The following is a 57,671-nucleotide window of genomic DNA, read 5'->3' as shown; positions in this document are numbered from 1 at the left end:
TCCGCACGCTCGTCCGCCGCCGCGCGAATCGCGCGCCAGGCGGACTCCGCCGCCTGCTGCTCCGCTTCCTTCTTGCTGCGGCCGGTGCCGGTGCCGTACGAGACACCACCGACGCGGGCGGCAGCAGTGAAGGTCTTCTCGTGGTCCGGACCCGTCTCCGTGACGAGGTACTCCGGTACACCCAGTCCCTCGGCCGCGGTGAGCTCCTGGAGACTGGTCTTCCAGTCCAGTCCGGCACCGAGGTTCGAGGACTTCTCGATCAGCGGGTCGAAGAGCCGGTGCACCAGCTCCGAGGCCGCCGTGAGGCCCTGGTCGAGATAGACCGCGCCGATCACCGCTTCAAGGGTGTCGGCGAGGATGGAAGCCTTGTCCCGGCCGCCCGTGCCCTCTTCGCCCCGGCCGAGCCGGATGAAGGAGCCGAGTTCGAGGCCGCGACCGACCTCCGCCAGCGCACGCGAGTTGACCACCGCGGCCCGCAGCTTGGCCAGCTGGCCTTCGGGCAGGTCGGGGTGGGTGCGGTACAGCGTGTCCGTGACCACCAGGCCGAGCACGGAGTCCCCGAGGAACTCCAGACGCTCGTTGGTGGGCAGGCCGCCGTTCTCGTACGCGTACGAGCGGTGCGTCAGTGCACGCACCAGAAGGGCGGACTCGAGCTGATACCCGAGCCGCCCTTCCAGAAGCGTGTGGGACGAGGCATTGTCCGTCTTGATGGACTCAGACATCGCGCCTCTCACCAGCCACTCAGACCGAGAGGACCTGGCGCTTGTTGTAGGTGCCGCAGCTCGGGCACGCGATGTGCTGCAGCTTCGGCTCCTGGCAACGCTCACACGAAACCAGGGTGGGGACCGCAGCCTTCCACTGCGACCGGCGGTGGCGCGTGTTGCTGCGCGACATCTTCCGCTTCGGAACAGCCACGGCTACTTCTCCTGCTTCTCGTCGACGCCAGCTTCGGCGCCGCTCATGTTGTCCTTCTCATCGGTTCCCAGCGAACCGGCGAGTCCTTGCAATGCCGCCCAACGCATGTCGACGGCATCGTGGTGGTGGTCCGGGTTCTCGTTCAGGTTGGTTCCGCATTCGGAACACAGACCCGCGCAGTCCTCCCGGCACACCGGCTGCATCGGCAGTGCGAGCACCACCGCATCACGCAGCAGGGGTTCGAGGTCGAACATGCCGTCCTCGAGGGGGATCATGTCCTCGTCGTCCTCGGCTTCGTCGTCCGCGACCGCCTTCGAGCGGCCCCGGTCGTCGGAGTCGGGGTACGAGAACATCTCCTGGAAGTCCACGTCGAGATCGAGCTCGACGGGCTCCAGACACCTTACGCACTCCCCCTCGGCCGATGCACGGGCGGTGCCTGTGACAAGCACCCCTTCCATGACCGACTCAAGACGGAGATCGATTTCCACCGGCGCGCCTTCCGGCACACCGACGACCCCTTCGACACCGAGGTTCGTGGGGGCCTCGACCGAGCGGGAGATCCGCTGAAGGGCACCAGGACGCCGCCCCAGCTCGTGTGTGTCGAACACGAGGGGGTTGCGGTGGTCAAGGCGCGTGCTCAGGGTTCTTCCTGCTTTCGGTTCGTGAGGGGGCTGCCGTGTTCGAATCGAGAGACGAAGCGGGCAGCAGGGATCGCGGGCATACGCGCGACCGAAGAGCCAGGATACTGGACGCTTCGCTCAGGGCCCAATCCGGGCCCATCGGCCCGTTCGGCCCGCTCGCTCAGTGGCCCTGGCCGTGGCCCTGCTCGTACTGCCGCAGCTGCTCCAGGTCAATCATGCTCGTGTCGAAGAAGCTGGTCTCGTCGAGCGCGGCGGCCTGCGGCTGGTGCTGCTGGTGCTGCGGCTGCTGCTGCTGGTCGTACGCGTACTGCTGCTGGTACGCGTACGGGTCCTGGTGCTGGACCTGCTGCCCATAGGAGGGCGCGGCGTATGCCGCTCCGGTGGAGCCGGTGCCTGCAACGGAGTAGGGGTCCGGCTGCTGCTGATACGCGTACGGGTCCTGGTGCTGCGCCTGCTGCTGGTACGCATAGGGGTCCGGCTGCTGGGCCGGGATCTGCGGGGTCTGCTGGTGGACGGGCTGCTGCACCGGCGCCGGGTCGGCGAGCTCCGCGAGTCCGGCCAGGTAGTCCGCGTCGCTGGTGTGCACGGAGCCGCCCGCCGCGTCCTGGGCGGCCATGTGCGCGCCGAGGTCGTCCGTGGCGATCCGCCCGTGCAGCTTCTGCCGGCCGCGGCCGACGGCCTCCAGGGTCTTGGAGAGGACGGCCTCGAAGGCGCCGAGCTTGGCGTCGACGTAGTCGTCGGCCCGGCGGATCAGGGTCTGCGGGTCGGCGCTGTACTCGGGGGCGTCCTCTTCGGCGTAGCCGTTCTCGTCCAGGCCCGGTCCGCGGCCGAGGAGCTTCTCGCGCCCCCGGTCGACGGAGCCGATGGTCTTGTTGAGGACGACCTCGAAGTTGGCGAGCTTGGAGTCGACGTAGTCGTCCGCCTCGGCGCGGATCTCCTCGGCCTCCCGGCGGGCCTCGGAGAGGATCCGGTCCGCCTCGTCCTGGGACTGGCGGGCGACCTGGGTGTCGGAGATCAGCGAGCCGCGCTCGGCGTGGGCGGCGGTGATGATCCGCTCGGCCTCCTGCCGTGCCTGCTCGACCATCTGCTCGCGACCGCCGATCAGCTCCTGCGCCTGGGCCAGGGAGCCCGGCAGGGCCTCCCGTACCTCTTCGAGCAGGTCGAGCAGCTCGGCGCGGTTGACCACGCAGGACGCCGACATGGGCATGGAGCGGGCGTTGGTGATCGTCGAAACGATCTCGTCGAGCTTCTTCTGCACGTCCACCGGGTGCTCGCCACTCTCTACAGCTGGATGGAGACGGACGGGACGACTGTAAGGGCAGTCGTCCCCCGCCCGACACAAGGTGACGGACCGTCAGCGACGGTCGCTCGGGGTCACTGCTGCGCGCGCCGCTCGGCCAGCCGCTGGGTGAGCCGGCCGAGAACGGCCGACGGGACCAGGTGGGAGACGTCGCCGCCCCAGGCCGCGACCTCCTTGACCAGGGAGGACGACAGGAAGCTGTAGGTGGGGTTGGTGGGGACGAACAGGGTCTCGACACCCGAGAGGCCGTTGTTCATCTGCGCCATCTGCAGCTCGTAGTCGAAGTCGCTGACCGCGCGCAGGCCCTTGACGATCGCGGGGATGTCGCGCTGCTTGCAGAAGTCGACCAGGAGGCCGTGGAAGGACTCGACCTCCACGTTTCCGAAGTCGGCGGTGACCTCGCGGATCAGCTCGATCCGCTCATCGACCGTGAACAGTCCCTGCTTGGACTGGTTGATCATCACCGCGACATGTACGACGTCGTACAGCTTGGAGGCGCGGGCGATGATGTCGAGATGTCCGTTGGTGATGGGGTCGAATGACCCCGGACAGACGGCGCGGCGCAACTTGGGTCCCTCGCTCTCCGGTCCGGTCATCGTGCGTCTTCGCACGTAGAGGCGGCGCGACCGTACCAAAACGTTCCCTCGCCGTAGCGACGGGACCGCAGGGGTTCGAAACCTTCGGGCCAGCCGAATTCCCCGCCTCGAGTGCTGCGCTCCACGGTGACGACGGCGTCGTCCGCGATCCAGCCCCCGGAGCGGAGTGTGAGGAGGATCTCCCGAAGATCGTCGTCCGAGACGGCGTAGGGAGGGTCGAGGAAGAGGAGGTCGTACGGCTCCGCGGGGGCCGGTCCCGTCACGATCTGCTCGGCCTTGCCGGTGCGCAGTTCGGCGCCGGGCAGGGCGAGGGCGCGGATGTTCTCCCGTACCGTCCTCGCGGCGCGCTGGTCGGCCTCGACGAGCAGGGCGTGGGCGGCGCCCCGGGAGAGGGCCTCCAGGCCGACGGCTCCCGAGCCCGCGTACAGGTCGGCGACGCGGGCACCGGCGAGGGTGCCGAGGAGCGCCTCCCAGGTGGAGAAGAGGCCCTCGCGCGCCCGGTCGGAGGTCGGACGGGTGCCGTTGCCGGGCGGCACGGCCAGTCGGCGTCCGCCGGCGGTGCCGGCGATCACGCGGGTCATGGGAGGTCCCTGTTCCTTCTGCGGTTCTCGGGTCTGTGCCTCCACGATATGGCCGGTCGGCGCGGGGTGAGGTCACCCCTTCTCCAGGAACTCCTCCCGTTCCTTGTCCAGGAGGGCGTCGAGCGCGGTGCGCAGCTCGGGGTGGTCGGAGAGGTCGGGGTCGGCGAGGACGACGACGGTGGCCTCCTCGCGGGCGGCGGCGATGACCTCCTCGTCGTCGATGACGGTGAGCATCCGCAGCGAGGAGCGGACGCCGGACTGGGCCTGGCCGAGGACGTCGCCCTCGCGGCGCTGTTCGAGGTCGATCCGGGAGAGTTCGAAGCCGTCGAGGGTGGAGGCGACGGCGTTCAGGCGCTGGCGCGCGGGGCTGGCCTCGGGCATCTCGCTGACGAGGAGGCAGAGGCCGGGGGCGGAGCCTCGGCCGACGCGGCCGCGGAGCTGGTGGAGCTGGGAGACGCCGAAACGGTCGGCGTCCATGATCACCATGGCCGTGGCGTTGGGGACGTTGACGCCGACCTCGATGACGGTGGTGGCGACCAGGACGTCGACCTCGCCGGCGGCGAAGCGGCGCATCACGTCGTCCTTGTCGTCCGGGTGCATCCGGCCGTGCAGGACCTCGACGCGAAGTCCGGTGAGGGGGCCCGTGCGGAGCTTCTCGGCGATCTCCAGGACGGCGAGCGGCGGCCGCTTCTCGGCCTCGTCCTCGGGGGACGCCTTCTGCTTCTGCTTCTTCTTCTCGTCCTCGTCGTCGCCGATGCGCGGGCAGACGACGTACGCCTGGTGGCCGTTCTCCACCTCCTCGCGCACGCGTTCCCACGCGCGCGTGAGGAAGTGCGGCTTGTCGGCGGCGGGGACGACATGGCTGGCGATCGGGGAGCGCCCGGCGGGGAGCTGGTCCAGGACGGAGGTCTCCAGGTCGCCGAAGACGGTCATGGCGACCGTGCGCGGGATCGGCGTGGCGGTCATGACCAGCAGGTGGGGCGGCTGCTTGCCCTTGCTCCGGAGGGCGTCGCGCTGCTCCACGCCGAAGCGGTGCTGCTCGTCGACGACAACCAGGCCTAGGTCGTGGAACTGCACCTTGTCCTCGATCAGCGCGTGCGTGCCGATGACGATCCCGGCCTCGCCGGTGACCAGGTCGAGCAGGGCCTGCCGGCGCGCCGCCGTGCCCATGGAGCCGGTGAGCAGCACGACCTTGGTGGCGTGGTCGGCGCCGCCGAGCATCCCTCCCTCGGCGAGCTCGCCCATCATCTCGGTCACCGAGCGGTGGTGCTGCTGGGCGAGGACCTCGGTCGGGGCGAGCATCGCGGCCTGTCCCCCGGCGTCCACGACGGCGAGCATGGCCCGCAGGGCCACCATCGTCTTGCCGCTGCCGACCTCGCCCTGGAGGAGGCGGTGCATGGGGTGCTCGGTGGCGAGGTCGTCGAAGATCTCCTTGGAGACCTTCTTCTGGCCGTCGGTGAGGGTGAAGGGCAGCTTGGCGTCGAAGGCGTCGAGGAGCCCGCCGGGGGTGGGCCTGCGGGCGACGGCGGGCAGTTGGGTGTCGGCGTACCGGCGGCGGGCGAGGGCGACCTGGAGGACGAAGGCCTCGTCCCACTTGAGCCGCTGCCGGGCGTCCTCGATGTCGGCCTTGGTGCGCGGCCGGTGGACCTTCTGGAGCGCCTCGGGCAGTTCGGCGAGGCCGCGGCCCTCGCGCAGCGCGGGCGGCAGCGGATCGGCGAGCCCGGCCCAGCCGGTGGCGGCCAGGGAGTCCAGGGCGATGGAGACGGACTGCTCGATGGTCCAGGACTCCAGCTGCTTGCAGGCGGGGTAGATCGGCAGCAGTTCGCCCGCGAACGCCCTGACCGTCTCGTCGCTGCTCTCGGCGTCCAGGAGTTTGTACTCGGGGTGGGTGAGCTGGAGCTTGCGGTTGAAGACCCCGACCTTGCCGGCGAACATCCCGCGCCGGCCCGGCAGCAGCTCCTTCTGGTGGAAGTGGACGGCCCGGCCGAAGAAGACGAGCTGCATCCGGCCGCTGCCGTCGGTGATCGTGACCTCCAGGCGCTGGCCCTTGCCGCGGCCGCCCTTGTTGAACGTCAGCACGCGGGCGTCGGCCACCTGCGCGACCACCGTGACGTGCTCGTCCAGCGGCAGGTCGGCGAGGGCGGTGAGCTCGCCGCGCTCGGCGTACCGCCGGGGGTAGTGGTGCAGGAGGTCCCCGACCGTCCGCAGGTCGAGGTGCTCGGCCATCACCTTCGCGGTGGCGGCGCCGAGCAGGTTCTTCAGGGGTTCGTCGAGCACTGGCACGCGTTCCATTGCACACCACCGGACTGACACCCGTCGCGCAGGCTGTGGAAATCTCCTGGTCACGTCGGCGTCGTGGCCCCTAGGATGACGCGCACCCTCCCCGCTCCGCGATCACCGCCCGCCGGGATCGCCCGACCCGCGCCGTCGCTCGTCCCCCCACCGGCGCAGCGACGATGACTGCTGATCAGACACCGCACACCTTCCAGGTCGATCTGCGCGGACTCGTGGATCTCCTCTCCCACCACCTCTATTCGAGCCCGAAGGTCTATCTGCGCGAACTGCTGCAGAACGCCGTGGACGCGATCACCGCGCGCCGCGCCGAGCAGCCGGACGCCCCGGCCCAGGTCCGGTTGTACGCGGACGGCGCCGGACTGCGGGTCGAGGACAGCGGCATCGGTCTGACCGAGCGGGACGTGCACAGCCTGCTGGCCACGATCGGCCGCAGTTCGAAGCGGGCCGACGCGGCGGGCATCGCGAGCGCACGGGCGGAGTTCCTCGGCCAGTTCGGCATCGGCCTGCTCGCCTGCTTCGTCGTCGCCGCCGAGATCCGAGTGGTCAGCCGCAGCGCCCGGAACCCCGCCGAGCCGCCGGTCGAATGGACGGCCCGCGACGACGGTTCGTATACGGTCCGCACGCTCCCGGAGAGCGCGCGGACCGAGCCGGGCACCACCGTGCACCTCACCGCGCGCCCCGGTTCCGGGGAGTGGCTGACCGAGGAGCGGGTGCTCGCCCTCGCCCGGGTGTACGGCTCCCTCCTCCCGTACGAAGTACGGGTCGGGGACAAGCCCGTCACCGACCTTCCGGCGCCCTGGGACCGGGCGTACCCGAGCCCGGCCGCGCGGCGGGTCGCGCTGGCGGGCCACTGCCAGGAAACGTTCGGCTTCACCCCGCTCGACTCGATCGACCTCGACCTGCCGCTGGCCGGCATCCGGGGCGTGGCGTACGTGCTGCCGTCGGCCGTCAGCCCGGCCCAGCGCGCCGGGCACCGGGTGCACCTGAAGGGCATGCTGCTCACGGAGCGGGCCGACGGGCTGCTGCCCGACTGGGCGTTCTTCGTGCGCTGCGTGCTCGACACGGACAGCCTGCGGCCGACGGCCTCGCGCGAGTCGCTGTACGAGGACGAGACGCTGGCCGGCGTACGGGACGCGCTGGGCGCGGCCGTACGGGAGTGGCTCGGCGGGCTCGCCGCGGGCGCCCCCGAGCGCCTGGAGGAGTTCCTGGCCGTGCACCACCTCGGGGTGAAGTCGCTGGCCCGGCACGACGCCGAGATGCTGCGGACGATGCTGCCGTGGCTGCCGTTCGAGACGACGGACGGCCGGCTCTCGCTGGAGGAGTTCGCCCGCCGTCACCCGGTCGTGCACTACACCCGTACCGTCGAGGAGTACCGGCAGGTCGCCGCGATCGCGACCGCGCAGGGCATCGGCGTGGTCAACGGCGGCTACACGTACGACACGGAGCTGGTGGAGCGCCTCCCGGAGGTCCGTCCCGGCACCGCCGTCGCCGAGTTGGACGCCGACACCGTCACCGCGCATCTCGACTCCGTCGACCCGGAGCAGGAGCTGGCCCTCTCGGCGTTCCTGTCGGTGGCCCGCGCCACGCTCGACCCCCTGGGCTGCGACGTGTCGCTGCGCTCCTTCCACCCGCTGACCGTGCCCGCGCTGCACCTGGACGACCGGGCGGCCCGGCACGAACAGGCCCGCGCGGAGGCCGAGGAACGGGCGGACGACCTGTGGGCCGGGATCCTCGGCTCGCTGCGCGGCAGCGCGCCGAGGGCCCGGCTCGTCCTCAACCACCTGAACCCGACGATCCGCCGCATCGGCGCGCTCGACGACCAAGAGCTGGCGGGGACGGCCGTCGAGGCGCTCTACGGGCAGGCGCTCCTGATGGCGCAGCGGCCGCTGCGACCGGCCGACTCGGCGCTGCTCAACCGGGCCTTCGCGGGGCTGCTCGCCTGGGCCACCCACCACGGGGAGAACGACGCATGACCCTGACCTTCGAGGCCCTGCGCGAGGCCCTGCGGGAGAACGCACGGCAGCCGGAGGGCCCGGCGCGCAACGCGCGCGCCGAGCGGCTCCTCGTGGAGGCCGAGCAGCTCGGCGAGCCGCTGGCCGTCATCGAGGCGCTCGGGCACCAGCTCCAGGCGTACAACTACAGCTCCGAGAAGGCGAAGATGTTCGTGCCCTTCTCGCGGCTGCTGCGGATGTGGGACGAGAACCCCGGGGACTTCGACGCGTACGAGACGCACACCCTGCACTGGGTCTTCAAGTGGGTCTCCAGCGGCATGCTCGACCAGCCGCACATCCCGCTGGCGTCGATCGAGAAGTGGCTCGGCGAGATGGAGCACCGCTACCGGCTCGCGGGCCACTCCGAACGGGCCGTGCGGCAGGGAGAGTTCCGGGTGGCGCGGCACATCGGCGACGTGGAGCGGGCGGACCGGGCGTACGCGGCGTGGCTGGCGGCGGACCGGGACCGGATGGCCGACTGCCACGCGTGCGAGCTGCACGGGCAGGGCGGGTGGTCGGCCGAGCGCGGCGACGACGAGCGGGCGCTGCGGACCTGGGAGCCGGTGCTGTCGGGCGAGCACGTCTGCGCGCACGAGCCGCACGCGGTCCTCGCCTCCTCGCTGCTGCCGCTGGTACGGCTCGGCCGGCCCGACGAGGCCCGGGTGAACCACCTGCGCGGCTACCGCCTGGTGCGGCCGCTGGAGAGCATGCGCGGTGCGGCGGCGGACCACATCGAGTTCTGCGCGCTGACCGGCAACGAGGCGCGGGGCCTGGAGATCCTCGCCGAGCGGCCGGCGTACCTCACCGACGGCGGCGATCCGGACAGCCTGCTGTGCTTCCTGTCCGTGACGGCGCTGCTCATGGACCGCCTCGTCGCGCGGGGCCTCGGGGGCCAGTCGGTGCCGGGTCCCGCGCGGGCCGAGGGCGGGTCGTGGACGGCCGCCGAACTAGGCGCCCACGCGCGCGTGGAGGCGCTGGCGATCGCGCGGCGCTTCGACGAGCGCAACGGCACGGCGCGGGTGAGCGAGCGGGCGCGGGCCCGGATGGACGCGGCGCCGCTCCTGGACCGGCTGCCGCTGGGGGTACGGGCGGTGGGCCCGGTGGCGGTACCGGTGGCCGTTCCGGCGGCTGTTTCGGTGGCTGTTTCGGTGGAACCACGCGACCTGCTCGCGGAGGCCCGACGTCTTTCGGCGGGACGGAACCCGGCGTCGCGCGCGGCGTGGGAGGCGGTGGCCACCGCGGTCGCCGCCGCGGACCTCGAACTGGACGCGCTGGGCCGCGCCGAACTGGACGACCACCGCGCCATCGCCATGGAGCAGGGCCCCGCGGAGTCGGTCCGCCTCTTCCTCCGCGCGGCCGACGGCTACGAGACGGCCGGCGACCCCGGCGAGGCCCAGGCTGCCCGCGCCAGAGCCGCGTTCGCCCTGGCCCTGGACGACCGCCTCCCGGAGGGATGGACGGCGGCGGAGACCGCGGTCGGCCGGATCCAAGCCCTCCACGCGGAGGGCGCGGCGACACCCCGCCAGGTGGCGGGGGCGCTGCTGTCGCGGGTACGGGTGGGTCTGCTGCGGCTGCATGCGGAGGGCGAGGAGGAGGCCGCGCCCCGCGAAGAGCCCGCGGGCGCATCCGCCGTCGACGCGCTCGCTGAAGCGCTCGACGTGCTGGTCGCGTTCGCCGCCGAGCACGTCGGGGATCCGCTGGTCGCGGACCGGGCCGCGGAGGCCGAGTCCGTACGGGGTGACCTGGCCGCGCACGCGGGGGACGCCGAGGGGGCGGCGCGCCAGTACGCGTACGCCGCCGAGCTGTACCACCGGGCCGGGCTGCCCTGGTACGCCGTCGAGCCCGAGGCCCGGCTCTCCCGGGTCGCCCTGCACACCGGTGACCTGGAGACCGCCGAGCGCGCGGCCCGGGCCGCCCTCGACCACGGCGTGGAGCACGCCGGGGCCGCCGGGCAGAGCCGTCTCCGGCTCCAGCTCGCCGAAGTCCTCGGCGCGGCGGACCGGTTCGGCGAGGCCGCCGCCCATGCCCTGGAGGCCGCCCACTGGGCCGACGAGGCGGGTGAGAGCCGGGGCATCGGCGCGTACGCCCGGCACCAGCTGGGCGGTTGGCTGCTGCGGGAGTCCCGGGTCGAGGAGGCCGCGGCGATCCTGGAGTCCGTACTCCCCGATCTCTCCGTGGACGAGCACGGCGACGGCATGGTCGTCCAGACGCTGTGGTGGCTCGGCGAGTGCCTCGCGGCGCTGAACGAGCCCCGGTCCGCCGCCGAGCAGTGGCTGCGGGCGGCGGAGCTCGCGAAGGAGTGGCCGGAGCAGCGGGACCACGCGATGCTCGCGAACCTGGCCGGGCAGGCCCTGCTCCAGGCGGAGCTGCGACCGGAGGCCGCGGCGGCGTACGAGCGGGCGGGCGAGCTGTGGCGCGAGCTCGGCGACGCCTCCGCGTACGTCAGGACCCTGCGGGTCCGGGCCTGGATCGCCGGCGCCGCCGGTGGCGGGCGGGCCCTCATGGACGAGGCGGCGGAGGCGTGCGGCGCCGACGTGGTGGCGCGCGGGGACACGTACGTCCAGGCGGCGGAGCTGCTGGGGGACGGTGACGTGGACGCCGACGCCTTGGCGGTCGCGCTGTCGTACGCGACGCGGGCGGCGGCGGAGTTCGGCTCGGCCGGCCCGGAGTTCCGCGACCGCCGGACGGCGGCGGAGCTGCTGGCGGCGTGGCTGCATGTCCGGCTGGAGGACGGGGCGGCGGCGGCCGCGTTGGCGCGTGGGGTGCTGGCGGAGTACGGCGCGGCGGTGGAGGGGGAGGCCGCGGCTGAGCGGCGGGCGGAGGCGGAGGCGGTGCTGGAGCGGGTGGGTTCGTGACGGGTGGGTCGGTGGCCGGGGCGGCGGGAACTCCCCCACCCCGCCCCTTCCCGAAACTCTGACGAGACCGGGGGCTCCGCCCCCGAGCGGCCCCTCGGGCACAAGAACACCGCCAAGGCACCGGTCCCCGCTTGTGCCCACCCGTTCCGCCGTGCGGAACGCCTGCCCACAAGCGGGGGGTGGGCACCGCCCTGCGGAGCGCCTGTCCGCGAGCGAGGGGCCCCGGAGGGCTACTCCACGCCGATCAGGAGCATCGGGGCGCCTCGGCCCGCGTGGTACGTCGTTGTGTCGACCGCCAGGTAGGTCTCGCGGACGTGGCGTTCCAGGGTGGTCGACAGGGACGCGGGGGTGTCGTCCGCGACGATCAGGGTGACCAGTTCGCCGCCCGCCGAGAGCATCCGGTCCAGGACCGTGCGGGCCGTCGTCGTCGGGTCCTGGCCGATGACCGCGACGTCGCCCTCGATCAGGCCGAGGATGTCCCCGGCCTGGCAGACGCCGGCCGACGTGAAGGACTGGTGCTCGGCGACGGCGAGTTCGGCGTACCGGGTCGCGCCCGCCGCCGCCGTCATCGCCACCACGTCCTCGTCGAAGCGCCGGTCCGGTTCGTGGACCGCGAGCGCCGCGATGCCCTGGACCGCCGCCCGGGTCGGGATGATGGCGACCCGGACGCCCTCCGCGCGGGCCTGCTCGGCCGCCGCGCCCGCCGTGTGCCGCAGGTCGGTGTCGTTGGGCAGCAGCACGACCTCGCACGCGTGCGCCCGCCGGATCGCGTCGACGAGCTCCCCGCTGGCCGGCGGCTCCCCCGGCCTGGCGAGCACGGTCGTCGCGCCCGCCTCCGCGCAGAGGCCCGCGAGCCCCTCCCCCGGTACGACCGCCACGACCGCCCGCTGCAACCGCTCCCGTACCTCCGGCGCGCCCCCGAAGTGCGTGATCCGGATCCGGTGCGGGCGACCCGCCTCCACGCCCGCCTCGACCGCCGCACCCGCGTCGTCGACGTGGACGTGCACGTTCCACAGCCCGTCGCCGCCGACGACGACCAGGGAGTCGCCGAGGGCGTCGAGGCGGGCCCGCAGCCGCTCGACCGCCGCGTCCTGCGCCTCCAGGAGGTAGATCACCTCGAAGGACGGGCCGTCCTCCGGAACGCAGTCGTCCGTGGAGCGCACCGGTACGGAAACCACCGACGGCCGCACCTGCGCCTCGCCCGACACGGCCTCCACCAGCGCCCCGAGGACCGCCACCAGACCCCGTCCGCCCGCGTCCACGACCCCGGCGCGCTCCAGGACGGCCAGTTGCCCGGGGGTCGCCTCCAGGGCCGTCCTGGCCCCCTCGTACGCCCCCCTGGCCACCGTCACCAGGCTGCCGCCGTCCTCGCAGGCGCCGGCCGCCGCCGTCGCGACGCTCAGGATCGTTCCTTCGACCGGGTGTGCCACCGCGTCGCGGGCCGCGTGGGCCGCCGCAGCGAACGAGCGGGCGAGGTGATCCCCGTCACGGCCGTCGGCGAGCACCGACGCCATGCCGCGCAGCAGCTGCGAGAGGATGGTCCCGGAGTTGCCCCTGGCCCCGAGCAGGGCCCCGTGGGCCATGGCGCGCACGGCGTCCACCGCGTCGGGGTCGTCCGCGGCGAAGACCGCCTCGACGGCCTGGGCGGCGGACTCGACCGTCAGGTAGAGGTTGGTTCCGGTGTCCCCGTCGGCGATCGGATAGACGTTGATCGCGTCGATCTCCTCCCGCTCCCGGCCGAGCGCCTCCAGCGCCCGTGCGCACCAGGTTCGGACCGCTGCGGCGTCGAGGGTCTGCGGGGCTCGGGGCAACGGGTGGTCCTCCTGCTAGGCGGGCGTCTGCGGTGGGCTCACCGCAGGGTAGACCCGGTCGTGACCTGGGACCGGGGCGGGGGCCGGGGCGATCGTGGTAGTTTCGTTCTACGGGAGCAGCCGTTGTATGCTGCTTCGGTTGCCCGGCGAGAGTCGGGCCATTCCCCCGGCAAGCCACTTCAGAACTCTGATTCCGGTGCGCCGGATTTCACTGTAAATCTGAAGTCTTTGGAGTGACCCGTGGCTGCCAACTGCGACGTCTGCGGCAAGGGGCCGGGCTTCGGCAACAACATTTCGCACTCGCACCGCCGTACGTCTCGTCGCTGGAACCCGAACATCCAGCGTGTGCGTGCCGTGGTCGGTCGGACGCCGAAGCGGCTCAACGTCTGCACCTCGTGCATCAAGGCCGGCAAGGTCTCGCGCTAACGCCGACGTTTCGTCGTAGCGCAGCCCCTGCGGTTGCCTTGAAGGGCCGGTTCACCTCGGTGAACCGGCCCTTCGCCGTGCCCGGAAACAACTAGCCCCGGAACTGCCAGGCGTGGTCCACCGGGCCGATCCCCGCGCCGAGCGCGAACCCGGCCGCGATCGCCCCGGTCACGTACTCCTTCGCCTGCCGCACCGCCTCCGGCACGGACAGCCCCTTCGCCAGGCCCGAGGCCACCGCAGAGGCCAGCGTGCAGCCCGTGCCATGCGTGTGCCGGTTGTCGTGGCGCGGCGCGCGCAGCCAGACCTCCTCGGTGCCGTCGGTGAGCAGATCCACCGCCTCGCCCTCCAGGTGCCCACCCTTGATGAGCGCCCAGCGCGGCCCGTACGACAGGATCGCCGCCGCCGCCTCGCGCAGATCCGCCTCCGAGCCGACCCGTACGCCCGTGAGCTGCGCCACCTCGTCCAGGTTGGGCGTGGCCACCGTGGCGACCGGCAGCAGCTTCGTCCGTACGGAATCCAGCGCCGAGGCCGCGAGGAGCGGGTCGCCGTGCTTGGAGACCCCGACCGGGTCCACGACGACGGGCGCGTCCGTACCCGCCAGCAGCTCCGCCACCGTCTCCACCAGCGCTGCCGACGCCAGCATGCCGGTCTTCACGGCCTGGACACCGATGTCGTCGACGACCGCGCGGTACTGGGCGCGTACCGCCTCCTCGGGCAGTTCCCAGGCGCCGCGCACCCCCAGCGAATTCTGCGCGGTGACGGCGGTGATCACGCTCATGCCGTGGACGCCGAGGGCGAGCATCGTCTTCAGGTCGGCCTGGATGCCCGCGCCGCCGCCGGAGTCGGATCCGGCGACGGTCAGGACCAGCGGCGGCCGGCTCACTCGTGGCCCCCGAAGTGGTCCCAGCCGCCCTTGGTGTGCCAGGGCGCCCCGTCCACGGTCACCTGCGGCAGCGCGGACGGGTTGAGGACCTCGCCGATGACCTTCCAGCGGGCCGGGAGCTTCACGTCCGGCGGGAAGGTGGCGACGATGGCGTGGTCCTCTCCCCCGGTGAGCACCCACTGCAGCGGGTCCACGCCGACCGCCTGGCCGATGTCGTTCATCTGGGTCGGGATGTCGATGAGCCCCGAGCGCAGGTCGATCCGGACCTTGCTGGCCTCCGCGATGTGCCCGAGGTCGGCGATGAGCCCGTCGCTCACGTCGCACATGGCGGTGGCGCCGAGCCCGGCGGCCGCGGGGCCCGCGTGGTACGGCGGCTCGGGCCGACGGTGCGCCTCCACGAAGGCGCGCGGCGAACGGAAGCCGCGCGAGAGCACCGCGTAGCCGGCGGCGGACCAGCCGAGCCAGCCCGTGTACGCGACGACGTCGCCGGGCTGCGCGCCGCCCCGGGTCACCGGGTCGTGGTTGCGCAGGTCCCCGAGGGCCGTGATGGAGACGGTGATGGTGTCGCCGCGCACGACGTCGCCGCCGACCACGGCCGCGCCCGCGACCTGGCACTCGTCCCGCAGTCCGTCCATGAGCTCGACGGGCCAGGTGACCGGGAGTTCGGCCGGGACGACCAGGCCGAGGAGGAGCGCGGTGGGGACGGCGCCCATGGCGGCGATGTCGGCGAGGTTCTGCGCGGCGGCCTTGCGGCCGACGTCGTAGGCCGTCGACCAGTCGCGGCGGAAGTGACGCCCTTCGAGGAGGATGTCCGTACTGGCCACCACCCGCCGGTCCGGCGCGGAGACGACCGCGGCGTCGTCGCCGGGCCCGATCCGTACCGCCGGGGTGGAGGTGAGCCGGGAGGTGAGCTCCCTGATGAGCCCGAACTCCCCAAGCTCTCCTACTGTGCCCTTCACCGCGTCTCACCTCGTGTTGTCGTGCGGTACCGTCGATGAGGAACCGTCTGGAACGTCAACTGCTGTCGTGCCCGCGCCACCTTGCGGGCGCCTCGGGACGCGCAGGTCTCCCCGCCACCCGCGGCGACGCGGTACCGTGGCGTCTCTTTCTCCCACAAGATCCTCGTGGCCGCCCTGGAGGTTCCGTGGTACAGGCGTACATCCTCATCCAGACCGAGGTGGGCAAGGCGTCGACCGTCGCCGACACCATCTCCAAGATTCCGGGAGTCATCCAGGCGGAAGACGTCACGGGTCCCTACGACGTCATCGTCCGCGCCCAAGCCGACACGGTCGACGAACTGGGTCGCATGGTGGTCGCCAAGGTCCAGCAAGTGGACGGCATCACGCGCACCCTCACCTGCCCGGTCGTGCATCTGTAGCCCCCGTCTACCCTTGGCCGGTGACGTCATATCCCCGGCCTTTCGGCCTGCCCGTCGCGGCCGCTTCCCTCCTGGTGCTGCTGACCGCCGCGGGCTGTTCCTCCACGGACGCCGAGGCCTCGGTCCCGGTTCCCAGCCCGCCGGCCGGGGAAGCCGCCCTCTGCCAGGCACTGGCGAAGGAGCTTCCCGACACCGTGGCGGGGCTGGATCGGAGCGATCCGGAACCGGACTCCGAGCTGACCGCCGGGTGGGGTGATGGGGCGATCGTACTGCGCTGCGGAGTCCCCCGGCCCGAAAAGATGAGCGATCCCCAGTCACAGGGGCTCGCCGTGGGCGACGTGCGCTGGATGCTGGAACGGACGGAGGGCGGCGGGCCCCGCTTCACCTCGGTGTACCGGGAGACGTACATCGAGGTGACGCTCGACGAGCGGTACGAGCATGACGCCGCTCCGCTCCTGGATCTCGCCGCCCCCGTCGAGAAGACCGTTCCGTGCGCCCTGGAACCCCAGTGCGGGGCCGAAGGCCTCTAGGGGGTGTCTCGGGCCTTCCGAGGCCCTAGCGCAGGCCCGTGGAGCGGGTCAGCGCGGCCTGGATCAGCCGGTCGACCAGCTCGGGGTAGCTGACGCCGCTCTCCTGCCACATCCGCGGGTACATCGAGATCGGGGTGAAGCCCGGCATCGTGTTGATCTCGTTGATCACGAACTCGCCCTCCTCGGTGAGGAAGAAGTCCGCGCGGACCAGGCCCTCGCAGGAGACGGCCTCGTACGCGGCGACCGCGAGGCGCTGGATCTCGGCGGTGGCCTCGTCGCCGATCGGCGCGGGGACGATCCCGGAGGCCGAGTCGATGTACTTGGCCTCGAAGTCGTAGAAGTCGTGGTCGGTGACGGGCGGGATCTCCGCCGGCACGCTGGCGCGCGGGCCGTCCTCGAACTCCAGGACACCGCACTCGATCTCGCGGCCGCGCAGCAGCGACTCCACCAGGATCTTGGGGTCGTGGCGGCGGGCCTCCTCCATGGCCTCGTCCAGGCCCGAGAGGTCGTCGACCTTGGTGATGCCCATGGAGGAGCCACCGCGGGCCGGCTTCACGAAGAGCGGCCAGCCGTGTTCTGCGGCGAACTCGACGATCTTCTTGCGGGCGGCCGCGGGGTTCTGCTCCCACTCGCGCGGCCGGATGACCTCGTACGGGCCGACGGGCAGCCCGAAGGAGGTGAACACCCGCTTCATGTACTCCTTGTCCTGGCCGACGGCGGAGGCGAGCACGCCCGCGCCGACGTAGGGGACGCCGGAGAGCTCCAGGAGGCCCTGGAGGGTGCCGTCCTCGCCGTACGGGCCGTGCAGCATCGGGAAGACGACGTCGACCTCGCCCAGCGCCTTGGGCACGGAGCCGGGCTCGGCGTACACGACCTCGCGGTTGGCCGGGTCCACGGAGAGGACGACGCCGCCCTGCTCGGACTCGGCGAGGTCGGAGACGTTCGGCAGCGCGCGGTCGGCGATCGCCATCCGCTCCGGGGCGTCGGCGGTCAGCGCCCAGCGCCCGTCCGTGGTGATGCCGATGGGCAGCACCTCGTACTTGGTCCGGTCGATGGCGCGCAGGACGGCGCCGGCCGTGACGACGGAGATGGCGTGCTCGGAGCTGCGTCCGCCGAAGACGACGGCCACGCGCGGCTTGCGGGGGCTCTGGGTGTTCTCGCTCATAACGCGTTGAGCGTACCTTGCGTGTTCGATCCGCTTAAGAGCCCCGGCCGCCGCGCGCGCGTCCGGCGTAGTGCGCGCGGCGGTGGGTCCTACGGACAGGCCCGGGACAGGCCCTAGCGGCGCTCGGCCTTGGCGCTGCGCGACATCAGTTCCTTGAGCGCGACGATCGGCGGCTTGCCCTCGTGGACGATCGAGACGACCGTCTCGGTGATCGGCATGTCGACGCCGTGGCGGCGGGCCAGATCGAGCACGGACTCGCAGGACTTGACGCCCTCGGCGGTCTGCTTGGTCGCCGCGATGGTCTCCTCCAGGGTCATGCCCCGGCCCAGGTTGGTCCCGAAGGTGTTGTTCCGGGAGAGCGGCGAGGAACAGGTGGCGACCAGGTCGCCGAGGCCGGCGAGGCCGGAGAAGGTGAGCGGGTCGGCGCCCATGGCGAGGCCGAGCCGGGTGGTCTCGGCGAGGCCACGGGTGATGAGCGTGGCCTTGGAGTTGTCGCCGAGGCCCATGCCGTTGGCGATGCCGACGGCGAGCCCGATGACGTTCTTGACCGCGCCGCCGAGTTCGCAGCCGACGACGTCGGTGCTGGTGTACGGGCGGAAGTACGGGGTCATGCAGGCGGCCTGGAGCCGCTTGGCGACCGATTCGTCGGCGCAGGCGACGACGGCGCCCGCGGGCTGCCGGGCGGCGATCTCCTTGGCCAGGTTGGGGCCGGTCAGGACGGCGACCCGCTCGGCGGGCACGTCGGCGACCTCGATGATGACCTCACTCATCCGCTCGGCGGTGCCGAGTTCGACGCCCTTCATGAGGGAGACGAGGACGGTGTCGGGGGCCAGTTTGGGGGCCCACTCGGCGAGGTTGGCGCGGAGCGTCTGCGAGGGTACGACGAGGACGGTGAAGTCAGCGTCGTGGGCGGCCTCGGCGGGGTCGGTGGTGGCCCGTACGTTCGCGGGGAGTTCGACGCCCGGGAGGTAGTCCGGGTTGGTGCGGGTGGTGTTGATCGCCTCGACGAGCTTGGCGCGGCGGCCCCAGAGGGTCACCTCGCAGCCCGCGTCGGCGAGCACCATGCCGAAGGCCGTGCCCCAGGACCCGGTTCCGAATACGGCTGCCTTGGTCACTTCTTGCCCTCCCCGGCGGCCTTGCGCCGCTGTTCCAGCCGGGCCTTGCGGTGGTCGTACGGCTCGGCCGGCGCCTTCTCGCCGCGGACGTCCTCCAGGAGCGCGGTGATCGAGGCCATGATGACCTCGGTCGCCTCGCGCAGCACCTCGGGCGTGGGCTCCTGGTCGTGGAAGCGCGAGAGGTCGACGGGCGGACCGGCCTGCACGATCAGCGTCTTGCGGGGGAACAGGCTGAGCTTGTTCTCCTTGGCGTACGGCGGCATCGCGAGGTTGGCGCCCCACTGGGCGACCGGGATGACCGGGGCCTTGGTGAGCAGCGCGACGCGGGCGGCGCCGGTCTTGCCGGCCATGGGCCACATGTCGGGGTCGCGGGTGAGGGTGCCCTCGGGGTAGAAGGCGACGCACTCGCCGCGCTCGATGGCCTCGACGGCGGCCCGGAAGGCGTCCAGGGCGTTGGTCGTCTCGCGGTAGACGGGGATCTGGCCGGTGCCGCGGAGCATGGTGCCGACGAACGAGCCCTTGAAGAGGCCGGCCTTGGCGAGAAAGCGCGGGACGCGTCCGGTGTTGTACTGGTAATGCGCGTAGGACAGCGGGTCCAGATACGAGTTGTGATTGACGGCGGTGATGAATCCGCCGTCGGCCGGAATGTGTTCCGTTCCGCGCCAGTCCCGCTTGAACAGAACCACCAGTGGGGGTTTGGCGATGACCGCCGCCAGGCGGTACCAGAAGCCGATTCTGCGGCGGGACACTCGTGCACCTTCCTCTGGGACTGGCGTGCAGGGGGTCAAGTGTCGCCCCATGCTCCTGGTCTGTCGAGGACACGGTACGCCCCGGCCCGGCGGCGCCGTCGGGCGCCGGGCCTTTCGTTCCGCCGGACGCGGGGGCGTGGTGTCGGGTCACAATGGGCCGCGATGAACATCGATCCGGACGACGGCTGGTCCCTGGTCGTCCCCCTGAAGCCCCTTGCGCGGGCGAAGAGCAGGCTCGCCGCGGCCGCCGGGGCGCTGTTGCGTCCGCGGCTCGCGCTGGCGTTCGCGCAGGACACGGTGGCCGCGGCGCTCGCGTGCGGGCGGGTGCGGGATGTGGTGGTCGTCACGGATGATCAGGCGGCCGCGGCTGCGCTGGCGGTGCTCGGGGCTCGGATCGTGCCCGACTCCCCGGCGGCCGGGCTCAACGCGGCGCTCGCGCACGGGGCCCGGACGGTACGGGACGCCCGGCCGCACGCGCGCGTGGCGGCGCTCAACGCGGATCTGCCCGCGCTGCGGCCCGCCGAGCTCGCACGGGTCCTCGAAGCGGCCGGGGAATTCCCCCGGACATTTCTCGCGGATGCCGCCGAAATAGGTACGACATTCCTCTCGGCGGGGCCGGGTGCGGAATTGGCACCTGCATTCGGGGGTGCTTCGCGCTGCCGCCATTTGTCGTCGGGCGCGGTGGAAATACGACTGGCCGGGGTGGATTCCGTACGCCGGGACGTGGACACCGGCGAGGATCTGGCGGCCGCGCTCGCACTGGGAGTCGGTCCGCGTACGGCCGCCCACTGGGACGGCGCGGCCGGTGATCGCGCGGCCGGATAGGCTGCGGCCCATGCAGGCGACCGCGTTCACGTACGACTCCGAGACCCGCAGCGGCAGTGTGCTGCTCGACGACGGCACCCCGGTGGAGTTCGGGGCCGAGGCCTTCGACGCGGGCGGGCTGCGGCTGCTGCGTCCGGGGCAGCGGGTGCGGATCGAGACGGAGCCGGGCACCGACGGCGCGGAGCTCCGGATCACCCTGGTCACGCTCCAGACGCTCTGAACCGAGCGAACGAACCGAGCGAACCGGCCAACTTTCCTGGCCCGGCTGGGCCAACAGGGTGCGCACGCAGGTGCGGACGCGGCGCGCACGCAGGTGCGCAAGCGGGTCCGGACGCGCCGCGGGCCGGCCTCCCCGAGGGGAGCCCGGCCCGGCGTGTGAGTGGCCCTTGACCCTTGTGCCGCTTACTTCTACTTCTTGGCGGCGGCCTTCTTGGCGGTGGTCTTGCGCGCCGTCGTCTTCTTGGCGGGCGCCTTCTTCGCGGTGGCCTTCTTCGCCGGCGCGGTCTTCTTGGCGACGGTCTTCTTGGCCGTGGCCGTCGCCTTCTTCGCCGGGGAGGCCTTCTTGGCCGCCGCCGTGGTCTTCTTGGCGGTGGCGGTCTTCTTGACCGCGGCCTTCTTGGCGGCGACGGTCTTCTTGACCGCGGCCTTCTTCGCGGGAGCGGCCTTCTTCGCCGCAGCCTTCTTGGCGGTCGTGGCCTTCTTGGCCGCGGCCTTCTTCACGGTCGCGGAAGCGCCGCCCGTGAGGCTGCCCTTGGGCGCCTTCTTGACGGCGACCTCGCCACCCTTGGGGAGCTTCTTCGAGCCGCTGACCAGGTCCTTGAAGCCCTGACCCGCGCGGAAGCGCGGCACCGAGGTCTTCTTGACCCGGACGCGCTCACCCGTCTGCGGGTTGCGGGCGTACCGGGCGGGGCGGTCGACCTTCTCGAACGAGCCGAAGCCGGTGACCGAGACCCGGTCCCCGCCGACCACGGCACGAACGATCGCGTCCAGAACCGCGTCGACGGCGTCCGCGGCCTGCTGACGGCCGCCGAGCTTGTCGGCAATCGCTTCTACGAGCTGCGCCTTGTTCACGTCTTCCCCTTCGGAGACATTGCCAGAACGAAAGTGTTCAAGCTTTTTCGCACGTTAGGCATGTATATACCGCAAATCAAACACGAAACGGGCTAATCACCCTAGTGCCGCAACGCGGAAGTGCCGTTGCGGAGTTCCTGGTGTCAGTCGTCTTCAGGGAATCGGCCCTCGTCGAGGTCCTTCATCAACCGGTCCAGACGCGTTGCCGCGTCCGCGAGATCGTGCTTCGCCGCTGCCGTGACGACCAGCAGCTTCCGGGACAGCGCCATCCTTACGCCCTCCGGGACTTGCAGTTCGCGCACCCTTGTGTGCGCTTCCTTCAATCGGGCGGCGACTGCCTCGTAGAGCTCGAGTTGGCTGTCGCGTTCCATGCACCGATTGTGCCATCTAGGGCGAGTTGTCGCCCGACGGGGTCTCAACAAGCGACTGCGCCCCCCACCGGAGGGTGGGGGGCGCAGTCGTGGAAAAGCGCTGCTCAGGCCGTAATTGTACGGGGCTTGAAGGCCGGCCTGGACGCCTCGTAGGCGGCGATGTCGGCTTCGTTCTGAAGGGTGAGGCTGATGTCGTCCAGACCGTTCAGGAGCCGCCAGCGGGCGTTCTCGTCCAGCTCGAAGTCGGCGTCGATCCCGGCGGCGAGCACCTTCCGCTGCTCCAAGTCAACGGTGATTTCGGCCGTCGGGTCGGACTCCGTCAGCTCCCAGAGCGCGTCGACGACCTTCTGGTCGAGGACGACGGTCAGCAGACCGTTCTTCAGCGAGTTGCCGCGGAAGATGTCGGCGAACCGGGAGGAGATCACGGTCTTGAAGCCGTAGTTCTGGAGCGCCCAGACGGCGTGCTCGCGCGAGGAGCCCGTACCGAAGTCGGGACCGGCGACCAGGACCGTGGCGCCCTGCCGCTCGGGGCGGTTGAGCACGAACTCGGAGTCCTTGCGCCAGGCCTCGAAGAGCCCGTCCTCGAAGCCGTCGCGGGTGACCTTCTTCAGCCAGTGCGCGGGGATGATCTGGTCGGTGTCGACGTTGCTGCGGCGCAGCGGGACGGCCCGGCCGGTGTGCGTGGTGAAAGCTTCCATGGTTCCTCAGACCCCCGCGGGCGTAGCGACGTCGGACAGATCGGCCGGGGAGGCCAGATGGCCCAGTACGGCGGTGGCGGCGGCGACCTGGGGCGAGACCAGGTGCGTACGGCCGCCCTTGCCCTGCCGGCCCTCGAAGTTGCGGTTGGAGGTGGACGCGGAGCGCTCACCGGGCGCCAGTTGGTCGGGGTTCATGCCCAGACACATCGAGCAGCCCGCGTGCCGCCATTCGGCGCCGGACTCCTTGAAGACCTTGTCCAGGCCCTCCTCGACGGCCTGCAGGGCGACCCGGACCGAGCCGGGAACGACCAGCATCCGTACCCCGTCGGCGACCTTGCGGCCCTCCAGGAGGGCGGCGGCGTTGCGCAGGTCCTCGATGCGGCCGTTGGTGCAGGAGCCTACGAAGACGGTGTCGACCTTGATGTCGCGCAGCGGCTGTCCGGCGGTCAACCCCATGTACTCCAGGGCCTTTTCGGCGGCCAGGCGCTCCGAAGCGTCTTCGTACGAAGCCGGGTCGGGGACGTTCGCCGAAAGCGGCGCGCCCTGGCCGGGGTTGGTGCCCCAGGTGACGAACGGCGCCAGGGAGGCGGCGTCGATGACGACCTCGGCGTCGAAGACCGCGTCCTCGTCGGACTTCAGGGTCTTCCAGTACGCGACGGCGGCGTCCCAGTCCTCGCCCTCGGGGGCGTGGGCGCGGCCCTTCAGATAGCCGAAGGTGGTCTCGTCGGGGGCGATCATGCCCGCGCGGGCGCCGGCCTCGATCGACATGTTGCAGATGGTCATCCGGGCCTCCATCGAGAGCTTCTCGATGGCGGAGCCGCGGTACTCCAGGATGTAGCCCTGGCCGCCGCCGGTGCCGATCTTGGCGATGATCGCCAGGATCAGGTCCTTGGCGGTGACGTCCTCGGGCAGCTCGCCGTCGACCGTGATGGCCATCGTCTTGGGGCGGGCCAGCGGCAGCGTCTGGGTGGCCAGGACGTGCTCGACCTGGCTGGTGCCGATGCCGAACGCCAGCGCGCCGAAGGCGCCGTGCGTGGAGGTGTGCGAGTCGCCGCAGACCACGGTGGTGCCGGGCTGGGTCAGACCCAGCTGCGGTCCCACGACGTGGACGACGCCCTGCTCGACGTCGCCCAGCGGGTGCAGACGGACACCGAACTCGGCACAGTTCTTGCGCAGGGTCTCCAACTGCGCGCGGGAGACCGGGTCGGCGATCGGCTTGTCGATGTCGATGGTCGGGGTGTTGTGGTCCTCGGTGGCGATGGTGAGGTCGAGGCGCCGCACCTGCCGGCCGTTCTGACGCAGACCGTCGAACGCCTGGGGGCTGGTCACCTCGTGCAGCAGGTGCAGATCGATGAAGAGGAGGTCGGGCTCGCCCTCGGCGCGCCGGACGACATGGTCGTCCCAGACCTTCTCCGCGAGTGTCCTACCCATCGCTTTCCCTCCGGCCGGCGTGATCGCCGGCACAACTAGAGACCCGTTTCGCGAGCCGTTGTGCGGCCGCCCCACCAGAGTGACAAGTTCCCAGGAAAATTGAACTTGCGTTTCACAGAGTGAGACGTGAATATCGTTGCATGGACAACTCTAGCGGCGTGGGTGTTCTCGACAAGGCAGCCCTTGTCCTGAGCGCCCTGGAGTCCGGTCCGGCCACCCTCGCAGGTCTGGTCGCGGCGACGGGACTCGCACGACCCACGGCACATCGCCTCGCCGTGGCACTGGAACACCACCGGATGGTGGCGCGCGACATGCAGGGCCGGTTCATCCTCGGACCGCGCCTGGCGGAGCTCGCCGCCGCGGCCGGTGAGGACCGCCTGCTCGCCACGGCGGGCCCGGTACTGACGCATCTGCGCGATGTCACCGGCGAGAGCGCGCAGCTCTACCGGCGCCAGGGCGACATGCGCATCTGTGTCGCGGCCGCCGAGCGCCTTTCCGGCCTTCGGGACACCGTCCCGGTCGGCTCGACGCTGACGATGAAGGCCGGCTCCTCGGCGCAGATCCTGATGGCCTGGGAGGAGCCCGAGCGGCTGCACCGCGGTCTTCAGGGCGCCCGCTTCACGGCGACGGCCCTCTCGGGCGTACGGCGCCGCGGCTGGGCCCAGTCGATCGGCGAGCGCGAGCCGGGCGTGGCGTCCGTCTCTGCGCCCGTGCGCGGCCCGTCGAACCGCGTGGTGGCGGCCGTGTCGGTCTCCGGCCCGATCGAGCGCCTGACGCGCCACCCGGGCCGTATGCACGCCCAGGCGGTCATCGACGCGGCCGCCCGCCTCTCCGAGGCGCTCCGCCGCAACGGCTGACGCGTCTCATCTCTCTCCTGCCCGTACGTACATCCCGGCCCACCGCTTCAACGCCGCAGCGGTGGGCCGGAGTTGTGTGTTCGGGGCCGGAACGGCGAAGAAGCCCTCCCCCGAAGGGAAGGGCTTCTTCGTGTGGTACCCCCGACCGGATTCGAACCGGCGCTACCGCCTTGAGAGGGCGGCGTGCTAGGCCGCTACACAACGGGGGCCTTGCGGATGAGATCCGCGTACGGTGCAGATGAGCTCTGCGAGCTGGCCTACCAGGACTCGAACCTAGAATGACGGTACCAGAAACCGTAGTGTTGCCAATTACACCATAGGCCATGGTGGTTTAAACCAGTACCCCCGACCGGATTCGAACCGGCGCTACCGCCTTGAGAGGGCGGCGTGCTAGGCCGCTACACAACGGGGGCCCTAGCGATCCTGCATCGGGTTCACCGGGTGCGACCCAGGTGATCCCGCGGGAAGGATCTGTACCCCCGACCGGATTCGAACCGGCGCTACTGCCTTGAGAGGGCAGCGTGCTAGGCCGCTACACAACGGGGGCTTTGCGGATGAGATCCGCGTACGATGCAGATGAGCTCTGCGAGCTGGCCTACCAGGACTCGAACCTAGACTAACGGAACCAGAAACCGTCGTGCTGCCAATTACACCATAGGCCACCAAAACGCGACCCCCCGCGAAGGGGATCTTGTTCGGGTTGTGCTCCGGTGGGTTTTGGCCTTTCGGCTTGCTCCCCTCGGCGCAGGAAGAACATTACCTGAAGGTGTCCGGCGCTCCAAAACGGGTATCCCCGCGCAGCAGTCCGGGCAGCTGGGCGAGGCCGGTGATGCGGGTCAGCTCGGGTCGGCCGCCGGTGCCGGCCCGGTCCAGCCAGATGCCCCGGAGGCCGGCGCCCTCCGCGCCCAGGGCGTCGATGTCCGGCTGGTCGCCGACGTACGCCACCTCGGCGGGGGCCAGGCCGAGGGCGTCGCAGGCAGCGTGGAAGGCTTCGGCGGCGGGCTTGGCCACCCCGAGTTCCGCCGCGCAGACGACGGCCTCGAAGCGGTCGCGTACGCCGAGCACGCGCAGCTTGCGGTCCTGGTTGTGGATCGAGGAGTTCGACAGGACGGCGTGACGGTAGTCACCCGCGAGCAGGTCGAGCACGGGGAGCGCGTCGGGGAAGAGCTCCCAGGCCGCCTCGTAGTGCGCGAGATACCGCCCGAACCAGGCGTCGGCCTCGGCGGCGGTCAGTCCGGGCGCGGTGAGGAAGTCCCGCACCCGCTCGCGCCGCTGGTCCTGGAAGTCCACCCCGCCGGCCTCGAAGCGCCGCCAGTGCACGACGGTGAGCTCCTGCCAACGACTCAGGGCCTGGCCGACGGAGTCGAACCCGTCCACCAGGCCCTCGGCCTCGAGATGGTCGCGCATGCCGGCCAGGTCGGCACGGGAGTAGTCGAAGAGCGTGTCGTCCACGTCCCACAGGACCGCGCGGATGGTCATGGGACCGAATCTACTCGGGTCCGTTCACCACCGGAGCAGGTCCATCGAATGCCGGCCGATCCACTCGGCGAAGGTCAGGGGCCGGTCCTCCAGCGTCAGCGGCAGGATCAGGTCGCAGGTGGCCCGGCTGTCGAACCACATCGTTCCCCGGTACGGGCCGGTGACGACGAGCAGGGTGGAGAAGCCGCAGCCGTGCTCCGCGATGCAGACGGTGCCCGACGTCTTGTGATCCTGGAGGACCTCGTACTCGTCGTCCCAGGCCTTCCAGGCCGCCTGGTGGCTCGCGACGTCGGGGAAGTCCTCCTCCCGCGGCTCGCGACGGTCCAGCTCGTCCTCGCGCTCCACGTAGGAGTCGGGGTGGGGAAAGGGGGTGGTGAGCAGGTGGAGGTCGGTGCGGGTGTCCCCCTCCCAGCCCCAGCCGGACGCCGTGCGGTGGAGACGGTTCGGCTGACCGCCGGCGCTGTGCAGGAGCAGGTGGTGCCGGTACTCCTCCGGGAACGTGATCCCCAGCTGCCGCTCCGCCTCGGCGACCTCCGCCTCGGACAACGGGGGCGGGGCGTCCGGGGACCCGAACCGCTGCCACCTCGGGCAGCACTTCGCCCTGGCTCGCTCGGCCCGGATCAGGCGCTTGGAGATCTCCGTCCAGTCGATCGTCATGCGGACGAGCGTAGGCCCGGCGGTTGCGGCGGGGACGACGGAGGGGCGGCGACCTCGATGGTCGCCGCCCCTTCGCTCGTACGAACCGCTACGCGGCCAGCTTCGCCAGCGTCGCGTCGATGCGGGCCAGGCTCTTCTCCTTGCCCAGGATCTCCATGGACTCGAAGAGGGGCAGGCCGATCGTGCGGCCGGTGACGGCCACGCGGACCGGGGCCTGGGCCTTGCCGAGCTTCAGGCCGTGCTCCTCACCGGCGGCCAGGACGGCGTTCTTGAGCGACTCGGGGTCGTTCCAGTCGGCCGACTCCAGCTTGGCGCGGGCGGTGGTCAGGAGGGCCGCGGGCTCGCCCTTCATGGCCTTGTCCCACGAGGGCTGGTCGAAGACCGGCTCGGGGAGGAAGAGGAAGTCCACGTTGGCCGTGATGTCCGAGAGGACCGTGAGGCGGGTCTGGGCGTGCGGGGCGATCCGCTCCCAGGCCGCCGCGTCGAAGTCCTCCGGCGCCCAGTTGGCGTGCGGGGCCTGGAGCCAGGGCTCGCAGGCCGTGGCGAAGGCCTTCACGTCCAGCATGCGGATGTGGTCGGCGTTGATCGACTCGGCCTTCTTCAGGTCGAAGCGCGCCGGGTTCGCGTTGACGTCGGCGATGTCGAACTTCTCGACCATCTGCTCGATGGTGAAGATGTCCTGGTCCGCCGAGAACGACCAGCCCAGGAGGGAGAGGTAGTTCAGGAGGCCCTCGCGCAGGAAGCCGCGCTCCCGGTAGAGGTTGAGGGAGGCCTGCGGGTCGCGCTTGGAGAGCTTCTTGTTGCCCTCGCCCATCACGTACGGCAGGTGGCCGAAGGAGGGGATCTCCTTGGCGACGCCCAGCTCGATCAGCGCCTTGTAGAGCGCGATCTGGCGCGGGGTGGAGGAGAGCAGGTCCTCGCCGCGCAGGACGTGGGTGATCTCCATCAGGGCGTCGTCGACCGGGTTGACCAGGGTGTACAGCGGGGCGCCGTTGGCGCGCACGATGCCGTAGTCCGGGACGTTGTCCGGGGTGAAGGTGAGCTCGCCGCGGACCAGGTCGGTGAAGGTGATCGGCTCGTCGGGCATCCGGAAGCGGACGATCGACTCGCGGCCCTCGGCGCGGTAGCGCTCGATGCGCTCGGCGCTCAGGTTGCGGCAGGTGCCGTCGTAACCGGAGGGCTTGCCGGCCAGGCGGGCCGCGTCACGGCGGACCTCCAGCTCCACAGCGGTGCAGAAGCAGTGGTACGCGTACCCGCCGGCGAGCAGCCGCTCGGCGACGTCCTTGTAGATGTCCATCCGCTGCGACTGGCGGTACGGCTCGTGCGGGCCGCCGATCTCCGGGCCCTCGTCCCAGTCGAGACCGAGCCAGCGCATCGAGTCGAGCAGCTGCTGGTACGACTCCTCGGAGTCGCGGGCCGCGTCGGTGTCCTCGATACGGAAGACCATGGTGCCCTGGTTGTGCCGGGCGAAGGCCCAGTTGAACAGGGCGGTGCGGACCAGGCCCACGTGGGGGTTGCCGGTCGGGGACGGACAGAAACGGACGCGGATCGCGTTAGCCACGCTTGATCACCTTGTTGGTGAGAGTGCCGATGCCTTCGATGGTGACGGCGACCTCGTCGCCGACGTTGAGGGGGCCGACCCCGGCCGGGGTGCCGGTGAGGATGACGTCGCCCGGGAGCAGCGTCATGGCCTCCGAGATGTGGACGACCAGGTCCTCGATGGAGCGGACCATGTCGCTCGTACGACCGAGCTGGCGCTGTTCGCCGTTGACCGTGGCCTGGATGGTGAGGTCGCTCGGGTCGAGCTCCGTCTCCACCCAGGGGCCCAACGGGCAGCTCGTGTCGAAGCCCTTGGCCCGGGCCCACTGCTTCTCGCGCTGCTGCGCGTCGCGCGCGGTGACGTCGTTGGCGCAGGTGTAGCCGAAGATGACGTCCTTGACCCGCTCGCGCGGCACCTCACGGCACATGCGGCCGATGACGACGGCCAGCTCGGCCTCGTGGTGCAGCTCGTTCGAGAAGGAGGGGTACTCGATGGCGTCGCCGGGGCCGATCACGGACGTGGTCGGCTTGAAGAAGGCGACCGGGACGTCGGGGACCTCGTTGCCGAGTTCGGCGGCGTGCTCCGCGTAGTTGCGGCCGATGGCCACGACCTTGTTGGGAAGCACGGGCGGCAGGAGCCGTACCTTGCTGACCGGGACCTTGGTGCCGCTCAGCTCGAAGTCGGTGTACGGGATGCCCTTGATGATGTCGAGGACGAGGCCGCCGGATTCGACGGTGCCCTCGCCCTCGACGGCGCCGAAGGCGACATTGCCGTCGATGGAGAATCTGGCGATGCGCACGAGTGCTGTCGCCCCTCACTTGGTACTGGCTGGAGTCTGACGCTCCAGGCTAACGCGGCAAGGGGCGGCGGCCGCCGTATTACTGTGCGGGCTGAACTACTGCGCGGGCTCGGCGACCGCGGGAGCGGTCATCAGGACCGTGCGGCGCGGGTTGGCCGTCTGCGTCGGGAGATCGAGCGCGTGCTCCGGCTGCGCGCCGCGGCCGAGCTGCTCGGCGTCCTCGAGGTGGGCGAGGGTGGTGCGGCGGGGGTTGGCCGTGGAGCGGAGCAGCATCGTCGTCTTCATCGGGCGCCTTTACAGAGCGGATGGTTTGTAAAGCGTCAGGCTAAACGTCTCCTTCCCTTCGAATGCATGGGGGAGACAACGATCCGGGTGTGAGTTTGCTCACCAATGCGGTGACAATCCCGGCATTACGGACCGTCATCCGAGGTCACGGAATCGGACAATGCACCACTGAATGCTGCATTCCGCTCCTGATCATGGCGACTGGGACACCAGCACTGCATGACTCTTTGGAGGTAATAAGTCCGATTCCTCCATGATCATCTTCTACATGGGGTGACATGCTGTGCACGAATTGTCATGCGACCCGTGCCCGGACACGTGGCCCTTGTTGGAGATCGAGCACTGTGCTGGAATTCCACGCACCGCCGCGGTTTGGAGCCGGCGCGCAGGGGGCGCAACGCAGCGCCGGGTGAGCGGCGGGGAAGGGGGAACTGCGCCGGTCATCGACGACCACCACGGGGGCGCATTCGCGCCCCGAGACGCCGACACCGTCCACTCCGTTCACGCGGAAGGACGCCTGGTCCAGAGGTTGCGACGCTAGTGCAGGGACGATTCAAGAGGGACAGCGCTGCTGCCGAGCAGGAGCCTCGCGCCGGGACCGACCGCGCCCAGAACCCGAACCAGGGTCCGGCCGGCGAAGGCGGTGACGGAGCCACGCGCAACGGCACCGCGAACGCCTCCTCCGAGTCCACCGCCCCGGCCGCCAAGAAGAAGCCCCGGGCCGAGAACGAGGTCGGGCCTCGAATAGCCCTTCGCAACTGGCGCATCTCCACGCGCCTGGTCGCGCTGCTGACCCTCCCCGTGGTCGCGGCGACCAGCCTCGGCGGCATCCGCATCAGCGAGTCGCTCCAGGACATGGAGCAGCTCGACCACATGCAGCTGCTCACCAAGCTGACCGAAGAGGCGACCGACCTCGCCAAGGCCCTCCAGAACGAGCGTGACCTCTCCGCGGGACCGCTGTCCAACGGCAAGTCGGCCAACGACTACCAGGTCTCCAGCAAGCGCAAGAACACCGACCGGGCCCAGAAGGCGTTCATGGACGCCACCGCGGAGATCCCGGCCACCGAGGGCGACGAGGCGCTGCAGAGCATCCGCCAGAACGTCAGCCAGATCGCCTCCCAGGTCGTCCAGATCGGCGGCATCCGGCAGGAGGCGTACAAGAGCGGCGTCGCCAAGTCGGTGACGGTCGAGGCGTACAGCCGGCTCATCCGCTCGCTGCTCAGCCTCTCCCAGGACATGGCGCAGGCGACCAGCAACCCCGAGATGATCAAGCGGACCCGGGCCCTCGCGGCCTTCTCGTCCGCCAAGGAGTACGCCTCCGTCCAGCAGGCGATCATCGCCGCCGCGCTCCCGTCGAACGACAGCCGAGCCGGCAAGCTGGAGCCGGGCGACCGTCTCTACGGCTACGCGGCCCAGCAGGGCGAGAAGGTCCAGCTCAAGCAGTTCCAGACGATCTTCGAGTCGGCGGGCGGCGACGCCGACTCCCTGACCAGCACGCTGACCACCGGCAACCCGTCGATCGACGCCGCCGACAAGTACGCGGACCGCGTGCTGTCCATCGACTCCGGCATGGCCGACCGCATCCCCCGCGGTCACCTGAACTTCACCGACGAGTACGGCACCAAGATCCAGGCCATGACCGTCATCGAGGCCGACCTCCTCGACAAGATGGAGACCAAGGCCCGTGAGCTGCGCGCCGAGTCGCAGCGCGAAGCGATCATCAACGGTGCGCTGATCCTGCTCGTCCTCGGCGTGTCCCTCGTCGGCGCCTTCGTCGTGGCCCGGTCCATGATCCGCTCGCTGCGCCGGCTCCAGGACACCGCGACCAAGGTCGCCCAGGACCGACTGCCCGAGCTCGTCAAGCAGCTCTCCGAGTCGGACCCGCAGGACGTCGACACCTCCGTCGAGTCCGTCGGTGTGCACTCCCGGGACGAGATCGGCCAGGTGGCCGCGGCCTTCGACGACGTGCACCGCGAGGCCGTCCGCCTCGCCGCCGAGCAGGCCCTTCTCCGGGGCAACGTCAACGCGATGTTCACCAACCTCTCGCGCCGCTCCCAGGGCCTCATCCAGCGTCAGCTCTCGCTCATCTCCGAGTTGGAGTCCCGCGAGGCCGACCCGGACCAGCTCTCCTCGCTCTTCAAGCTCGACCACCTCGCGACCCGCATGCGCCGTAACGGCGAGAACCTCCTCGTCCTCGCGGGTGAGGAGCCGGGCCGCCGGTGGACCCGGCCGGTCCCGCTGGTCGACGTGCTCCGTGCCGCCGCCTCCGAGGTGGAGCAGTACGAGCGCATCGAACTGGCCGCCGTGCCCGCGACCGAGGTCGCCGGACGCGTCGTCAACGACCTCGTGCACCTCCTGGCCGAGCTGCTCGAGAACGCCACGTCGTTCTCCTCGCCGCAGACCAAGGTCCGGGTCACCGGTCACGCGCTGCCCGACGGCCGCGTGCTCGTCGAGATCCACGACACCGGCATCGGCCTCTCCCCCGAGGACCTCGCCGCGATCAACGAGCGGCTCGCCTCGCCGCCCACCGTGGACGTCTCCGTCTCCCGCCGCATGGGTCTGTTCGTGGTCGGCCGCCTGTCCCTGCGACACGGCATCCGCATCCAGCTGCGCCCCTCGGACTCCGGCGGCACCACCGCGCTCGTCATGCTCCCGGTCGACGTCGCCCACGGCGGCAAGAAGCCCGCGCCCAAGCCGGGCGCCGGTGGCCAGGGCGCGATGGGCCAGGCTCCGTCCGCTCCCGGTGGCCGCCTGACCGGTGGTCCCGGTTCGGCCGGCGGCCCCGGAACCGGTGCCCGTCCGGGCCTCGGCGGCGCTCCGACGGGGTCGGCCGCAGGCCGGCTCGCCGCCGGAGCCGGTGCCGCCCGCGGTCAGGTCGGCGCGGGCAGCGGTCCGCGCGCGGCGCTGCCCGGCCGGGACGGCGCACCGCGCCAGAACGGTCCGCAGGACCGGGCGCCGGGCCAAGCCCCGCAGCAGCAGCCCCAGCCTCAGAACGCGCAGAACTCCCAGACCGCGCAGATGCCGCAGATCTCCCCGGATCCGCAGCAGCAGCGGCCGGGCCTCGGTGCCGGCGGCTTCGGCGGCGCGCAGAGCGCCATCCCGTCCCGTACGGACGTCTGGGGCGGCCAGGGCAACCAGGGCCAGAACAGCCAGGGTCAGAACAGCCAGGGTCGGCAGAGCCAGGGCCAGCAGGGCCCGGGCAACCAGGCCCCGCAGGGCGGCCGTCCCGCTCAGGGTGGTTTCCCGCGCGCCGAGCTGCCCGGGAGCAACCCGCAGCAGCAGCGCCCGCAGTCCACGAGCTGGGGCAACGAGCAGGCGCAGCCGGTCCGCCGCCCGCAGCAGGACATGACGCCGCTGGACGCCCCGCGCGGCCACGAGGAGCCGGAGACCACGGGCCAGTTCGCCCGTCCGACGGCGCCTCAGGGCCCGGGCTCCACGGGCCAGTTCCCGCGTCCGGACTTCGGTCAGCAGCAGCCGCAGCAGGCCCCGCAGGCGTACCAGCCCGGACCGCAGGACCCGGCGTCCACCGCCCAGTTCGCGCGCCCGGACTTCGGTCAGCAGCAGCAGCCCCAGCAGCCGTACCAGCAGCAGCAGCCGCCGGCTCCGCGTCAGCGCGGCGGCAACGACTACGGCGCGCCGCGCCCGGCCGGGAACCTGCCCCAGCAGCCCCAGCAGCCCCAGCTCCAGCAGCCCCGTCAGCCCGAGGCGCTGCCGCCGGCCGGTAATTCGGCCGACGCGCGGACCCCGCTGTACGACACGCTGGAGACCAACTGGTTCAACCAGAGCCAGGGCGGCCACGGCCAGCAGGCGCCGCAGGCCGCGCCGCAGCAGCCGCAGCAGTCCCAGCAGCCCGCTCCCCCGGCCCCGCGTCGCCCCGCCCCGCAGCAGCAGGGCGGCGGCACCGGTACCGGTGGCGGCCAGCAGCCGGCCGGGCCCGCCTCCTGGCGGACCTCGCCCAACGACGAGTTGGTGCGCCAGGCCGAGCGGGTCCGTAAGCCGGCGGCCGGAGGGATCACCACCTCCGGGCTGCCCAAGCGCGTACCCCGCGCCAACCTCGTACCCGGGACCGCCCAGGAGCAGGCCCACACGGCCGGCCCCCAGGTCTCGCGTGCACCCGATGACGTCCGTGGCCGGCTCACCAACCTGCGCCGCGGCATCCAGCAGGGCCGCCAGGCGGGTAACTCCACCACCGGCACCTTCCACACCGGCCCCACCCACCAGCAGGAGCACTAGTTGAGCGCGATGAGCCAGGCGGCGCAGAATCTGAACTGGTTGATCACCAACTTCGTGGACAACACCCCCGGGGTGTCCCACACGGTGGTGGTCTCCGCCGACGGTCTGCTCCTTGCCATGTCCGAAGGCTTCCCCCGCGACCGCGCCGACCAGCTGGCGGCTGTCGCGTCCGGACTGACCTCGCTGACCGCGGGAGCGTCCCGGATCTTCGAGGGCGGACCCGTCGCCCAGACCGTCGTGGAGATGGAGCGCGGCTTCCTCTTCCTGATGTCGGTCTCCGACGGTTCCTCGCTGGCCGTGCTCGCGCACCCGGAGTGCGACATCGGCCTGGTGGGCTACGAGATGACGCTGCTGGTCGACCGGGCCGGCAGTGTCCTCACCCCGGATCTCCGTGCGGAGCTCCAGGGCAGCCTGCTGCACTAGCCCCGTACCGTTGCACGTAGTGACAGGGCGGTACGCCCCTCCGTACCGCCCTGGGCACCAGAAACCGTCCGGCCGCCCCACCCGGCCCCCCACCGGCCCCATCGCACGGCATGACCTCGTGCCGTCACGCCCGGAGGATTCATGACCCCGCCCCCCGCCTCTCACGATCCGTACGGCGCCTCCCTCGACGAGTCGTACGGACATGAGGGCGACCAGCCGCTGGTCCGGCCCTACGCCATGACCGGCGGCCGGACCCGGCCGAGGTACCAACTCGCCATAGAGGCCCTGGTCAGCACCACGGCCGACCCGGCGCATCTCGCCACTCTGCTTCCCGAGCACCAGCGGATCTGCCACCTGTGCCGAGAGGTCAAGTCGGTGGCGGAGGTGTCGGCGCTCCTGTCGATGCCGCTCGGTGTGGCCCGGATCCTCGTCGCCGACCTGGCGGAGGCGGGCATGGTGGCCATCCACCAGCCGGGCAACGGAGAGGCCGGCGGCACGCCGGACGTGACACTGCTCGAAAGGGTGCTCAGTGGACTTCGCAAGCTCTAGCGGCGGTGCCGCCCGGTCGACCACCAGCGCGAAGATCGTGGTGGCGGGTGGCTTCGGCGTGGGCAAGACCACGTTCGTCGGCGCCGTGTCCGAGATCAACCCGCTGCGTACCGAGGCCGTGATGACCTCGGCCTCGGCCGGGATCGACGACCTCACGCACACCGGGGACAAGACCACCACCACGGTGGCGATGGACTTCGGCCGTATCACGCTGGACCAGGACCTGATCCTGTACCTCTTCGGTACGCCGGGTCAGGACCGCTTCTGGTTCATGTGGGACGACCTGGTCCGGGGTGCCATCGGCGCCGTGGTCCTGGTCGACACACGCCGTCTCGCCGACTGCTTCCCGGCCGTCGACTACTTCGAGAACAGCGGCCTGCCGTTCGTCATCGCGCTCAACGGGTTCGACGGCCACCAGCCGTACAACCCGGAGGAGGTTCGCGAGGCGCTCCAGATCGGTCCGGACGCCCCGATCATCACCACCGACGCCCGCCACCGCGCGGACGCCAAGAGCGCGCTGATCACGCTCGTGGAGCACGCGTTGATGGCACGACTCAAGTAGGAGAACGCGTACGGAAGTTGTCGTACGCCTTTCGGGAGGCGGCCTGTGTCCTTTGCCACGGTCCGCCTCCCCCTTCATAACGTTTCGAATGAGAATTGCGGCGCCTCGGCCACCCGACGCATCCGATCGGTACCACAGCGCTCACCTGAGCCCCGCCTTTTGGCGGGGCTCGTTCTTTATGCCCGTTTTATCTGGGCGGTTGGCCGTTGAAAACCGAAGCTCAGGGCTGTTTGGAAGGGAGCCCTTTCACGTGCTGCAATTCATGAACTCCCGAGTAGTACGGCCCTGAACGAAACACCGGCACAACGTAGGTGCCGACGCCGAGAGGTTGTTGGTCGAGTGAGGCGAAGCAAGGAAAGCTCCGCGGAGCAGCAGGCGCGGGGCAACTTCACGCCGCCGGCACGCATGGTGACGGCGCCCGCCGAGGTGCCCGTGACGCCCCCGGCCCCCAGCGGCAAGGGGAGCTCCAGCAAGCTGTCCCCGCGCAACTGGCGGGTACCGACCAAGCTGAACGCGATCCTCCTCATACCCGTGCTCGTCGGCCTGGTCATGGGCGGCTTCCAGGTGAACGGGGCGATCAACACCTGGCAGGAGGCGCAGAACGCCGAGAAGACGGCGCTGATCGTGCGCGCCGCCTCGGAGTACAGCCAGGCGCTGCTCGACGAGCGTGACCTGACCGCCGCTCCCCTGCTGACGGCCAAGTCCGCCGAGGACCGCAAGAGCGACGAGGTGACGAAGGCGTACGCCGCCACCGACGCCGCCAAGGTCAAGTTCGACGAGGCCATCAAGAACATGCCGGAGGGCGAGGGCCTCGAGCGCCGCCTGCGGCTGTTCCAGGACGAGGAGCCCAAGCTCGAGCAGCTCCGGAAGGTCGCGTACACCACGGCCCTCGACCCGGTGAACACCCAGCTCGGCTACACCGGCGTCCAGCACTACCTGATGGAGTTCTCCAACGAGCTCGGTCTCGGCACGACCAACGTGACCGCCTACGGCCGTACGCTCTACGCCATCCAGCTCGCCAAGGGCGCCGCGTCGCTCCAGCGCTCGATCGGCACCCAGCTCCTGGTCCGGCCCAGCAAGACCGACGCGGTCTTCGCCCAGCAGTCGGTGGCGCTGAACTCGTACAACTACCTGGAGCAGATCGCCCTCGGCGAGTACAACTCCGGCGGTACCCAGGCGGACGTCGACCGGCTGAAGCAGGTCATGGCCGGCAAGGCCGCCGAGGGTGAGAAGAAGATGCAGGCGGCAGGCATCACCCTGCCCAAGGGCCCCGACGGCTCCGTCTTCACCGGAATGGCCAAGGAGATCGGCTCCGCCAAGGACGCCGACGCGATCGCGGACCTTCAGAAGAAGGGCATCACGCCCGAGACCTGGCTGGCCGTGGCGACCGGCAAGTTCGACGGCTACACCGAGATCGAGAAGGAGCTCGTCGACAAGGCCGTGGCCGAGGCCGCCGACATCTCCTCGGACGCCCAGACCGACGCCTACGTCACCGGTGGCATCACCGTCGTCGCGCTCCTCGCCGCCTTCATCCTCGCCGGGATGATGGCCCGGCAGATGAGCCGCTCGATGCGCGAGCTGCGCACCGCCGCCTTCGCCGTCGCCGAGCAGCGCCTGCCGATGCTCGTCGACCAGCTCTCCCGGACCGAGCCGGGCCGGGTGGACACCCGTGTCCAGCCGATCCCGATCGACACCCAGGACGAGATCGGCGAAGTCGCCCGCGCCTTCGACCAGGTCCACCGCGAGGCCGTCCGGCTCGCCGCCGAGCAGGCCATGCTCCGGGGCAACGTCAACGCGATCTTCACCAACCTCTCGCGCCGCAACCAGTCGCTGATCGAGGGCCAGCTGACCCTCATCACCGACCTGGAGAACAACGAGGCCGACCCGGACCAGCTGGAGAACCTCTTCAAGCTGGACCACCTGGCCACCCGTATGCGCCGCAACGGCGAGAACCTCCTGGTCCTCGCCGGCGAGGAGCCGGGCCGCCGCTGGGACCAGCCGGTCCCCCTGGTCGACGTCATGCGCGCCGCCTCCTCCGAGGTGGAGCAGTACGAGCGCATCGAGCTGGCCGGTGTCCCGGAGGCCGAGATCCACGGCCAGGCCGTGACCGACCTCGTGCACCTGCTCGCCGAGCTCCTGGAGAACGCCACCACGTTCTCCTCCCCGCAGACCAAGGTCCGCGTCACCGCGACCCGACTGCCCGACGGCCGCGTGATGGTCGAGATCCACGACAAGGGCATCGGCCTCACCGCCGAGGACTTCGCGGACATCAACCACAAGCTGGCCAACCCGCCGACCGTGGACGCCGCCGTCTCGCAGCGCATGGGCCTGTTCGTGGTCGGCCGTCTGGCCGACCGGCATGGCATCCGCGTCCAGCTGCGCCCCTCGGGCGAGCAGGCCGGTACGACCTCGCTCGTCATGCTGCCGGACGCGATCACCCACGGTGGTGGTGGCGAGCAGCTGCCCGAGAACGACTTCACCGTCTCGCAGATCATCCCGCACCAGCAGCAGCACGCCTTCGAGCCGGTGCAGCCGCAGATGCGGACCGCCGCGGAGCTCGGCTTCGACGACTCCCGCTACGAGCAGCCGGCGGACGACCGCCAGCTCGACCCGGTGAACCGTTCGCTGCAGCGCGAGGAGCGCCGCGCGGCCCTGGAGTCGCAGGCGCACGGCGGTGAGCGTCCGCTGTTCCGCGACGAGGTCGACCCCGCGCACCAGGGCTACGCGCCCCAGGAGCAGGAGTACGGCCAGCAGGACTACGGGCAGCAGCAGGAGTACGGGCAGCAGGGTCAGGAGTACGCCCAGGAGTACGCGGGCGACTACGGCCAGCCCCAGCAGGCCCAGCAGCACGACGGTTACGACTACTCCCAGCAGGGCTACGACGGCTACGGCCAGCCCGCCGGCGGCTACCCCGAGAACGGCTATGCGGAATCCGGTTACCCGGATCGTGAGGCCGACCAGGGGGCGTACCAGCACGGCTACGAGCCCCAGGGCCAGCAGGCCGAGTGGCCCGGTCAGGGCGCGTATCAGGGCGGCTACGAGCAGAGCTACGGAGCGGAAGCGGAATCTGTTCCCAGCGCTCCCGAACCGGCCGCCGAACGCGTAGGCTTCGACCGTCCGGGTTCGACTCCGAACCCCACCCCGGACGCCGGCCACGCGCTGACCGACGCCGGTCTGCCGCGCCGCGGCAGCACCGCCGGGCAGGGCCCGCAGCCCACGCGGCAGACGGCCCAGCAGCCGGTGCAGCCTCCGGTCCAGGAGACGGCGCAGGCCCGGCAGAACGAAGCCGACGGTTCCGACGAATGGCGCTCGACGAACGACGAGCGCTGGCAGCGGGCCGAGAAGCTCCGCGACCCGAAGGCCGGCGGGGTCACCTCCTCCGGACTTCCGAAGCGGGTTCCCAAGGCCAACCTGGTCGAGGGCACGGCGGAGCAGACCCCGCAGGGCGGCCCTCAGGTCTCCCGATCCCCCGAGGACGTCCGGGGCAGGTTGAGCAACCTGCGCCGCGGTGTCCAGCAGGGACGCAGCGCGGGAACGGACACGAACGGATCGGGCCTCGGCCCGGGCAGTACCTACAACCAGGAGCGTTAGTGTGAGCATGAGCCAGGCGGCGCAGAATCTGAACTGGTTGATCACCAACTTCGTGGACAACACCCCCGGGGTGTCCCACACGGTGGTGGTCTCCGCCGACGGACTCCTGCTGGCGATGTCCGAGGGGTTCCCCCGGGACCGTGCCGACCAGCTGGCGGCCGTCGCCTCCGGGCTGACCTCGCTGACCGCGGGCGCGTCCCGCATCTTCGAGGGCGGCGCGGTCAACCAGACCGTCGTGGAGATGGAGCGCGGCTTCCTCTTCATCATGTCGATCTCGGACGGCTCCTCGCTGGCCGTGCTCGCGCACCCGGAGGCCGACATCGGTCTCGTGGGCTACGAGATGGCTCTGCTGGTCGACCGTGCGGGCAGTGTCCTGACTCCTGACCTCCGGGCGGAACTTCAGGGAAGTCTTCTCAACTAACAGACAGACAGTGCGTTTCACGCCACCGCACCGTAAGGTGCGGTGGCGCGGCTCCACAGGGACATGGACCGCGAGGCAGTCGGAGGAGGAGACGTGGGGACACCCCCGGGCGGACACCCGTACAACGGTTTTGACGCGCACGCGCAGGCAGACGGCACGGCGCAGAACCGGTTCAACTTCCCCTCTGCCCCCAGCAGACAGGGCGTCCAGCAGCCCTACCAGCACCCGCAGGCGCAGCAGCAGCCGACGGGTGGGCCCGCTGCCCAGCGGAACCCGGGCGGCGCGCGCGGTGGCCAGAGCGGGAGCGGGAACCACAACCCGCTCGTGCGCCCTTACGCCATGACCGGCGGCCGGACCCGGCCGCGATACCAGCTCGCCATCGAGGCGCTGGTCAGTACGACGGCCGATCCGGCCCGGCTGCAGGGGCAGTTGCCCGAGCACCAGCGGATCTGCCGGCTGTGCTTCGAGATCAAGTCGGTCGCCGAGATCTCGGCACTTCTCTCCATTCCCCTCGGCGTAGCCCGGATTCTCGTCGCCGACCTGGCGGAGGCCGGACTTGTCGCCATCCACCAGCCCGGCGGCGACGAGGCCGCCGGCGGTCAGCCAGACGTGACACTGCTCGAAAGGGTGCTCAGTGGACTTCGCAAGCTCTAGCGGCGGCGCGGCCCGTTCAACCACCAGCGCGAAGATCGTGGTGGCGGGTGGCTTCGGCGTGGGCAAGACCACGTTCGTCGGCGCCGTCTCGGAGATCAACCCGCTGCGTACCGAGGCCGTCATGACGTCTGCGTCCGCGGGCATCGACGACCTCACGCACACCGGCGACAAGACGACGACGACTGTCGCGATGGACTTCGGCCGTATCACCCTGGACCAGGACCTGATCCTGTACCTCTTCGGTACGCCGGGTCAGGACCGCTTCTGGTTCATGTGGGACGACCTCGTGCGCGGTGCCATCGGCGCCGTCGTCCTGGTCGACACGCGCCGTCTCGCCGACTGCTTCCCCGCGGTCGACTACTTCGAGAACAGCGGCCTGCCGTTCGTCATCGCGCTCAACGGGTTCGACGGCCACCAGCCGTACAACCCGGAGGAGGTCCGCGAGGCCCTCCAGATCGGCCCGGACACGCCGATCATCACCACCGACGCCCGCCACCGCGCGGACGCCAAGAGCGCGCTGATCACGCTCGTGGAGCACGCGCTGATGGCCCGCCTGCGGTAGGCCTCCGCCGGTCAGCCCGTACGAAAGGGCCCGCCGCACCGTCTCGGTGCCGCGGGCCCTTCGTCGTACCCGGAACGGGGCGGCGGTACGACGGAACCGGTCGGCCGTACGACGGAAACCGGTCGGCGGTACGGCGAAGGCCCCGTCTCCGGGGGGAGACGGGGCCTTCGTCGTGCTGCGGGTCAGCGCCAGCTGTGCGGGGCGCGGAAGCCGTTCTCGCGCTCCAGGCGGCGCCAGCCGGCCGTGGAGCGGCCGGACGGCGTGGAGTCGTCCGCGGGCTGGGCGGCGGCGCGGGCGAGGAGGACGGCGGTGATCGCGGCCAGCTCCTCGGGGTCGGCGTGGCCCTTCTCGACACGGAGAAGGTTGGCTGTGGCAGGCGTGGTCACTTGGGTGGGCTCCTCTTACTGAGGCGGGTTGCCGTGCTTGCGGGACGGCAGGTCGGCGTGCTTGGTGCGGAGCATGGCGAGGGACCTGATGAGGACCTCCCGCGTCTCTACGGGGTCGATCACGTCGTCGACCAGTCCGCGCTCCGCCGCGTAGTAGGGGTGCATCAGCTCGGCCTTGTACTCCTTGACCATGCGCGTCCGCATGGCGTCGGAGTCCTCGGCCTCGGCGATCTGCTTGCGGAAGATGACGTTGGCGGCACCTTCGGCGCCCATCACCGCAATCTCGTTGGTCGGCCAGGCGTACGTCAGGTCGGCGCCGATGGACTGGGAGTCCATGACGATGTAGGCACCGCCGTACGCCTTGCGCAGGATCAGGCTGATCCGGGGCACGGTCGCGTTGCAGTACGCGTACAGCAGCTTCGCGCCGTGGCGGATGATTCCACCGTGCTCCTGGTCGACGCCGGGCAGGAAGCCGGGCACGTCCAAAAGAGTGACGATCGGGATATTGAAAGCATCGCACATCTGGACGAAACGGGCGGCCTTCTCCGAGGCCTCGATGTCCAGGACACCCGCGAGGGACTGCGGCTGGTTGGCGACGATGCCGACGACCTGGCCGTCGAGACGGGCCAGGGCGCAGATGATGTTGCGGGCCCAGCGCTCGTGGATCTCGAGGTAGTCGCCTTCGTCGACGAGCTCCTCGATCACCTTGTGCATGTCGTACGGGCGGTTGCCGTCGGCCGGGACCAGGTCGAGCAGGACGTCCGAGCGGCGGTCCGCCGGGTCCTCGGAGGCCACGGTCGGCGGGTTCTCGCGGTTGTTCTGCGGCAGCATCGACAGGAGGTAGCGCACCTCGGCGATGCAGGTCTCCTCGTCGTCGTACGCGAAGTGCGCGACGCCGCTGGTCTCGGCGTGCACGTCCGCGCCGCCGAGGCCGTTCTGGGTGATCTCCTCGCCGGTGACCGCCTTGACGACGTCCGGTCCGGTGATGAACATCTGCGAGGTCTCACGGACCATGAAGACGAAGTCCGTGAGGGCCGGGCTGTACGCGGCGCCGCCGGCGCACGGGCCGAGCATCACCGAGATCTGCGGGATGACGCCCGAGGCGCGGGTGTTGCGCTGGAAGATGCCGCCGTAACCGGCGAGGGCGGAGACGCCCTCCTGGATACGGGCGCCGGCGCCGTCGTTGAGGGAGACCAGCGGCGCACCGGACGCGATGGCCATGTCCATGATCTTGTGGATCTTGGTGGCGTGGGCCTCGCCGAGGGCGCCGCCGAAGATCCGGAAGTCGTGCGCGTAGACGAAGACCGTACGGCCCTCGACCGTGCCCCAGCCGGTGATGACACCGTCGGTGTACGGCTTCTTGGCCTCCAGGCCGAAGCCCTGCGCGCGGTGCCGGCGCAGCTGCTCGACCTCGTTGAAGGAACCGGCGTCGAGCAGCAGCTCGATGCGCTCGCGAGCGGTGAGCTTGCCCTTGGCGTGCTGCGCCTCGGTCGCCCGCTCGCTCGGCCCGCGCCGGGCCTCCTCGCGCAGGGCGTGCAGCTCGGCCACACGGCCTCGGGCGTCGGTCGGCTCGCTCGGGATCTGGTCCACAACGGTCATGTACTGACCCTACGAAGTCGACCAAGGAAATCCCGCCGTCGACTCCGTACAGTCTCCTGAGCCGAATCCTGGTGGAGTAAGACAGAACCGGGATCGATACGGACCGAGTCGACAGCCGGAGGGCCCTTCCCTTTGTGGGTTCTCCACATAGGCGTCGGCTGTGGACGTCGGGCGCCCCACCGTACCCGTACAGGTGCGGTGGGGCGCCCTTCGCCCGTACTCCGGTCAGCCGGCGCAGTGGAAGCGCGCGTTCCCCCAATCCGCGTGGTCGTTGCCGTTGCCGTCGCCGCCGTCGCCCGCCACCAGCTCGACGTAGGCGGCTCCGGTGACGTCGGCGGTGAGCGACCAGGCCGGGTCCGTCGCCTTCAGGACCGGGGACGCGACCTTCTCCGTACCGTCGGCGAGGACGCTGAACCTGACCGTGCCGCGCGTGGTCTGGACGTCGTCCACGCCCACCTCGGCGGTGAGGGAGGTGCACTTCCCGCCCAGGTAGTAGCGGACCTTGGCCGGGGCGTGGGTGCCCAGGCCCTTCGCGTACGTCACGCCGCCGATCTTGAGCGGGGAGCCGTCGCCGGTGCCGGTCTCGCCGTTGGAGCCGTCGCGTTCGACCGGCCCCCAGCCGTTCGTGGCGGAGGTCCACTCCAGGTCGCTCGCCCAGCTGTCGGCGGTGGGCGCCGGGGGCAGCGTGCGGACCGTGGTGGCGGCGGTCAGCTTCCGCGCCTCTCCCCCGACGGTGTACGTGAGCGTGGAGCCGAGGGCGTACGGCTGGTGGGCGGCGTCCGCCGGGGGTGTGACCTGCCAGGTCGCGGTCGCCCTGGCGCCTGCGGCGACCGTGCCGAGGGCCACCGGGGCGGCCGGTTCGGCGGTCCAGCCCGCGGGCAGCTCCAGGGCGGCCGAGGCTCCGGAGACGGCGGCGCTCTCGTCGTTGGTGAAGGTGGCGGTGACCTGGTTCGGACGGCCCGGCTCCAGGGTCTCCGGGGCGGCGAGCGCGAGCGTGCCGCAGGCGGCCTTCTCGGGCGCGGGGCCGAGGTCGGTGACGGTGAAGCCGTCGAGCACGAAGTCGGCGCCGTCGGGGGCGTCGGCGCGCTTGCGCAGCCCGGTCCAGGTGTCGCCGCAGCCGGCGGTCACGGTCTCGGAGAAGTGCCCGGTGGTGCGCTGCTGTCCGAGCGGCGTACGGCGGGTCTCCACCGAGGTCCCGTCCGCACGGTCGTAGCCGGTGACCCACTCGTAGGCGCCCGCGTGGCTGGACTGGTGGTCGTACGCGATCCGGTAGCTGTGCCCGTCCTTCATCGGGACCGTCCAGGGCGCGGTGCGGTAGACCAGACCGCTGTTCTCGTCGTGCGACTTCAGCGACTCGGCGCCGCCGACGACGTCGTCGACGAGCTTTCCGTTCCAGCCGGACTGGGTGTACGGGGCGTGGAGCTGGGCGATGTGGGTGCGGGGGTCGGTCGTACCGCCGGAGTCGCCCTTGAGGAAGGGGCCCCAGCCCTGGTCGACGGCCTCGAAGTCCTCGTACACGAGGGCGCCGGGCTTGGTGGCGGGGTTGTTCGCGACGATCCGGACGTCGTCGATCCGGACGCCGGCGTCGGAGCCGCTCGCGGCCTGGACCTTGAGGGTGGTGGAGCCGCCGGCGGGCGCGGTGAAGGTGACCTTGGCGCGCTGGAGGCGGGTGCCGTTCCAGTCGGAGGCGGCGACCCGGTCCTCGACGGCCGAGCGCTCCACGGTGACGGACCTCCCGCCGATGGAGAGCGTGGTCGGGCGGGTCTTGCCGGGCTCGACCTCGATCAGCGCGGAGGCGGTGTAGCGGGTGCCGGGGGTGAGGCCGGTGATCCGCTGCTGGACGGAGGCGGCGGCGGACCCGGTGAGCGCGGCGCTGTTGCGGCCCTGGTCGTCGGTGTCACGGGCGACCGTGCCGGTCTTGGACCAGGCCCGCAGCCGCTCGTCGTTGAAGCCGGGGTCGTCGACCGGGGTGCCCTGGCCCCAGCGCGGGTCGCGGGGCTCAGGGGCGCGGTCGGGGTAGAGGACGTAGGGCTGACCGGCGACGGCGTCGAGCGTGATCGTCCCGTCGACCGGCCGGACGGTCGCGGCCTTCACGCGGCCGTTGTCGGTGAGCTTGTGGACGGTGTACGAGCGGGCGCCGGCGGGCACGGCCCAGGTCGTCCGCCCGCCGCTCTTGTTGTAGTGGTACAGCTTCTTCCCGCCGTCCCAGGGCAGGAGGTAGTTCTCGCCGTCGAGGACCTTGCGGCCGTTCTCGTAGAACGTGCGGCGGCCGTCCTCGACGGTGCCGCGCACCCCGCCGGTGAAGGTGAGGTCGTTGCCGTTCCAGCGGGTGATCCTCTCCTGCTGGAGGTACTTGGCGGGCAGGTTCTTCTGCCAGATGTTGGCGTAGAAGTGGTTCCAGTCGGTCTCGCCGGTCCAGCCCTCGAAGTCCTCCAGGGCGGTCTGGCCGAGGACCGGGTGGTTGTTCCAGACGTCCTTCTCGCCGTTGCGGATGAAGCGGACGATCTGGGAGTTGAGGCCCTTGTTGGTGGCGCCGCCGTAGTTCAGGTCGTTGGCCCAGTGGGACCAGAGCGAGGCCCGCTCGAACTTCTCCGACCACTCGGTGGCGACGTTCCAGCCCTGCCCCTGCACGGCCTGCATCGTCTTGTCGGCGATCCAGCCGTGCGTGTAGTAGACGTCGATGTAGAGCATCGACAGGTTCGGGTCCGTCTCGTCGCGGAGCTGCTGGAAGCGGCGGGCGAGGTCGCCGCTGTTGATGTCCCGGCGCTGGTCGATGTAGTAGCTCTGGTTCAGCCAGTTCCAGCCCGGCCTGGTCTTGTCGACGAGCGTCTCGCTGAAGTTCTTGGCCTCGGGGTACGACTCGGTGGCGTTGACGTGGACGCCGAAGCCCGCGCCCCACTTCTTGCCCTCCTTCAGGAGGGTGTTGAGGTCGGCGAGGCCGCCGGCGCGCTTGTTGTAGTTGCCGCCGTAGTCGGGGTGCGCGGAGTCGTGGCCCTCGGAGCCGTACCCCTTGAGCAGCGCGAACTGGCCGAGTCCGTCGGTGGCCAGCGAGATCCGCTTGACGTCGTCGAGGGTGCGCAGGAAGGGGTGGGTGGCGTTGGAGGCGAAGTTGAACGGGATGTGGGCGATCACCCGGTCCGGAGTCGCGTCGCCGCCCGGGGCCTTGATCCCGATGGCGGGGAAGGCGAGCGCGCCGTCCTGCCAGTCGGTCCTCCCGTCGGCGTTGGCGTCGGGTGTGACGACGACCTTGGCCCAGGGGAGGTTCGCGCCGCTCTCGGGGGCGGGGGCGCCCTCGCCCCGGTAGGTCCACTGGCCCGACCAGACGCCGACCCGGGTCTCGGTGCCGTTCCTGCGGGCCTGGTGCCAGAAGCGGGCGCCGTCGCGGGCGCTCTGGCCGGAGGGCTTGTCGTACGAGGAGTTGGACTCGACGGCGGCGGCGAGGGAGCCGGTGTTGACGATCGCGTAGCTCGCGCCGGTGGCGGTGGCCTCGGCGGGGGTGGCGTCGGTGATGTCGGCGAAGACGTCGGCGGTACGGGTGGAGTCGGGATCGAGCCGGGTGAAGGCGGTCTCGGCGCCGGCGTCGGAGGAGCCGACGGAGACCAGGTCGTGGCCGGGTATGTCGATCGTGCCGACGCGGAAGGCCTCGGTGTCGCGGACGGCGGTGACCTTGAAGGTGGTGGCCCGGCCGCTGACGCTCAGGCGCGCGTCGATCTCGACGCCCGGCAGGTCCGGGAAGGCCAGGGTGTACGCGGCGGAGGTGCCGGTCAGGACGGGGGCGCCGGTGACGCGGACGGCGTGGGCGGTGCCGTTGAGGACGACCTGGGTGACCGGGGCCGTACTGCCGAGGAGGCGGGCGCCGGTGGCGCGGTCCGTGTACGAGAGGACGCGCGGGAAGTCCTGGGCGACGACGACGGAGAGCCGGTCGGAGCGGATGAGGCTCTCGGCGGTGGCGTCCGCGGCGCTCTCCTCCTGCGCGAGGGCAGGTCCGGACAGGGCGAACACGGCGGACGACGCTGCGGCGAGCGCGCAGGCGGCACGGATTCTTCGCGACTTGGGGAGGGGCATGGGGACTAGTTGGGCCCGTGCGGCGGGCACCGTCAACGAGATCGCGGCCCAGGGGCCCCGGCAGTCCAAGAACCGCGTGCGGTTAGTCCAAGCGGGTGGACATCTCGCGGATCCTCACCAGAGATGTTGAAAGTTGAACGGAATAGCGCTACGGTGGTTCTCGTTGAAGGTTCAACGAACTGGAAACCGGGTCCGGACCCCCTCCGGCACCCCTCCGGAACTCCGTCCCCCAAGGAGCACGTCATGGGCATCTTCGGCCGCAAGACCAACGACACCGCCGTCGCCGTCGCCACCCTCCCCGTCGACCCGGCGCTCGCCGGCCTGACCGGTCAGTACACGATCGACCCGGCGCACAGCAGCATCGGCTTCACCGTCCGTCACGCGATGGTCACCAACGTGCGCGGCTCCTTCGCCGAGCACGAGGGCACGCTGAACCTGGACGGCTCGAACCCGGGCGCCTCCTCCGCCTCGATCGACGTCAAGATCGCCTCGATCGACACCGGCATCGGCGACCGTGACGGCCACCTGCGCAGCGGCGACTTCTTCGACGCCGAGCAGTTCCCGCTGATGACCTTCCGCTCGACGGAGGCGGCGCAGCTGGGCGGCGACAAGTACCGCCTGACCGGAGACCTGACGATCAAGGACGTCACGAAGCCGCTCTCCATCGACCTGGAGTTCAACGGCACCGCCACGGACCCCTACGGCAACGAGCGCGTCGGCTTCGAGGGCTCGGCCGAGATCCTCCGCTCCGACTGGGGCCTGACCTGGAACGCGGCGCTGGAGACCGGTGGCGTGATGGTCAGCGACAAGGTGAAGCTGAACTTCGACATCTCCGCGATCAAGGCCGCCGCCTGATCCTTCGCGGCCTCCGCGGCCCGTACACACGAGCGCGCCCGCCTCTCCGTTCCGACGGAGGGCGGGCGCTCGGCGTTGCGGCGGCGCGAGGGCGTTGTCAGTGGTGGCCGCTAGCGTCGGGGGCATGGAATTCCGTATCGACAGCAGTGAGTTGACCGACGCCGTGGCCTGGGCCGCGCGGGTGCTTCCGGCGCGGTCGCCCGTGCCCGTCCTGGGCGGGCTGCTTCTGGAGGTGAGAGAGGGGCGGCTGCGGATCTCCGGGCTCGACTACGAGGCGTCGGCGCGCATCGACGTCGAGGCGGAGACCGTGCGGGAGGGCCGGGCGCTGGTGCTCGGGCGGCGGCTGCTCGACATCTGCAAGGTGCTGCCCAAGGGGCCGGTGGAGGGCGCGATCGAGGGGGCGCGGCTCTCGGTGACGGGCGGGGACGCCCGCTTCGGGCTCTCGCTGCTGCCGCTGGACGACTATCCGGCGCAGCCGGAACTGCCCGCGTTCCGGGGCGTGGTGGAGGCCGAGGCCTTCGCGGCGGCGGTCGGGCAGGTGGCCGTGGCGGCCGGCCGGGACGACTCGCTGCCGGTGCTCACGGGGATCCGCCTTGCCCTGGACGGTACGACGATGACGCTGGCCGCGACCGACCGGTACCGGTACGCGGTGCGGACGCTGGAGTGGAAGCCGGAGGGCGACGGCGAGACCGGGGCCGATGTCGTCGTGCCCGCGCGGCGGCTGACCGAGATCGCCCGCTCGCTCGCCTCGGCCGCGGGGACGGTCCGGCTCGCCCTCGACGGCGGCTCGATCGGCTTCGAGAGCGAGGGGACGCGCACGACGACCCGGCTGCTCGACGGCCGACTCCCCCGCCACGACAAGCTGTTCTCGCTCGGCGAGCACGCCGTCGCCGTGACGGAGCGGGCGCCGCTGGTCGAGGCCGTGAAGCGGGTCGCGGTGGTCGCGGAGGGCGACAGCCCGGTCCAGCTCTCCTTCACCGGCGACGCCGTGCACCTCCAGGCCGGGTACGAGGACGACATCGCCTCGCAGCGGCTCGCGGCGGCCTTGGAGGGGGCGGAGACGATGACCGTCGCGTTCAACCCCGGGTATCTGCTCGACGCGCTCGGCTCCTTCGACACCGACTCCGTACGCCTCCACCTGCTCGGCCCCGGCCAGCGCGCCCTGATCACGGACCGGGCGGACGGGATCCACCAGCACCTGCTGATGTCGGTGAAGCCCCTGGTGTGAGCCCGCCGGTCCCTGGCGGGCCGGGCGTGCCGGGGGGTGACGGCCACTGCCCCGACTGGAGTCCACGAGTGGTGGACGTCTCCCCGCGCGCCCAGGCTGGCGTACGCAGTGCCCGTCCCGGCGACACGGGGCGGGCCCAGGACGTCAGGGAGACGGGTTCACATGACGGCACAAGGAGACGGTCCGGGCTGCCCGCCCTCCGTTCACGCGAGCGGCGGGAGCGGGCGCGGGAGCCGGACCGGACGAAGGCGGGCGCGCACCACGACGGCGCTCGTCGCGGCGGGTCTGGCCTTCCTCGGCACGGCCGGCATGACACCCGGGGGCGCCGGCACCGCGCCACCCGGCACCGCGCCACCGACCGCCCGTGAGGCCCCGTCAGGACCGCCCGGCCGGTTCGTGCCCGGCCCCTGCCCCGCCACGCCCGAGCCGATCCCCGGGCGGTGCGGCGTCCTGGAGGTGCCCGAGAGCCGCACCCACCGGAGCGGGCGGACCGTCCGGCTGACCGTCGCGATCATCCCGGCCGCCTCGGCGAAACCGGCCAAGGACCCCGTGGTCTTCATGACCGGCGGCCCCGGAGGCGACGCGATCGGGGACATCCCCTTCCTGATCGACGCCGGCGTGAACCGGGACCGCGAGCTGATCGTCATGGCCCAGCGCGGAACGCTCCACACCCGGCCGAACCTCGCCTGCCCTGAGGTCGACCGGTTCTACGCCGACGCCGTCGGGCTGCGCTACGACGCGCCGTCGACCGGGCGCCTCCTGGTCCGCGCGACGAAGGAGTGCCGGGACCGACTGACGGCCGACGGAGTCGACCTCCGCGCCTACAACACCACCGAGAACGCCGCCGACTTCGCCGCCCTGCGCAAGGCGCTCGACATCCCCCGGTGGAACGTCTACGGCTACTCCTACGGCACCGACCTGGCCCTCACCTTCCTGCGCCGGCACCCCCAGGGCATCCGCTCGGTGGCCATCGACTCCGTCGTGCCCCCGCAGATCGTGAGCCTGCCGTGGACCTGGGACAGCGCCCGGGAGGGGATCGGCGCGATCCTCGACGCGTGCGCGGCCCAGCCCCGCTGCAAGAGCCGCTACCCGGACCTCCCCCTCACGCTCACGGAGCAGGTCAGGCGCCTGGAGGCGCGGCCCCTCACGGTGACCGTGCCGCCGCCGGGCGGCGGCGACCCTGTGAAGGTCGTCCTCGACGGGGGCGCCCTGGTGAACCTGCTCGTCGCCAACGCCGTCCCGGCCGTCGACGTCCCCGCCGCCCTCGACGAGCTCGCCCACGGACGCCCGGAGCGCTTCGCGCGGGCCCGCGCCGCCGGCGCGACTCCCGTCATCGGCGAGTTCGCCCACGGGCTGACCCAGTCGGTGGCCTGCGCCGAGTGGGTGCCCGGGTACTCACGGTCCGACCTGCTGAAGGCGGGCCGCAGGGCCTTCCCCGGGTGGCCGGACTCGGTCCTCGCGCAGGCCCCCCAGCTCCCCTTCGAGCACGAGGTCTGCCGCGCCTGGAACGTCCCGGACCGCACCGCCGTCCAGCGCGTGACGACCTCCAGCAAGGTGCCCGCGCTCATCGTCAACGGCACCTTCGACGCCAAGACCGGCGCGAAGTGGGGTCCGTACGCGGGCCGCACGCTGCCCCGCTCGACCGCCGTACGGATCCCGGGCATCGGCCACTGGGTGGTGCCCCAGTCGCCCTGCGCGCAGAGCGTCCTGGGCTCCTTCCTCACGCGGCCGACCTCGCCCGACACGAGCTGCGTGGCGGGACTCGAACCGAAGCCGTTCACCATCACCCCTGAACCGGAGCGCACATGAAGTCCCTCGGACCACTCCGACACCGGCGGCGCGCGGCGCGCCGGTTCCCGGCCGCGCTGGCCGGAGCCACGGCCGGTGCCCTCGTCGTCGGCCTGGCCGCGATGCCCGCCCGAGCCGGGTCCGGCGACGGAGCGCCGATCGGCACGGTCGCCCGGAAGGCCGGCGACGCCCACTTCAAGCCGGGCCCCTGCCCGAGGACGGCGGACCCGATCCCCGAACTGGAGCGAGCCCGCTGCGGAACGCTCACCGTGCCCGAGAAGCGATCACGGCACAAAGGGCCGCAGAAGAGGATCACCCTCGCCGTCGCGATCATCCCCGCGGTCACCAGCACCCCGAAGCCCGACCCGATCGTGTGGTTCGCCGGCGGACCCGGCGACGACGCGGTCTCCGAGATCCCGATGGCGCTCGCCGGCGGCCTGAACCGCGATCGCGACGTGATCTTCATGTCCCAGCGCGGGACCTACTCGGCCGAACCGGAGCTCACCTGCCCGAACGTCGACGAGTTCAACGCGAGCGCCCTCGATCTCGTCTTCGGCGCACGGTCCACCGGCCGCCTGCACGTCGAGGCGTTGCGGAAGTGCCGCGACAGCCTGGTGCGCCGCGGGGCCGACCTCAGCGCCTACAACGGCACCGAGAGCGCGGCCGACTACGACGGCCTGCGCAAGGCGCTGGGCCTCAAGCGGTGGAACGTGTTCGGCATCTCCTACGGCACCGATCTGGCGCTCCAGTACATGCGCCTGCACCCGAAGGGCATCCGGTCGGTCGGCATCGACGGCGTCCTGCCACCGTCCCTGGCAGGCGGCGCCGTGACCTGGAAGGCCGCGCGCGAGGGCTTCGACGCCATCTTCAAGGCATGCGCGGAGCAGCCCGACTGCAACACGCGCTATCCGAACCTCAAGACCACCTTCGAGCGCCTCGTGGTCGAACTCGAGGCCCGACCGGTCACCACCACCGTCACGGTCCCGGGGCAGCCGGAGCCGGTGAAGGTCGTGCTGGACGGCGGAGTCCTCGTGAACTGGCTGACCTCCGCCAGCCACCTGGCGACCGGCGTGCCCCGCTCCCTCGACGAACTGGCCCACGGGAACCCCCAGCGGATCGCCGAGCAGTGGGCGGGCGGCAAGCTCAGCCCGCAGGCCATCGGCCGGGTGTCCTACGGCCTCTCCTACGGCGTCTTCTGCAGCGAGTGGACTCCGTACGAGAGCGAGGCCGACGTGCTGCGGGCCGGGCGGCGCCTGTTCCCGTCGTTCCCCCGCTCCGTGCAGGCCAACGCGCCGCAGCTCGCCTGGCTGCACGCGGACTGCCGGGCCTGGAACGTCCCCGCGGCACCGCCCTCGATCCGGGACGTGACCCGCAGCGACATCCCGACGTTCGTCCTGTCCGGAGGGTTCGACTCCCAGACCGCGCCCAGCAACGGACCGTACGCCGCCCGCACGCTGAGCCGTTCCCTCGCCGTCGAGGTCCCGTACGTCGCCCACGTGGTCTTCGCCGAATCGACGTGCGCGCAGACGATGACCGTCTCCTTCTTCGACCGTCCGAACGCCCCGGACACGAGCTGCCTCGCCGGTCTCCAGCCACCCCGGTTCGAGATCGCGCCGTAAGGGTGGGGGGACTGACGTGGCGCGGGCTGTCTAGAACCCTCCGCCGCCGAAGTCCCCACCACCACCGAAGTCCCCGAAGCCGCCACCACCGCCGAAGTCGCCGGACCCGAAGTCGCCGGAGTTGAAGTCGGCTCCGGAGAAGTCGCCGCCCTGGAACTCCCCGCCGCCGTACTCACCGGCGTAGGCCGGGGTGGCGAGCATCGAGCCGAGCATGGTGCCGACGAGGAGGCCGGGGAGCATGCCGCCGCCGAAGTAGCCGCCGGCCCAGGGGCCGTACGCCGGTCCCGCCTCCCAGTACGGGCGGCGGCCGTCGTAGGTCTCGACGGTACGGGCCAGGGGCTCCTGCCCGTCGTCGAGGCGGGCGGCGTCGGCGGCGCAGACCGGGACCTCGCGGGCGGAGCCACCCGCCGGGGTCCAGGTCCTGTCCTCCTGGGACGGGCCGTGGCGCGGGTCGAAGAAGCAGGGCGGACGGCGCTCGGGCAACGGCCGGGACTCGCGGCGCGCGGCGAGGACGGCGAGCGAGTAGCGGCCGTCGTCCAGGGCCTGGGTCACCGGCTTGACGTCGTGCGGGCGCGTGGCGGAGCCCATGAGGGACTTGGCCTTGTCGTACGAGTCGAGGGCGCGCTCGTAGTCGCCGCGTTTCGCGTCGTCGGCGCCGGGCTCCGCGGGGTGGAAGTCGAGGCGTTCGAGCTCCTCGCCGAAGGCGGTGATGTCCTCGTCCACGACGACCCGCAGCTTGTCGAGGGCCTCGCGCTCCTCGGCCTCCTTGCGGAGCCGCTTGCGGCGGGTGATCGCGTACGCGGACGCGCCGCCCGCGGCGACGACCGCGCCGAGCGTGATCAGGCCGCCCACCGGGACGCCGTCGTCGGCGCCGACCGAGCCCCAGGAGGAGGGGGCGGTGCCGCGCAGGGTCGGCAGGGCCCGGTCCACGAAGTTGTTCAGCTCGGTGGCCGCGTCGACCCCGGGCTGGCGCACGGCGGTGACCAGGTTGTCCACGGCGTTCGCGGACATCACGGTGCGGTCGGCGGCCGCGTCGAAGCCGTCACCGAGCCGGACCGCGTAGAGCCCGGTCACCCCGGTCTCGGTGCGCAGATTGCGCAGCAGGTTCTGGGGCGGGTACTCGCTGGTCGCGGGCAGCACGGCGACGAAGAGCGGCTTGTCCGCGTCCTTGATCTTCTGGGCGAGGGCATCCGCCTCGGCCGTCGAGAGCTGGTCGCGCGCGCCCGGATCGACGTACACCGGCCCCTGCTTCAGGGCCGCGCCGGCGTCCGGAATCCCCATGATCCCGGTGGTCCCGGCCCCCGCGGCGGGGGCCAGGACCAGGAGCAGCAGCATGGCCAGCCCGGCAAGGGCCGACAGAAGGTGGAACGGCCTGGTCCTCATACCATCGAAACTACCCCTAAAGGGTGACTACGAGACATTGAGGACCTTCCGGCTTCTCCTCGGCTTCCCCTCGGATTCGCGTCGGTTCTCCTCGGCGGCTACTCCGCCGGATCGATGCCGACCCGCAGCAGTCCGTACGTGAACGCGTCCTCCAGCGCCTGCCAGGACGCGGCGATCACGTTCTCCCCCACGCCGACCGTCGACCACTCGGCGTTGCCGTCGCTGGTGGTGATCAGGACGCGGGTCGTGGACTCCGTGCCGTGGCGGCCCTCCAGGATGCGGACCTTGTAGTCCACCAGCTCGAACTTGGCGAGCTGCGGGTAGATCCGCTCCAGACCGACCCGCATCGCCCGGTCGAGGGCGTTGACGGGGCCGTTGCCCTCGGCGGTGGCGACGATCCGCTCGCCCTTGGCCCAGAGCTTCACGGTGGCCTCGTTGGCGTGGGTGCCGTCGGGCCGGTCCTCGACGATCGCGCGCCAGGACTCCGTACGGAAGTAGCGGCGGGCGCGGCCCTCGGCCTCCTCGCGCAGGAGCAGCTCGAAGGAGGCGTCGGCGGCCTCGTACGTGTAGCCCTTGAGCTCGCGCTCCTTGACCCGGTCGACGACCCGGGCGATGAGTGCGCGGTCGCCGCCGAGGTCGACGCCGAGCTCCTTGCCCTTCAGCTCGATGGAGGCGCGGCCCGCCATGTCGGAGACCAGCATCCGCATGGTGTTGCCGACGAGCTCGGGGTCGATGTGCTGGTAGAGGTCCGGGTCGACCTTGATCGCGGAGGCGTGCAGCCCGGCCTTGTGGGCGAAGGCCGAGACGCCCACGTACGGCTGATGCGTGGAGGGCGTGAGGTTGACGACCTCGGCGATGGCGTGCGAGATCCGGGTCATGTCGGCGAGGGCGCCCTCGGGCAGCACTCTCTTGCCGTACTTGAGTTCCAGGGCGGCGACCACCGGGAAGAGGTTGGCGTTGCCGACCCGCTCGCCGTAGCCGTTGGCGGTGCACTGGACGTGCGTGGCGCCCGCGTCGACGGCGGCGAGGGTGTTGGCGACGGCGCAGCCGGTGTCGTCCTGGGCGTGGATGCCGAGCCGGGCGCCGGTGTCGGCGAGGACGGTGGCGACGACGGCCTGGATCTGGGCGGGGAGCATGCCGCCGTTGGTGTCGCAGAGGATCACGACGTCGGCGCCGGCCTCGGCGGCGGCGCGGACGACGTCCTTGGCGTACTGCGGGTTGGCCTTGTAGCCGTCGAAGAAGTGCTCGCAGTCGACGAAGACGCGGCGGCCCTGGGCCGTGAGGTGGGAGACGGTGTCGCGGACCATCTCCAGGTTCTCGTCCAGGGTGGTGCGCAGGGCGAGCTCGACGTGCCGGTCGTGCGACTTGGCGACCAGGGTGATCACGGGCGCGCCGGAGTCGAGGAGCGCCTTGACCTGCGGGTCGTCGGCGGCGCTGCCGCCGGCCCTGCGGGTCGCGCCGAACGCGACGAGCTGCGCGTTCTTGAACTCGATCTCCTGCTGGGCGCGGGCGAAGAACTCCGTGTCGCGCGGGTTGGCGCCGGGCCAGCCGCCCTCGATGAAGCCGACGCCGAAGTCGTCGAGGTGCCGCGCGATGGTCAGCTTGTCCGCGACGGTGAGGTTGATTCCTTCACGCTGGGCTCCGTCGCGCAGCGTCGTGTCGAAGACGTGGAAGCTGTCGTCGAGACGCGAGCTCTCGTCGTTCTCCGTGGTCATGGCTCTGATGGCTCCTGTCGGATGTGGCTCCGGAAGGTCTGGATCCACTTGCCCCCATTCTCACGCGCTGTCCGTTTCCGGCGGTGGTGGGGCCGGAAAACGAAAAAACCTCTCGCGGGTGCGAGAGGTCTGCGCGCGGGTCTGGGGCACGGTGTCCACTGCCGCGGGGGTGGAGTCGCGGTTCAGTGGCCACTGCGGACCGGCGCGCTGCTGCCGATAATCATGGGGGTAGCGAGCACGCGGGCAGTCTGCCACATCTGTACGGGTGACGGGACGACGGTCTCAGGATGCGGGCAGGGGTCGGGTGGTACGGGTCCTTGTATGACCACGCGACCTCCTTCCGGCCCCCCGTCCGGCCCACCGGCGGGCCCACCCCCCGGGCCACTCGGCCCGAACTCGGGCGGTGGCAGCATCCCGCCCGGCTCGGGCGGTGGGCACACGCCGCCCGGTTCGGGCGGAGGGAACGTCCCCCCTGGCTCGGGCGGCGGGGGCATCCCCCCTGTTCCCCCCGACGGCTCCGAGCCCCCTCCCCCGGACGGCCGACGCCGCCGCACCCTCCTGATCGCCGGGGCGGGCGTGGTCGTCGCCCTCGGCCTGGCGGTGGCGCTGGTCGCGCTGCTCCAGGGCGGCGGTGACGACGACGGCGGGTCGGCGGCGAGCACGTCCCCGTCGCCCTCCGTCGCGCTGGACGACGAGGCGGCCCGCGCGAGGGCCCACACCCTCGCGGTCGCCGTGGCCCTTCGGCCCGAGGACTGGGGGCCCGCGTACAAGCGGGGCGACCCGTACGAACAGGACCCCGCGAGCGAGTACGAGGTGTCGAAGGACTGCAAGGGGTTCACCCAGGCGGCCCGGTCGGGCACCCTCGCCGCGGTCGCCCGCTCGGTCGTCAACAACCAGACGCAACTCGTCGGGACCACCGACGTCCGCGTGTTCGCGGACGTGGCGACGGCCGAGTCGTTCATGGACGACTCGCAGGAGACGACGCGCCGCTGCCCGACGCAGCAGTTCGACAAGGTGCGCTGGGCGGACGTCCGACAGGCCACGGCGCCGGACGTCGCCGGCCTGGAACAGGTGACGACCGAGGAGGGCACCCAGACGGCGGACGGCGCGGGCGCGAAGACCGACCTGCCCTACGTCCTGCACACCGGTCGGCAGGGAGCCACCGTGGTCAGCGTGATCGCCTACGAGACACGGGCCAACGCGGCCACGCTCACCAGCAGCTCGACCGACATCCTCCAGAAGCTCCAGCAGCGGCTGGAGGCCGCCTCGCAGCAGTGACCCCGGGACCTGCACCGACCCCGGGGCGCACCGGTCCTCAGCCCTGCCGCACGCCCTCCTTGACGAGCGGCTCGCGCTCCCGCTCCTGCCGCCCGACCCTCCCGAGGTCGATGTCCCGCGTCTCCCGCATCGTCAGGTACACGATGAGCGAGACCGCCGCGCAGCCCGCCACGTACCAGTAGTAGCCGGACTCGATGCCCGCGTCCTTGAACCACAGGGCCACGTACTCCGCCGTGCCGCCGAAGAGGGCGTTGGCGATGGCGTACGGGAGGGCGACGCCCAGCGCGCGGATACCGGTCGGGAAGAGTTCCGCCTTCACGCACGCGTTGATGGACGTGTAGCCGGTGATGACGACCAGCGCGAGCAGCGAGAGGCCGAACGCCGGCCAGAAGGAGCCCGCGTGCTGGAGCATCGTCATGATCGGCACGGTCAGGAAGGTCGAGCCGAGCGCGAAGGTGATCAGCAGCGGCCGGCGGCCGATCCGGTCCGAGAGACGGCCGGCGAGCGGCTGCAGGCAGGCGAAGACGATCAGCGCGCAGAAGGAGACCAGGGTCGCCGTCTGCTTCGGCAGACCCGCCGAGTTGGAGAGGTACTTCGTCAGATAGGTGGTGTACGTGTAGTAGGCCACCGTGCCGCCCATGGTGAGCGCGATGACCAGGAACGCCTCCCGCTTGTGCGCCCACAGCGCCTTCATCGTGCCCTTCTCGCCCTGCGCCACGCCGTCGTCGGCGGTCTCCTCGTACACCTCCGTCTCCAGCATGTTCCGCCGCAGGTAGAAGACGACGGCCGCGCCGAGCGCGCCGATGATGAACGGGATGCGCCAGCCCCAGCTGTGCAGCGCCTCCGCGGACATGGTGCGCTGGAGGACGATCTGGAGGCCGAGGCCGAGGATCTGTCCCGCGGTCATCGAGACGTACTGGAAGCTGGAGGCGAAGCCGCGGTGCTGCGGCGCCGACGCCTCCGTCAGATAGGTCGCGCTGGCGGCGTACTCGCCGCCGACCGAGAGGCCCTGGAGGAGGCGCGCGATCAGCAGGACCGCCGCGCCGCCGTAGCCTGCGACGGAGTACGTCGGGGCGACGGCGATCAGTACGGCGGAGGCGGACATCAGCGTCACGGTCAGGGTGAGCGCCGCCTTGCGGCCCTTGCGGTCACCGACCCGGCCGAGCAGCCAGCCGCCGACGGGGCGCATGAAGAAGCCGACGGCGAAGATGCCGGCGGTGTTCATGAGCTTGGCGGTGTCGTTGCCCTCGGGGAAGAACGCCCCCGCGAAGTACGTGGCGAAGCTCGCGTACACGAACCAGTCGAACCACTCGACCATGTTGCCGGCCGACCCGACCCAGATCTTCTTCCAGTGCTCTCGTCCCATGATCCGGAACCGTGCCGGACGTGAAGCGGGCGCAACAAGGGTGTACGCGGCAACGATCAGGTCTACTTGCGTACGTTACGGTCGCAGCAGCAGGGTTTCCGCCACGAACTCCCGCACGTGGGCGAGGACTTGTTCGCGGCTGGTGCCGGG

Annotated in this window: 50 protein-coding genes and 5 tRNA genes (2 of these 55 only partly in view); 21 read left to right on the top strand and 34 right to left on the bottom strand. The window is 71.3% G+C overall.

Annotated features, from left to right (window positions below; translation table 11 throughout):
- From rnc to recG, 7 genes are all read right to left on the bottom strand, one after another.
- Positions 1–722, bottom strand: partial view of a ribonuclease III gene (rnc, locus tag ACWCO8_RS31650; protein WP_362003434.1) — the 5' portion only. It extends 148 nt beyond the left edge of the window; only the first 722 of its 870 coding nucleotides appear in the window; its start codon is at positions 720–722; its stop codon lies off the left edge, out of view.
- Positions 723–741: 19 nt separating this feature from the next.
- Complete coding sequence (rpmF, locus tag ACWCO8_RS31645) at positions 742–915, bottom strand: 50S ribosomal protein L32 (RefSeq protein ID WP_015036448.1); 174 nt, start codon at positions 913–915, stop codon at positions 742–744.
- 2 nt (positions 916–917) lie between these two features.
- A complete protein-coding gene (locus ACWCO8_RS31640; RefSeq protein ID WP_451035201.1) occupies positions 918–1,556 on the bottom strand; it encodes a YceD family protein in 639 nt (212 codons plus the stop codon).
- Between the two features lie 160 nt (positions 1,557–1,716).
- Entirely contained in the window at positions 1,717–2,820 is a 1,104-nt protein-coding gene (locus ACWCO8_RS31635) for an ATP synthase F0 subunit B (protein ID WP_451035120.1), read from the bottom strand.
- 110 nt (positions 2,821–2,930) lie between these two features.
- On the bottom strand, positions 2,931–3,422 hold the full coding sequence (coaD, locus tag ACWCO8_RS31630) for a pantetheine-phosphate adenylyltransferase (protein WP_362004022.1): 492 nt from the start codon (positions 3,420–3,422) through the stop codon (positions 2,931–2,933).
- 26 nt (positions 3,423–3,448) lie between these two features.
- Positions 3,449–4,033: a 16S rRNA (guanine(966)-N(2))-methyltransferase RsmD gene (gene rsmD / locus ACWCO8_RS31625; protein ID WP_362003440.1), complete on the bottom strand. Its 585-nt coding sequence runs from the start codon at positions 4,031–4,033 to the stop codon at positions 3,449–3,451.
- A gap of 72 nt (positions 4,034–4,105) precedes the next feature.
- The gene (recG, locus tag ACWCO8_RS31620; protein WP_451035119.1) at positions 4,106–6,325 is read right to left on the bottom strand and encodes an ATP-dependent DNA helicase RecG; all 2,220 of its coding nucleotides are present in this window, start codon (positions 6,323–6,325) and stop codon (positions 4,106–4,108) included.
- 164 nt (positions 6,326–6,489) lie between these two features.
- Between recG and ACWCO8_RS31615 the strand changes: the two genes are divergently transcribed.
- Together ACWCO8_RS31615 and ACWCO8_RS31610 are read left to right on the top strand one after the other, a co-directional pair.
- Complete coding sequence (locus tag ACWCO8_RS31615) at positions 6,490–8,301, top strand: HSP90 family protein (RefSeq protein WP_451035118.1); 1,812 nt, start codon at positions 6,490–6,492, stop codon at positions 8,299–8,301.
- Entirely contained in the window at positions 8,298–11,174 is a 2,877-nt protein-coding gene (locus ACWCO8_RS31610) for a tetratricopeptide repeat protein (RefSeq protein WP_451035117.1), read from the top strand. Before ACWCO8_RS31615 ends, ACWCO8_RS31610 begins: the two co-directional genes overlap by 4 nt.
- Before the next feature lie 230 nt (positions 11,175–11,404).
- Here ACWCO8_RS31610 and ACWCO8_RS31605 read toward each other — a convergent pair whose 3' ends face one another.
- The gene (locus ACWCO8_RS31605) at positions 11,405–12,985 is read right to left on the bottom strand and encodes a DAK2 domain-containing protein (RefSeq protein ID WP_451035116.1); all 1,581 of its coding nucleotides are present in this window, start codon (positions 12,983–12,985) and stop codon (positions 11,405–11,407) included.
- Positions 12,986–13,225: 240 nt separating this feature from the next.
- On the opposite strand from ACWCO8_RS31605, the gene rpmB reads away from it, so the two are divergent.
- Positions 13,226–13,411, top strand: coding sequence for a 50S ribosomal protein L28 (gene rpmB, locus ACWCO8_RS31600; RefSeq protein ID WP_003957616.1), 186 nt, complete (start codon positions 13,226–13,228; stop codon positions 13,409–13,411).
- 91 nt (positions 13,412–13,502) lie between these two features.
- On the opposite strand, the gene thiD is transcribed toward rpmB, so the two are convergent.
- A complete protein-coding gene (thiD, locus tag ACWCO8_RS31595) occupies positions 13,503–14,294 on the bottom strand; it encodes a bifunctional hydroxymethylpyrimidine kinase/phosphomethylpyrimidine kinase (protein ID WP_451035115.1) in 792 nt (263 codons plus the stop codon).
- Entirely contained in the window at positions 14,291–15,253 is a 963-nt protein-coding gene (locus ACWCO8_RS31590) for a thiamine-phosphate kinase (RefSeq protein ID WP_362003451.1), read from the bottom strand. Before ACWCO8_RS31590 ends, thiD begins: the two co-directional genes overlap by 4 nt.
- A 185-nt stretch (positions 15,254–15,438) precedes the next feature.
- Here ACWCO8_RS31590 and ACWCO8_RS31585 point away from each other — a divergent pair, with 185 nt between their 5' ends.
- Complete coding sequence (locus ACWCO8_RS31585) at positions 15,439–15,672, top strand: Lrp/AsnC family transcriptional regulator (protein WP_017947604.1); 234 nt, start codon at positions 15,439–15,441, stop codon at positions 15,670–15,672.
- Between the two features lie 20 nt (positions 15,673–15,692).
- Positions 15,693–16,202, top strand: a complete 510-nt coding sequence (locus tag ACWCO8_RS31580; protein ID WP_362003453.1) for a DUF3515 domain-containing protein — start codon at positions 15,693–15,695, stop codon at positions 16,200–16,202.
- Between the two features lie 25 nt (positions 16,203–16,227).
- Here ACWCO8_RS31580 and ACWCO8_RS31575 read toward each other — a convergent pair whose 3' ends face one another.
- The 3 genes from ACWCO8_RS31575 to ACWCO8_RS31565 form a co-directional block, all read right to left on the bottom strand.
- A complete protein-coding gene (locus tag ACWCO8_RS31575) occupies positions 16,228–17,367 on the bottom strand; it encodes a D-alanine--D-alanine ligase family protein (protein ID WP_451035114.1) in 1,140 nt (379 codons plus the stop codon).
- Positions 17,368–17,480: 113 nt separating this feature from the next.
- Positions 17,481–18,482, bottom strand: a complete 1,002-nt coding sequence (locus ACWCO8_RS31570; protein WP_451035113.1) for an NAD(P)H-dependent glycerol-3-phosphate dehydrogenase — start codon at positions 18,480–18,482, stop codon at positions 17,481–17,483.
- Complete coding sequence (locus ACWCO8_RS31565) at positions 18,479–19,231, bottom strand: lysophospholipid acyltransferase family protein (protein ID WP_362003459.1); 753 nt, start codon at positions 19,229–19,231, stop codon at positions 18,479–18,481. The genes ACWCO8_RS31570 and ACWCO8_RS31565 overlap by 4 nt, the downstream gene beginning before the upstream one ends.
- Before the next feature lie 162 nt (positions 19,232–19,393).
- Here ACWCO8_RS31565 and cofC point away from each other — a divergent pair, with 162 nt between their 5' ends.
- A complete protein-coding gene (cofC, locus tag ACWCO8_RS31560; protein ID WP_451035112.1) occupies positions 19,394–20,056 on the top strand; it encodes a 2-phospho-L-lactate guanylyltransferase in 663 nt (220 codons plus the stop codon).
- Positions 20,057–20,066: 10 nt separating this feature from the next.
- The gene (locus tag ACWCO8_RS31555; RefSeq protein ID WP_451035111.1) at positions 20,067–20,276 is read left to right on the top strand and encodes a hypothetical protein; all 210 of its coding nucleotides are present in this window, start codon (positions 20,067–20,069) and stop codon (positions 20,274–20,276) included.
- 188 nt (positions 20,277–20,464) lie between these two features.
- Here the strand turns inward: ACWCO8_RS31555 and ACWCO8_RS31550 are convergent, their stop codons facing one another.
- The 4 genes from ACWCO8_RS31550 to leuC form a co-directional block, all read right to left on the bottom strand.
- On the bottom strand, positions 20,465–21,127 hold the full coding sequence (locus tag ACWCO8_RS31550) for an HU family DNA-binding protein (protein ID WP_451035110.1): 663 nt from the start codon (positions 21,125–21,127) through the stop codon (positions 20,465–20,467).
- 143 nt (positions 21,128–21,270) lie between these two features.
- Positions 21,271–21,498, bottom strand: a complete 228-nt coding sequence (locus ACWCO8_RS31545) for an SCO5555 family protein (RefSeq protein WP_260227783.1) — start codon at positions 21,496–21,498, stop codon at positions 21,271–21,273.
- 104 nt (positions 21,499–21,602) lie between these two features.
- The gene (leuD, locus tag ACWCO8_RS31540; protein ID WP_362003467.1) at positions 21,603–22,196 is read right to left on the bottom strand and encodes a 3-isopropylmalate dehydratase small subunit; all 594 of its coding nucleotides are present in this window, start codon (positions 22,194–22,196) and stop codon (positions 21,603–21,605) included.
- A gap of 6 nt (positions 22,197–22,202) precedes the next feature.
- Positions 22,203–23,627: a 3-isopropylmalate dehydratase large subunit gene (gene leuC, locus ACWCO8_RS31535; protein WP_451035109.1), complete on the bottom strand. Its 1,425-nt coding sequence runs from the start codon at positions 23,625–23,627 to the stop codon at positions 22,203–22,205.
- Positions 23,628–23,767: 140 nt separating this feature from the next.
- On the opposite strand from leuC, the gene ndgR reads away from it, so the two are divergent.
- Positions 23,768–24,484 (top strand): IclR family transcriptional regulator NdgR, encoded by a 717-nt coding sequence (ndgR, locus tag ACWCO8_RS31530; protein ID WP_005311436.1) that lies wholly within the window; start codon positions 23,768–23,770, stop codon positions 24,482–24,484.
- A 133-nt stretch (positions 24,485–24,617) separates the two neighbouring features.
- Here the strand turns inward: ndgR and ACWCO8_RS31525 are convergent.
- From ACWCO8_RS31525 to ACWCO8_RS31480, 10 genes are all read right to left on the bottom strand, one after another.
- Positions 24,618–24,693, bottom strand: a tRNA-Glu gene (locus ACWCO8_RS31525).
- A gap of 43 nt (positions 24,694–24,736) precedes the next feature.
- Positions 24,737–24,808, bottom strand: a tRNA-Gln gene (locus ACWCO8_RS31520).
- A gap of 16 nt (positions 24,809–24,824) precedes the next feature.
- Positions 24,825–24,897 (bottom strand) — tRNA-Glu (locus ACWCO8_RS31515).
- 61 nt (positions 24,898–24,958) lie between these two features.
- A tRNA-Glu gene (locus ACWCO8_RS31510) sits at positions 24,959–25,031 on the bottom strand.
- A 43-nt stretch (positions 25,032–25,074) separates the two neighbouring features.
- A tRNA-Gln gene (locus tag ACWCO8_RS31505) sits at positions 25,075–25,146 on the bottom strand.
- 94 nt (positions 25,147–25,240) lie between these two features.
- Positions 25,241–25,963 (bottom strand): HAD family hydrolase, encoded by a 723-nt coding sequence (locus ACWCO8_RS31500; protein ID WP_451035108.1) that lies wholly within the window; start codon positions 25,961–25,963, stop codon positions 25,241–25,243.
- Positions 25,964–25,987: 24 nt separating this feature from the next.
- Positions 25,988–26,620, bottom strand: a complete 633-nt coding sequence (locus tag ACWCO8_RS31495; RefSeq protein ID WP_451035107.1) for an SMI1/KNR4 family protein — start codon at positions 26,618–26,620, stop codon at positions 25,988–25,990.
- 88 nt (positions 26,621–26,708) lie between these two features.
- On the bottom strand, positions 26,709–28,181 hold the full coding sequence (gltX, locus tag ACWCO8_RS31490; protein WP_362003475.1) for a glutamate--tRNA ligase: 1,473 nt from the start codon (positions 28,179–28,181) through the stop codon (positions 26,709–26,711).
- Positions 28,174–28,959 (bottom strand): fumarylacetoacetate hydrolase family protein, encoded by a 786-nt coding sequence (locus tag ACWCO8_RS31485; protein WP_451035106.1) that lies wholly within the window; start codon positions 28,957–28,959, stop codon positions 28,174–28,176. Before ACWCO8_RS31485 ends, gltX begins: the two co-directional genes overlap by 8 nt.
- Before the next feature lie 96 nt (positions 28,960–29,055).
- Positions 29,056–29,244: a hypothetical protein gene (locus tag ACWCO8_RS31480; RefSeq protein ID WP_451035105.1), complete on the bottom strand. Its 189-nt coding sequence runs from the start codon at positions 29,242–29,244 to the stop codon at positions 29,056–29,058.
- A gap of 540 nt (positions 29,245–29,784) precedes the next feature.
- Between ACWCO8_RS31480 and ACWCO8_RS31475 the strand changes: the two genes are divergently transcribed.
- From ACWCO8_RS31475 to ACWCO8_RS31440, 8 genes are all read left to right on the top strand, one after another.
- On the top strand, positions 29,785–33,477 hold the full coding sequence (locus ACWCO8_RS31475) for a sensor histidine kinase (protein ID WP_451035104.1): 3,693 nt from the start codon (positions 29,785–29,787) through the stop codon (positions 33,475–33,477).
- Between the two features lie 9 nt (positions 33,478–33,486).
- Entirely contained in the window at positions 33,487–33,900 is a 414-nt protein-coding gene (locus ACWCO8_RS31470) for a roadblock/LC7 domain-containing protein (RefSeq protein WP_030325548.1), read from the top strand.
- A gap of 141 nt (positions 33,901–34,041) precedes the next feature.
- Positions 34,042–34,449 (top strand): DUF742 domain-containing protein, encoded by a 408-nt coding sequence (locus ACWCO8_RS31465; RefSeq protein ID WP_147979834.1) that lies wholly within the window; start codon positions 34,042–34,044, stop codon positions 34,447–34,449.
- Positions 34,430–35,011, top strand: a complete 582-nt coding sequence (locus tag ACWCO8_RS31460; protein ID WP_137993156.1) for a GTP-binding protein — start codon at positions 34,430–34,432, stop codon at positions 35,009–35,011. Before ACWCO8_RS31465 ends, ACWCO8_RS31460 begins: the two co-directional genes overlap by 20 nt.
- A gap of 339 nt (positions 35,012–35,350) precedes the next feature.
- Complete coding sequence (locus tag ACWCO8_RS31455) at positions 35,351–38,602, top strand: nitrate- and nitrite sensing domain-containing protein (protein WP_451035103.1); 3,252 nt, start codon at positions 35,351–35,353, stop codon at positions 38,600–38,602.
- Between the two features lie 7 nt (positions 38,603–38,609).
- Entirely contained in the window at positions 38,610–39,023 is a 414-nt protein-coding gene (locus ACWCO8_RS31450) for a roadblock/LC7 domain-containing protein (protein WP_005311461.1), read from the top strand.
- A gap of 93 nt (positions 39,024–39,116) precedes the next feature.
- Positions 39,117–39,677 carry a DUF742 domain-containing protein gene (locus ACWCO8_RS31445; RefSeq protein ID WP_451035102.1) on the top strand — a complete coding sequence of 187 codons (561 nt, stop codon included), beginning with the start codon at positions 39,117–39,119 and terminating at the stop codon, positions 39,675–39,677.
- The gene (locus ACWCO8_RS31440; RefSeq protein ID WP_050791473.1) at positions 39,658–40,239 is read left to right on the top strand and encodes a GTP-binding protein; all 582 of its coding nucleotides are present in this window, start codon (positions 39,658–39,660) and stop codon (positions 40,237–40,239) included. The genes ACWCO8_RS31445 and ACWCO8_RS31440 overlap by 20 nt, the downstream gene beginning before the upstream one ends.
- A 182-nt stretch (positions 40,240–40,421) precedes the next feature.
- Here ACWCO8_RS31440 and ACWCO8_RS31435 read toward each other — a convergent pair whose 3' ends face one another.
- The 3 genes from ACWCO8_RS31435 to ACWCO8_RS31425 all read right to left on the bottom strand — a co-directional run bounded on the left by ACWCO8_RS31435 (position 40,422) and on the right by ACWCO8_RS31425 (position 46,289).
- Positions 40,422–40,625 carry an acyl-CoA carboxylase subunit epsilon gene (locus ACWCO8_RS31435; RefSeq protein ID WP_362003489.1) on the bottom strand — a complete coding sequence of 68 codons (204 nt, stop codon included), beginning with the start codon at positions 40,623–40,625 and terminating at the stop codon, positions 40,422–40,424.
- A gap of 15 nt (positions 40,626–40,640) precedes the next feature.
- The gene (locus ACWCO8_RS31430) at positions 40,641–42,224 is read right to left on the bottom strand and encodes an acyl-CoA carboxylase subunit beta (protein ID WP_451035101.1); all 1,584 of its coding nucleotides are present in this window, start codon (positions 42,222–42,224) and stop codon (positions 40,641–40,643) included.
- Positions 42,225–42,449: 225 nt separating this feature from the next.
- Positions 42,450–46,289: an endo-alpha-N-acetylgalactosaminidase family protein gene (locus tag ACWCO8_RS31425; RefSeq protein ID WP_451035100.1), complete on the bottom strand. Its 3,840-nt coding sequence runs from the start codon at positions 46,287–46,289 to the stop codon at positions 42,450–42,452.
- A 243-nt stretch (positions 46,290–46,532) separates the two neighbouring features.
- Here ACWCO8_RS31425 and ACWCO8_RS31420 point away from each other — a divergent pair, with 243 nt between their 5' ends.
- From ACWCO8_RS31420 to ACWCO8_RS31405, 4 genes are all read left to right on the top strand, one after another.
- Positions 46,533–47,144, top strand: a complete 612-nt coding sequence (locus ACWCO8_RS31420) for a YceI family protein (RefSeq protein WP_362003495.1) — start codon at positions 46,533–46,535, stop codon at positions 47,142–47,144.
- Between the two features lie 124 nt (positions 47,145–47,268).
- On the top strand, positions 47,269–48,372 hold the full coding sequence (gene dnaN, locus ACWCO8_RS31415) for a DNA polymerase III subunit beta (RefSeq protein WP_451035099.1): 1,104 nt from the start codon (positions 47,269–47,271) through the stop codon (positions 48,370–48,372).
- 162 nt (positions 48,373–48,534) lie between these two features.
- Positions 48,535–50,181 (top strand): alpha/beta fold hydrolase, encoded by a 1,647-nt coding sequence (locus ACWCO8_RS31410; RefSeq protein WP_451035098.1) that lies wholly within the window; start codon positions 48,535–48,537, stop codon positions 50,179–50,181.
- Positions 50,178–51,779, top strand: coding sequence for an alpha/beta fold hydrolase (locus ACWCO8_RS31405; protein ID WP_451035097.1), 1,602 nt, complete (start codon positions 50,178–50,180; stop codon positions 51,777–51,779). Before ACWCO8_RS31410 ends, ACWCO8_RS31405 begins: the two co-directional genes overlap by 4 nt.
- 30 nt (positions 51,780–51,809) lie before the next feature.
- Here the strand turns inward: ACWCO8_RS31405 and ACWCO8_RS31400 are convergent, their stop codons facing one another.
- Both ACWCO8_RS31400 and cimA read right to left on the bottom strand, forming a co-directional pair.
- Positions 51,810–53,162: a hypothetical protein gene (locus ACWCO8_RS31400; RefSeq protein ID WP_451035096.1), complete on the bottom strand. Its 1,353-nt coding sequence runs from the start codon at positions 53,160–53,162 to the stop codon at positions 51,810–51,812.
- Between the two features lie 98 nt (positions 53,163–53,260).
- Entirely contained in the window at positions 53,261–54,877 is a 1,617-nt protein-coding gene (gene cimA / locus ACWCO8_RS31395; protein ID WP_451035095.1) for a citramalate synthase, read from the bottom strand.
- Between the two features lie 576 nt (positions 54,878–55,453).
- On the opposite strand from cimA, the gene ACWCO8_RS31390 reads away from it, so the two are divergent.
- A complete protein-coding gene (locus ACWCO8_RS31390) occupies positions 55,454–56,155 on the top strand; it encodes a hypothetical protein (RefSeq protein WP_451035094.1) in 702 nt (233 codons plus the stop codon).
- 37 nt (positions 56,156–56,192) lie between these two features.
- Here ACWCO8_RS31390 and ACWCO8_RS31385 read toward each other — a convergent pair whose 3' ends face one another.
- Complete coding sequence (locus ACWCO8_RS31385; protein ID WP_451035093.1) at positions 56,193–57,521, bottom strand: MFS transporter; 1,329 nt, start codon at positions 57,519–57,521, stop codon at positions 56,193–56,195.
- Between the two features lie 75 nt (positions 57,522–57,596).
- Positions 57,597–57,671 carry the end of a TetR/AcrR family transcriptional regulator gene (locus ACWCO8_RS31380; RefSeq protein WP_362004024.1) on the bottom strand. 471 nt of this gene lie beyond the right edge of the window, so only the last 75 of its 546 coding nucleotides appear in the window; the start codon falls outside the window, past its right edge; the stop codon is at positions 57,597–57,599.

Source organism: Streptomyces sp. NPDC001927 (assembly GCF_053594455.1).
Note: the sequence above shows the minus strand (reverse complement) of the source record. Positions and strands in the feature narration are given on the sequence as shown.

Coding starts and splice junctions, on each gene's coding strand:
- leuC (WP_451035109.1), bottom strand. CDS start 23,627: ATGGGTAGGACACTCGCGGAGAAGGTCTGGGACGACCATGTCGTCCGG.
- ACWCO8_RS31545 (WP_260227783.1), bottom strand. CDS start 21,498: ATGGAACGCGACAGCCAACTCGAGCTCTACGAGGCAGTCGCCGCCCGA.
- ACWCO8_RS31555 (WP_451035111.1), top strand. CDS start 20,067: ATGCAGGCGACCGCGTTCACGTACGACTCCGAGACCCGCAGCGGCAGT.
- leuD (WP_362003467.1), bottom strand. CDS start 22,196: ATGGAAGCTTTCACCACGCACACCGGCCGGGCCGTCCCGCTGCGCCGC.
- dnaN (WP_451035099.1), top strand. CDS start 47,269: ATGGAATTCCGTATCGACAGCAGTGAGTTGACCGACGCCGTGGCCTGG.
- rsmD (WP_362003440.1), bottom strand. CDS start 4,033: ATGACCCGCGTGATCGCCGGCACCGCCGGCGGACGCCGACTGGCCGTG.
- ACWCO8_RS31400 (WP_451035096.1), bottom strand. CDS start 53,162: ATGAGGACCAGGCCGTTCCACCTTCTGTCGGCCCTTGCCGGGCTGGCC.
- ACWCO8_RS31425 (WP_451035100.1), bottom strand. CDS start 46,289: ATGCCCCTCCCCAAGTCGCGAAGAATCCGTGCCGCCTGCGCGCTCGCC.
- ACWCO8_RS31470 (WP_030325548.1), top strand. CDS start 33,487: ATGAGCCAGGCGGCGCAGAATCTGAACTGGTTGATCACCAACTTCGTG.
- ACWCO8_RS31420 (WP_362003495.1), top strand. CDS start 46,533: ATGGGCATCTTCGGCCGCAAGACCAACGACACCGCCGTCGCCGTCGCC.
- ndgR (WP_005311436.1), top strand. CDS start 23,768: ATGGACAACTCTAGCGGCGTGGGTGTTCTCGACAAGGCAGCCCTTGTC.
- ACWCO8_RS31480 (WP_451035105.1), bottom strand. CDS start 29,244: ATGAAGACGACGATGCTGCTCCGCTCCACGGCCAACCCCCGCCGCACC.
- cofC (WP_451035112.1), top strand. CDS start 19,394: ATGAACATCGATCCGGACGACGGCTGGTCCCTGGTCGTCCCCCTGAAG.
- ACWCO8_RS31410 (WP_451035098.1), top strand. CDS start 48,535: ATGACGGCACAAGGAGACGGTCCGGGCTGCCCGCCCTCCGTTCACGCG.
- ACWCO8_RS31495 (WP_451035107.1), bottom strand. CDS start 26,620: ATGACGATCGACTGGACGGAGATCTCCAAGCGCCTGATCCGGGCCGAG.
- cimA (WP_451035095.1), bottom strand. CDS start 54,877: ATGACCACGGAGAACGACGAGAGCTCGCGTCTCGACGACAGCTTCCAC.
- ACWCO8_RS31465 (WP_147979834.1), top strand. CDS start 34,042: ATGACCCCGCCCCCCGCCTCTCACGATCCGTACGGCGCCTCCCTCGAC.
- ACWCO8_RS31615 (WP_451035118.1), top strand. CDS start 6,490: ATGACTGCTGATCAGACACCGCACACCTTCCAGGTCGATCTGCGCGGA.
- ACWCO8_RS31500 (WP_451035108.1), bottom strand. CDS start 25,963: ATGACCATCCGCGCGGTCCTGTGGGACGTGGACGACACGCTCTTCGAC.
- ACWCO8_RS31430 (WP_451035101.1), bottom strand. CDS start 42,224: ATGACCGTTGTGGACCAGATCCCGAGCGAGCCGACCGACGCCCGAGGC.
- ACWCO8_RS31405 (WP_451035097.1), top strand. CDS start 50,178: ATGAAGTCCCTCGGACCACTCCGACACCGGCGGCGCGCGGCGCGCCGG.
- ACWCO8_RS31610 (WP_451035117.1), top strand. CDS start 8,298: ATGACCCTGACCTTCGAGGCCCTGCGCGAGGCCCTGCGGGAGAACGCA.
- recG (WP_451035119.1), bottom strand. CDS start 6,325: ATGGAACGCGTGCCAGTGCTCGACGAACCCCTGAAGAACCTGCTCGGC.
- ACWCO8_RS31385 (WP_451035093.1), bottom strand. CDS start 57,521: ATGGGACGAGAGCACTGGAAGAAGATCTGGGTCGGGTCGGCCGGCAAC.
- ACWCO8_RS31575 (WP_451035114.1), bottom strand. CDS start 17,367: ATGAGCGAGAACACCCAGAGCCCCCGCAAGCCGCGCGTGGCCGTCGTC.
- ACWCO8_RS31450 (WP_005311461.1), top strand. CDS start 38,610: ATGAGCCAGGCGGCGCAGAATCTGAACTGGTTGATCACCAACTTCGTG.